This is a genomic window from Streptomyces montanus (assembly GCF_005786655.1).
Lineage (GTDB): Bacteria > Actinomycetota > Actinomycetes > Streptomycetales > Streptomycetaceae > Streptomyces > Streptomyces sporangiiformans.
On record NZ_VBZC01000058.1, the window covers coordinates 1 to 56214 of the forward strand.

Here is a 56214-nt window from a genome sequence, read left to right on the forward strand (position 1 = left end):
TGGTGTTCGGCACCGTGGTGTTCGCGATGTTCTCCGGCTTCCACTTCTGGTGGCCGAAGATGACGGGCAAGATGCTCGACGAACGACTCGGCAAGATCACCTTCTGGACGCTGTTCATCGGCTTCCACGGCACCTTCCTCGTCCAGCACTGGCTGGGTGCCGAGGGTATGCCGCGTCGTTACGCGGACTACCTCGCCGCCGACGGCTTCACCGCGCTGAACACGATCTCGACGATCAGCTCGTTCGTCCTGGGCCTGTCGATCCTGCCGTTCTTCTACAACGTGTGGAAGACCGCCAAGTACGGCAAGAAGGTCGAGGTCGACGACCCGTGGGGCTACGGCCGTTCGCTGGAGTGGGCGACGTCCTGCCCGCCGCCGCGGCACAACTTCCTCACCATGCCGCGTATCCGCAGCGAATCCCCGGCGTTCGACCTGCACCACCCGGAGATCGCGGCGCTCGACCAGCTCGAGAACGTCCCGCACGGTGAGAAGTCCCTCGCTGGTGGCAAGGAGGCCGGCAAGTGAAGATCCAGGGCAAGATGTTCATCTGGCTGTCCGTCTTCATCCTCGCCATGGCGATCGTCTACGGCGTGTGGTCGAAGGAGCCGGCCGGCACCACGGCGCTCTTCCTGGCCTTCGGCCTGAGCATCATGATCGGCTACTACCTGGCCTTCACGGCCCGGCGGGTCGACGTGGGCGCCCAGGACAACAAGGAGGCCGACGTCGCGGACGACGCCGGTGAGGTCGGCTTCTTCAGCCCGCACAGCTGGCAGCCGCTCTCCCTCGGCATCGGCGGCGCGCTCGCCTTCATGGGCGTCGTCTTCGGCTGGTGGCTGCTCTACTTCTCGGCCCCGATCATCATGATCGGCCTGTGGGGCTGGGTCTTCGAGTACTACCGCGGTGAGAACCGCACCCAATAACACGCGCTGAGCGCACGGGAACCCGGACACTCCGACAGGAGGGTCCGGGTTCCCTCGTTTGCCCCGCTCGTGTCACCCGCATGGGTCACTCGCCGCGCCGGGGGCGGTGGGCGTTCCTACGTTGAGGTCATGAGCTACTCACCGCGAAACCGCACGGTCGTCAGTTGCACCCTCTTGGTGGTAGCGCTCGGCGCGGGCGTCACGGCCTGCAGCTCCGACGGCCACCCCCTCTCGGCCACACCGTACGACGCGGCCGGACAGATCTCCTTCAACGCCCCGGTGGACGACGGCAAGAAGGTCAACCCCGACAAGCCCCTGGAGATAACCGCCCGGGACTCCGACGGGCGCATCACCGACGTGACGGTCACGGACGCGGCGGGACGCTATGTGAGAGGCGAACTCTCCGCCGACGGCGGCCAGTGGCACAACACCTCGCCGCTCGCCGCGGGCGACCGCTACACCGTGCGGGTGAGCACGGAGAACGAAGACGGGGCTCCCGGCCGCAAGGTCCTCGCCTTCGACACCAGCAGGCCCGCCAAGAAGAAGTTGCTCAACGTGAAGTTCGGCCCCGAGGCGGGCAAGTACGGCGTGGGCCAGCCCGTCACGGCTGAACTCAGTGCCCCCGTCAAGGACAGGGCCGCCCGTGCCGTCGTCGAACGCGCACTCAAGGTCGAGTCGACGCCCGCCGTGTCGGGCGGCTGGCACTGGGTGGACGAAAAGACCCTGCACTACCGCCCCATGGAGTACTGGCCCACGCACGCCACCATCCGGGCGTACAGCGACCTCGCCGGCGTCCGGGTCGCCGAGCGGCTCTGGGGCGGCAAGGCGAAGCCCCTGAAGATCACCACGGGCGACCGCGTCGAGGCCGTGACGGACGCCGCGTCGCACACGATGTCGGTCTACAAGAACGGCGAGGTGATCAAGGAGATCCCCGTCACCACCGGCAAGCCCGGCTTCGAGACCCGCAACGGAGTCAAGGTCGTGCTGGCCAAGGAGTACTTCGTACGGATGCGCGGAACCAGCATCGGGATAGCCGAGGGCAGCTCGGAGTCGTACGACCTGCCCGTGTACTACGCGACCCGAGTGACCTGGAGCGGCGAGTACGTGCACGCCGCGCCCTGGTCCACCGGATCCCAGGGGTCCGCCAACGTCAGCCACGGCTGCACCGGTATGAGCACCGCGAACGCCGAGTGGTTCTTCGAGGCCGTTCGCCCCGGCGACGTCGTCAAGGTGATCAATTCGAACGGCAACGTGATGGAGTCGTTCGGCAACGGCTTCGGGGACTGGAACCTCACCTGGCAGAACTGGCGCAAGGGAAGCGCCCTGATCCCCGCGACCCCGGACGGCCCGAATCCGGCGGACCGGGCCCGCCTGCGCCCAGAGTCCGTCTGAGGCGAGCCCCCTGCCCTTCAGAAGCGAGGGGGCCGGCCGAGCCCCTACCGAGCCCTCAGGCGCTCAGGGCGGCAGCCCTACGCCGCAGCAAGGAGGCCAGCGCCGAGGCGAACTCCACCGGCTCCACCGGCAGGGTCACCGCCGCGTCCGCACGGCTCCAGGTGGCGAGCCACGCGTCCTGGGGCCGGCCGATGAGCAGCAGGACGGGCGGGCAGTTGAAAATCTCGTCCTTGATCTGGCGGCACACTCCCATGCCGCCCATGGGCACGGCCTCGCCGTCCAGCACGCAGACGTCGATCCCACCCTTGTCCAGCTCGCGCACCACCGCCGCGGGCGTCGCGCACTCGACGAACTCGACCTGGGGAACGTCACCGGCCGGCCTGCGGCCGGTGGCGAGCCGTACCTGCTCCCGGGTGTTGGAGTCGTCGCTGTAGACCAGCACCGTGGCGGTCGGCTGCATTGTTCCTCCGAGACGTTGAGTTCTGCCGTCGTACGGACATGGACCGATGCGCGGATGCTACTCCCTCAACCACCTGATCCACACCCGTTCCGACAGGGCTTCGACAGGCCGTATGAGCAGGGCACACCCCACGGACACTCCGAACGGGACCCCCGGGAGTGAGGGCGGGATAAGCGACCGACATAATGTCGGCGTGGCGACAGCAACGACAGTAGAAACCGGGCACGCGCACCCGTCGGTCAATCGGCCGAACCTCACCAGCGTCGGAACCATCATTTGGTTGAGTTCCGAGCTGATGTTCTTCGCGGCCCTCTTCGCGATGTACTTCACCCTGCGATCGGTGACCGGGCCGGATCACTGGAAGGAAATGGCGTCCAGCCTGAACTTCCCGTTCTCCGCGGCCAACACCACGATCCTGGTGCTTTCCTCCCTCACCTGCCAGCTCGGCGTGTTCGCCGCCGAGCGCGGTGACGTGAAGAAGCTCCGGGGCTGGTTCATCGTCACCTTCGTCATGGGTGCGATCTTCATCGGCGGTCAGGTCTTCGAGTACACGGAGCTGGTCAAGCACGAGGGCCTCTCGCTCTCGTCCGACCCCTACGGCTCGGTGTTCTACCTGACCACCGGCTTCCACGGCCTGCACGTGACGGGTGGTCTCATCGCCTTCCTGCTGGTCCTCGGGCGCACCTACGCGGCCCGCAGGTTCACGCATGAGCAAGCGACCGCCGCCATCGTCGTGTCCTACTACTGGCACTTCGTCGATGTCGTCTGGATCGGCCTCTTCGCCACGATCTACATGATCAAGTAGCCGGGCCCGCTCCCGCGCACATTCCAGAAGCACCGACGCAGAAGATCCTGACACCGGGGTAATCCGTGAAAAAGCTCTCCGCACGACGACGCCATCCGCTGGCGGCGGTCGTCGTCCTACTCATCGCGCTGGCGGCCACCGGGGGGCTGTACACCCTGTTCGCGCCCGCGGACAAGGCCAAGGCCGATGAGACCGCCCAGTCCCTCGCCATCGACGAGGGCAAGAAGCTCTACGCCGTGGGGTGCGCCAGTTGCCACGGCACCGGCGGTCAGGGCACCACTGACGGGCCGAGCCTGGTGGGTGTGGGCGCCGCGGCCGTCGACTTCCAGGTCGCCACCGGCCGTATGCCGGCGCAGCAGCCCGGCGCTCAGGTGCCGAAGAAGAAGAACATCTACTCGCAGGCCGAGATCGACCAGCTCGCGGCGTACATCGCCTCGCTCGGTGCCGGTCCCTCCGTGCCGACCGAGAACCAGTACAACCCCGAGGGCGCGGACATCGCCGAGGGCGGTGAGCTCTTCCGTACCAACTGCGCGCAGTGCCACAACTTCACCGGCAAGGGCGGCGCGCTGACGACCGGAAAGTACGCCCCGACGCTGGAAGACGTCGACCCCAAGCACATCTACGAGGCCATGCAGACCGGCCCGCAGAACATGCCGTCCTTCCCCGACACGACGCTGACGGAGAAGAACAAGAAGGACATCATCGCGTACCTCGACGCGGTCAACAGCGACAAGTCGGAGAGCCCCGGCGGTCTTGAGCTGGGCGGCCTCGGGCCGGTCAGTGAGGGCCTGTTCGGCTGGATCTTCGGTCTCGGCGGACTGATCGCCGTCGCCGTGTGGGTCGCCGCCCGGACCGCAAAGGCCAAGAAGTCATGAGTAGCCAAGACACCCCAGAAGAGAACCTGCCCGCTGAGCAGGGCGCCGACGACAACGAGCACGGCGCGGTAGCCGTCCCGGGCCAGAGGGATCCGTTCGCGGACCCGGGACTGCCGCCGCACGAGCACCGCATCCAGGACATCGACGAGCGGGCCGCCAGGCGGTCCGAGCGCGCGGTCGCCTTCCTGTTCACGTTGTCGATGCTGGCCACCGTCGCCTTCATCGCCTCGTTCGTGGTGGTCCCGGGCGACAAGTCGATCTACGTCTTCCCGCTCGGGCACATCAGCGCGCTCAACTTCGCGCTCGGTATGACCCTCGGCGTGGCGCTGTTCTGCATCGGCGCGGGCGCGGTCCACTGGGCCCGCACCCTGATGTCCGACGTGGAGCTCGCCGACGACCGGCACGCGATCGAGGCGGAGCCCGAGGTCCGGGCGAAGGTCATGGACGACTTCCGCCAGGGTGCCAAGGAGTCCGCGCTCGGCCGCCGCAAGCTGATCCGCAACACGATGTTCGGCGCGCTGACCCTGGTCCCGCTGTCCGGCGTCGTCCTGCTGCGCGACCTCGGTCCGCTGCCGGAGGACAAGCTGCGGCACACGCTGTGGCGCAAGGGCAAGCTGCTCGTCAACATGAACACGGACGAGCCGCTGCGTCCCTCCGACGTCGCCGTCGGTTCACTGACCTTCGCCAAGCCCGAGGGCCTGGAGGAGCACGACCACGATTTCCAGAACGAGATCGCCAAGTCGGCTCTGATGATCGTCCGGCTGCAGCCGGAGAACATCAAGGACAAGCGCGAGCTCGAGTGGTCCTACGAGGGCATCGTGGCGTACTCGAAGATCTGCACCCACGTCGGTTGCCCGATCTCCCTGTACGAGCAGCAGACGCACCACGTCCTCTGCCCCTGTCACCAGTCCACCTTCGACCTCTCCGACGGTGCCCGAGTGATCTTCGGCCCCGCTGGTCACGCCCTGCCGCAGCTGCGCATCGGTGTGAACGACGAGGGCTACCTCGAGGCGCTCGGCGACTTCGATGAGCCCGTCGGTCCTGCCTTCTGGGAGCGCGGATGAGCACTTCAAGCGACGATCGCCGCAAGGCACCCGCGGGCGAGCGGGTCGCCGACTGGGCCGACGGCCGACTGGGGATCTACTCCCTGGCCAAGGCCAACATGCGCAAGATCTTCCCGGACCACTGGTCCTTCATGCTGGGGGAGATCTGCCTCTACAGCTTCATCATCATCATCCTCACGGGTGTGTACCTGACGCTGTTCTTCCACCCGTCGATGAACGAGGTGGAGTACCACGGCAGTTACGTCCCGATGCAGGGCCAGCTGATGTCGGAGGCGTTCGCCTCCACGCTGGACATCAGCTTCGACGTCCGTGGGGGTCTGCTCATCCGGCAGATCCACCACTGGGCCGCGATCATCTTCCTGGCCGGCATGTTCGTGCACATGATGCGCGTCTTCTTCACCGGCGCCTTCCGCAAGCCGCGTGAGATCAACTGGATGTTCGGCTTCCTGCTGTTCGTCCTGGGCATGTTCACCGGTTTCACCGGCTACTCGCTCCCGGACGACCTGCTCTCCGGCACCGGCGTCCGCTTCACCCAGGGCGCGATCCTGGCCACGCCGGTCGTCGGCACGTACATCTCGATGTTCCTGTTCGGCGGGGAGTTCCCGGGCGGCGACTTCGTCGCGCGGTTCTACTCGATCCACATCCTGCTGCTGCCGGGCATCATGCTCGGGCTCGTGGTCGGCCACCTGATCCTGGTCTTCTACCACAAGCACACGCAGTTCGCGGGCCCCGGCCGTTCGAACAAGAACGTGGTCGGCATGCCGCTGCTGCCGGTCTACATGGCCAAGGCCGGAGGCTTCTTCTTCCTGGTCTTCGGTTTCATCGCCATGCTGGCCGCTGTCGCGTCCATCAACCCGATCTGGGTACTGGGCCCGTACCGTCCGGACCAGGTGTCCACGGGTGCCCAGCCTGACTGGTACATGGGCTTCGCGGAGGGCCTGATCCGGGCCATGCCCGGCTGGGAGATCAACCTCTGGGGGCACACGCTCGTCCTGGGCGTGTTCATCCCGCTGGTGGTCTTCGGTCTCTTCCTCGGGATCATCGCGCTCTACCCGTTCATCGAGTCCTGGATCACCGGGGACAAGCGCGAGCACCACATCCTGGACCGCCCGCGCAACGCCCCGACGCGTACTGCCTTCGGTGTCGCCTGGGTCACCGCTTACATGATCATGCTGATCGGCGGTGGCAACGACATCGTCGCCACGCACTTCCATCTGTCGATCAACTCGGTCACCTGGTTCGTCCGGATCGGGTTCTTCGCCGGACCGGTCATCGCGTTCATCGTCACCAAGCGGATCTGTCTCGGACTGCAGCGCCGCGACAAGGACAAGGTGCTGCACGGCCGCGAGTCGGGCATCATCAAGCGCCTGCCGCACGGTGAGTTCATCGAGATCCATGAGCCGCTCAGCCAGGAGCAGCTGCATGTGCTCACCGCGCACGAGCAGTACCAGCCGGCCGAGATCGGCCCGACGGTCGACAAGAACGGTGTCGAGCGCAAGGTGAAGGGTCCGCAGAAGCTGCGGGCCAAGCTCAGCGAGGCGTACTACGGGGACGACAACCAGATCCCCAAGCCGACCGCCGAGGAGTACCGGGAGATCACGAGCGGCCACGGCCACCACTGATCTCCGATCGTTTCGCCACGGCTGGAGCCCCGTCCATTGTCCGGACGGGGCTCTTTGCCGTGCCCGGGCTGGATAGGGTGTTTCCATCCCAACAGGAGTCCCTTTTCGGGACCACACCCCAGGAGCGGCATATGAGCGCTGTGCACCCCGCTGGAGGCGACACCGCGGTGGTCCGCTCCTGGCCCGCACTGCTGAACGGCCTGCTGGCCGGGCGCGACCTGAGTGCCGACGACACGGCCTGGGCGATGGACCTGATCATGCAGGGCGAGGCGACCGACGCGCAGATCGCCGGGTTCGCGGTGGCGCTGCGGGCCAAGGGGGAGACCGTCGAGGAGATCACCGGGTTCGTGCGGGCGATGTACGAGCACGCGAAGGTGATCGAGGTGCCGGGCCAGACGGTCGACATCGTCGGTACGGGCGGGGACGGGGCCAAGACGGTCAACATCTCCACGATGTCCGCGATCGTCCTCGCCGGTACCGGGGCGAAGGTCGTCAAGCACGGCAACCGGGCGGCTTCCTCGGCGTCCGGGGCCTCGGATGTGCTGGAGAAGCTCGGGGTGAATCTTGAGCTGACGCCGCAGCGGGTGGCCCAGGTGGCCGAGGAGGCCGGGATCACCTTCTGTTTCGCGGTGAAGTTCCATCCGGCGATGCGCCATGTGGGAGCCGCGCGGGGGCAGTTGGGGATCCGTACGGTCTTCAATTTCCTCGGCCCGCTCACCAACCCGGCCCGCGTGAAGGCCCAGGCCATCGGTGTCGCCGATGCGCGGATGGCGCCCATCATGGCCGGTGTCCTCGCGGAGCGCGGCAACTCGTCCCTGGTCTTCCGGGGCGACGACGGCCTCGACGAGCTGACCACCACCTCCACCTCTCGTGTGTGGGTGGTACGGGACGGGAAGGTCCAGGAGGAGGCCTTCGATCCGCGGGAGGTCGGCATCGAGCTCGTGTCGACGGAGGCGCTGCGTGGAGCCGACGCCTCGTACAACGCGGACGTCGCCCGGCGGCTGCTCGGTGGGGAGCCCGGGCCGGTACGTGACGCGGTGCTGCTGAACTCGGCAGCCGCTCTGGTGGCCCTGGAGCCGGGCTCTGGTCCCCTCGCGGACCAGCTCCGCACCGGGATGGCGAAGGCGGCGGAGTCCATCGACTCCGGCGCGGCGAAGAGGACGCTGGATCGCTGGGTCGCGGCGACGAACGCGTGACGCCTCCGGCGGCGGGACCGATTTCTTTCGCCCCCGCCGCCCCTACCCGTCCCATCCCGTACCTGGGGGCTGCGCCCCCAGACCCCCGTATCGGCCTGAACGGCCTCGTCCTCAAACGCCGGACGGGCTGAAATCAGCCCGTCCGGCGTTTGAGGAGCGGGGTCTGGGGCGGAGCCCCAGGGATGGGACGGGTAGGGGCGGCGGGGGCGAACCAAACCGGTCAGGACCGCCCCGTACTGTCCCGGCATTCGGACACCGGACTTGTGCCCCGAAGATCATGTGGCAGGATGCTTCCAGGTCATGAGCGACAGCCAAAAGGCCCCGGCCGGCTGTCCGGCAACCCTCCGTCCGTGGCGGGGTGCCCCGGGTGAAGACCAGGCCGTAGGCAGCAAGGTCTGCGGCAAGCGCGGACCCCTCGCGTCACCAGGGGTCCTGGTCGTTCGAGGGAGCCTTCTGTTGAGCAAGCGAATGCGCTAGGGCGTCGAGCCCCACCTCCGCGTACCTCTTTCCCCCTTTCCCTGTGCTCACAGGAGTTCGCCATGTCTGTCCTCACCGCTGCCGCCGACCAGTCGCTTCGTACCCCTCTGCCCGTTCTGGGCCGAGACGTCACCGTCCCCCTCGTCACCGGCGGCGAAGTCACCTACGCCGCGCTCGACTACGCCGCCAGCGCCCCGGCCCTCCAGAGGGTCTGGGACGACGTCGCCGCGTACGCCCCCTACTATGGGAGCGTGCACCGCGGGGCCGGGTATCTGTCCCAGCTGTCCACCGATCTCTTCGAGAAGGCGCGGACGACCGTCGCCGAGTTCCTCGACTGCCGGGACGGGGACCAGGTCGTCTTCACCCGCTCCACCACCGACTCGCTCAATCTGCTCGCCGCCGCCCTTCCCGCCGGCTGCCAGGTCTTCGTCTTCGAGACCGAGCACCACGCCTCGCTGCTCCCTTGGCGGAACGCCGACGTCACCTACCTCGACGCGCCGCGCACTCCCGAGCAGGCCGTCGCCACGCTGGAGCGTGCCCTCGCCGAACGCGAGCAGGGGCCGGCCCTCGTCTGCGTCACCGGTGCCTCGAACGTCACCGGCGAGCTGTGGCCCGTACGCGAACTGTCCGCCGCCGCGCACGCGCACGGTGCGCGGATCGTGCTCGACGCCGCCCAGCTCGCGCCTCATCACCCCGTGTCTGTAGGGGAGTTGGACGTCGACTGGGTCGTCTTCTCCGGGCACAAGCTGTACGCGCCGTTCGGCACGGGCGTGCTCGCCGGGCGCGCCGACTGGCTGCGTGCGGCCGAGCCGTACCTCGCGGGCGGCGGCGCCAGCCGCAAGGTCGCGCGTCGGGCGGACGGGGGAGTGGAGGTCGAGTGGCACGACAGCGCGGCCCGGCATGAGGCGGGGTCGCCCAACGTCATCGGTGCCTATGCCGTCGCCTCCGCCTGCAAGGCCCTGGTCGAGGAGGGCTTCGATCGCCTCGTCGCGCGGGAGCGGTATCTGATCCGGAAGGTCCGGGAAGGGCTCGCCGAGGTGCCCGAAGTGCGTGTTCTCTCGCTCTTCGGGGACGACGCGCCGCGTGTCGGTGTCATCTCCTTCGTCGTCGAGGGCTGGAACAGCTCGCACTTCGCCGCCGCGCTCTCCGCCGAGTACGGCATCGGCGTACGCGACGGCCTCTTCTGCGCCCACCCCCTCATCCGTACCCTCCTCGGCAGCGAACCGCAGACCCAGGGCGAGTGCGGCGCACCCGAGGCCGCGCCCGGCGAGAAGTCGCTCAACGCGATCCGGGTGAGCTTCGGCGCGGGTACGCCGGACGAGCACGTGGAGCGGTTCGTGGGCGCGGTCAAGGAGCTCGTGACCGAGGGCGCTCGGTGGAACTACCGTACGGAGGACGGGCGTTGCGTCCCGGACACTTCCGCGGGCGCCGCTGTCGGAACAGCTGCTGCCTGAACGGCGGCCGTCTGAACGGCCACTGCCTGAACCGCCGCCTCCTGAACCGGTAGCCGGGCGCCCAGCAGAATCATCCTGAGGGCGCGCTCGGTCGCGTCGGTGAGGAACTCGCTCCCCCGGACCAGGGCCTCGGCCAGGGCCATCGGGGCGGGCAGGATCCCGGTGCAGGCGTCCACGCCCGGCACCTCGTGCGCGCCCTCGCCGAGCGTGCCCGCGAGGGCGAGGACCGGGCGCCCGTGCCGCTTGGCGCGACGGGCCACCTCGGCCGGAATCTTGCCGCGCGGCGTCTGCTGGTCCAGGGCGCCCTCGGCGGTGAGGACCAGGTCGGCGCGGGCCAGGCGCGCGTCCAGGTCGAGGTGGTCCAGAAGGACGTCGAAGCGGGGGAGCAGGCGGGCGCCGAGGGCGGCGAGGCCCGCGCCCAGGCCTCCGGACGCGCCGGTTCCGGGGCCGCCGTACAGATCGGTGCCGGTGACGCCGAGGTCGCGGGTGAGGACGTACGCCCAGTTCTCCAGACCCGCCGACAGCTCCTCGACCTGTGCGGGGGTGGCGCCCTTCTGCGGGCCGAAGACGCGGGCCACGCCGCGTTCGCCGCACAGCACGTTGTAGGGGTTGCAGGCGACCAGCAGCTCCACCTCGGTGAGACGGGGGTCGAGGCCGGTCGCATCGATGCGGTTCAGGCGTGTCAACTCCCGTCCACCGAGAGGAAGTTCAAAGCCGTCCATGTCCAGCAGCCGGGCTCCGAGCGCCTGGAGCGCGCCGGCACCCCCGTCCGAGGTACCGGAGTCGCCGCAGCCGACGAGGACGCGCTGTACGCCCTTGTCGAGCGCGGCGCGGATCAACTCGCCGACGCCGTACGTGGTGGTGGCGCCGGGATCGCGCAGACCGTGCGGGACGAGGGAGAGGCCGGCGACGGCCGCCATCTCCACCACCGCCGTGTCGACGGAGCCGGAGCCGGAGCAGGAGCCAGAGCCGGTGCTGGAGCCGGAGGATCCGGAGCCCAGGAGCGCGAAATGGGTGCCGACGGTCTCACCGAGCGGGCCGGTGGCGGGCAGGGCGACCAAGCGGCCGCCGGTGGCCGAGGCGAGCGCCCGGGCCGTGCCCTCGCCGCCGTCCACGAGCGGGATCAGGTCGATCTCGGCGTGCGGCACGACACGGCGTACGCCCGCCGCGATGGCGTGGGCTGCGGCCTGGGCGGACAGGGACTCCTTGAAGCCGCTGGGGGCGACGGCGACACGGGTCAGCATGCGAGGGACTCCTTCGGGACGCTTCAGGGCTTCAGAACGGGCACGCCCATCAGTGGCCACACGGCGAGGGCGAAGAGCAGGACGAGCGCTGCGGTCAGCGGCGCCAGCACGGCGGACAGACGCAGCAGGTCACGCGGGGTGTAGGTCGGTGTGCCGGGCAGGTCGGCGAAGAGCGTGACGGGTTTCGCCGAGGCCGGGAGCGTGTGGCAGAAGCCCGCAGCCGCGGTGGACGCCAGTGCGGCCGCCACCGGATTGACCCCGGCAGCCACGGCGGCCGCGACGACCAGCGGAACGAGGACGGACGAACGGGCCGAGCGGGACTGGAGCACGAGATGGGCCCCCGTGCTGAGCGCGATGACGAACGCGAGGAAGGCCCAGGGCTCCACCTCGACCGGCAACCCGTCGACCAGCCACTTCGCCGCTCCCGAGTCCGCGAGCGCGACGCCCATCGCCATCGTCGCCGCCATGAACAGGAGCAGCGACCAGGGGACGGTCTTGAGGGCGTCCTTGAGGCGTACGGTGCCGAGGGCCGGCGAGGACGCGACCACCGCGCCGATCAGCGCCACGACGGCCGGGGACACCTGGTGGAGCGGCTCGCTGCACCACAGGATCACCACCGTGGCGAGCAGCAGCGCACAGCGTGACTCGGCGGGCGACCACGGTCCGGTGACCGGCTGCTCGCTGTGCCGCTGGATGTCGTCGGCCGTGATGCGTACGGGACTTCGGCGGTCGGCGCGCCGGGTCGTCGTCAACAGCACGACCTCCGCCGCCAGATGGGAGGACGCCACCGCCAGCGGCAGCCCGAGCAGCAGCCACTGCGTGAAGCCGATCCGGTCACCGGTCGCCTCCCACAGCACCGACACCGTGATCAGATGCGCTCCCGCCCCGATCAGGGTCGCCACCGCGGACAGAAGGATCACGGTCGGAAACAGCAACGCCAGCATCACGACCAGTCGCTTTCGGTCGGCCAGGACCTTGGCGAGCGCGAGGAACACCGGCAGCGCGAGCGCCGCCCGGCCGGAGGTGGCGGGTACCGCGAAGGCCGTCACGACCAGCGCCGCCGTGGTCAGATGGACCAACTGCCGTACCCCGCGCGTCCCGCCCACCAGGAAGGCCGCGGCCCGCCCGGCGAGCCCCGTCCGGGCCACCGCCGCCGCGAGCACGAAGGCGCAGATCAGCAGCCACACGGTCGAGTCGCCGAGGGTGCCGAAGAGCGTCTCGCTGCTGATCACCCCGGTCACCGTGAGCGCGAGTCCCGCTCCCAGGGCGATGTACGTGTCGTCGATCGGTGTACCGATCCAGGCGCAGGTCGCCAGCGCGAACACGGCGAGCGTCAGCCGGGCGTCACCGCCGAGCCCGGGGAGGTTGCCGGGCACGATCAGCAGGGCGCAGATGCTCAGGGCCACGCACAGGACCGCGGCATTTCGGAGGTTCAGGCTCACGACACCCAGCGTTCAGGCGTGCCGTGAGCCATCGATGAGCCGTGGATGAAGGGAACTTCACGCCGGCAGCCGGTAACCCATCCCGCGCACCGTCTCCACCTGCTCCGCCCCCAGCTTCCGGCGCAGCGCGCGCACGTACACGTCCACGATGTTGGAGCCGGGGTCGAAGTCGTAGCCCCACACGTGCGACAGGATCTGCTCGCGGGAGAGGACCTGTCCGGGATGCCTCAGGAACAGCTCCAGGAGCACGAACTCACGGGCCGTCAGATCGACGGTCCGTTCCCCGGCGCGGGCCCGGCGGGTGCGCAGGTCCAGGGTCAGTGAGCCGGACCGCAGTACCGTCACCTCGGGCGCCCGCGCGGCCGTACGCAACCGCAGGCGCACCCGGGCCAGCAACTCCTCGAAGCGGAACGGCTTGGTCATCCAGTCGTCGGCGCCGCCCTCCAGGCCGGCCACCGTGTCGCGTACGGAGTCCCGGGCGGTCAGCACGATCACCGGGACCGTCACGCGGGCCTCGCGCAGTTCGCGCAGGACCGTGAAGCCGTCGCGGCCGGGCAGGCCGATGTCCAGGACGACCAGGTCGAAGCCGCCGGTGAGGGCGTACTCGTAGGCCGTGTCGCCGTCCGCGACAACTGTGGTGGTGAAGCCGCCCGCGCGCAGGCCTTTCTCGACGAAGGAGGCGATGCGCTCCTCGTCCTCGACGATCAGGATCCGGTTCATCCGGGACACCCCGTCATGTGCGTTCCTCTTCCGGTACGAGTACGACTACGAGTGCGAACGTCGCGCCGCCGCCCTCGGTCTCCCGCAGACCCACCCGCCCGCGGTGGCCCTCCGCGATCGCCCGGACGATCGACAGGCCGAGGCCCGCGCCGCTGCCCCGGGCGCCACGCCGGGCGGTGCCGCGGCGGAACCGTTCGAAGATCACCTCGGCGTCCTGCGGCTGCACGCCCGGCCCGGAGTCGGCGACGTACAACTCGACGCGGGAGCCGCTGTCGTGCGAGCCGGTGATGTCCGAGCCGGTGACGCGCGAGCCGATGCGGATCGTCTGGCCGGGGACGGTGTGCTGCACGGCGTTCTGCGCGAGCTGCACCATCGCCTGGGTGATGCGCTGCGGGTCCAACTCGGCCTCCCCGTCGGCGACTTCGGTCAGCTCCCAGTGGCGGTCGCCGAGGGCGCGGGCCTTGACGAAGACATCGGCGGTGAGTTCGGCGAGCTGTACGGGTTCGGGTGTGACGAAGTCGGGGCGTTCGGCCTTGGCGAGCAGCAGCAGGTCCTCGACGATGCGGCTCATCCGGTCCAGTTCGTCGGTGACCAGCCGGACGGTCTCCTCGCGCTCCGCCGGATCGTCGCCCATCAGCTCCAGATGGCCGCGCACGATCGTGATGGGGGTGCGCAGTTCGTGTCCCGCGTCGTCGACGAACTCGCGCTGGGCCGCGAAGGCGCGCTCCAGCCGGTCCAGCATCGCGTTGAACGTCTCGGCGAGCGCGGCCACGTCGTCCCGGCCGCGCACCGGGATACGCCGGGTCAGGTCCTGCTCGGTCAGCTGCGCGGCCGCCGTACGGACCAGGCGTACGGGCTTGAGGATCCGCCCGGCCACCACCCAGCCGATGCCCGACGTCATCAGCAGGGCGACGCAGGAGATGGCGATCAGGATGCGGAACACCTCGTTCGCGCGGGCCTGTTCGCGCTCCGGGTGGAAGGCGACCACGAAGGCGGCCTCCGGTGCGGCGCCGGACCGGGCGACGGCGACCTTGGCCCAGCGGATCTCGCCGGCGGAGCGGTGCAGCGTACCGGTGGAGTCCGGGGACGCGAAGATCGTACGGAGGGCCGTCTCGTCCCGGTGCAGCGGCAGCCCCACGGGGATTCGGCGGTCCTGGACGATCGTCGAGGGGTCGGCGCCGGGCCGTCCGGCGAGCCCCATCAACTCCTCGTCGGGATCGGCGTACTGCCGCTCGAGGAAGACCCGCAGCAGCCGTCGTGGATCGGTGAAGGGGCGCCCGGTCTCGGGGTCCACACCCCGCTCCTCGAAGTGGGCGAACTCGCCCGCCTCCTGGGCGAGCAGTCCGGCGACCCGGGCATCGACGTCCCGGAGCAGTATCGAGCGAGTGGTCGTGGCGACCGCAGCGAAGGCGACCGCCGTCACGAGCAGCAGCCAGAGCAGGATGCGGACCCGGGCCGAGAGCCGCCGCCGTACGGGAACGGCAGGGGGCTCAGCCGTCGTCGCCGGGTCCGTCGTCGTCCGCTCCGTCACCTGCGCCGCCGTTGTCATCGTCGTCCCCGGGGGCCGAGGGGGCGTCGCTCACCGGAGGCCGGGAGACGACCTCGTCACTGGGCGTCGGCGTCGGCGTCGGTTTCCTGGGCTTCGCCGAGGGTGAGCCACTGTCCAGTTCCACCTTGGGCGGCACTTTCGGGGACTGAGGACTGTCGGTCAGGGCGTAGCTGGTCGCGGCGATGCCGAGCGGAATCGCCACGACGGCGGCCAGGGCAGCCATCCGATGGGAGAAGACCATGCGCCCGATGCTGCGGTGCTCGGCGCGGCGCCCGCATGAGCCGGAGATGAAGAACCCTTCATGCGGGCGACCCAGGACCTGCGGCCGTACAAGGCCCTCAGCTGTCCAGCCCGAGGGCGAACGCGGCCTCGAGGTCATGCTGCGAGTACGTACGGAACGCGACATGCGTGTCCGTCGCCTCCACCCCCGGGATCTTGCTGATCTGCCCGGGAATGATGTCCGCCAGATCGTCGTGGGCCTTCACCCGGACCATGGCGATCAGATCGTAGGTACCGGTCACGGAGAAGACCTCGCTGACGGAGTCCAGCGCGGCGATCGACTCGGCGATCTCGGGGATCCGGTCCACACTGGTCTTGATGAGCACGATCGCGGTGATCACGGCTGGTTTTCTCCCTCGGTGGCCGTCGCTGGGGTTTTCACTCTAGCCGTCCGGCCGTAGCGCACCCACGAGTACAGGAAGCCGATCGAGAAGCCCATCAGGTGCGCCAGGTAAGCGACCCCCGGGCCCTGGGGCGCGCGGCCCGCCGCCAGCCACTGCAGCGACACCCAGAACGGGAGGACCACCCAGGCCGGAAGACGCAGTGGCAGGAAGAACAGGAACGGGAAGAGACTGGTCACCCGGGCTTTGGGGAACAGGTAAAGGAACGCGCCGAGGACCGCGGAGATCGCCCCGGAGGCGCCGACCAGCGTCTGCTCGGAGTCGGCGTGGGTGGCCGCATAGCCGAGCAGGGCGAGATAACCGCAGCCCAGATAGAAGAGCGCGAACTCGACATGACCCATCCGCTCCTCGACCATCGCCCCGAAGACATAGAGGAAGAGCATGTTGCCCAGCAGATGCAGCCAGCTGCCGTGGACGAAGAGCGCGGTGGCCGGGGTGAGGGCGGCCCGCGGAGACCCGCTGAACAGTTCGACGGGCACGATGCCCCAGCGTTCGAAATAGGCCCGCTGGGCGGAGAGGAGCTCGTCACCGGTGTCGTACGAGGGGCTGAGCCCCGAGGCCGGGCCGATCAGGAAGGTCAGACAGCACAGGGTGATCAGTCCGTAGGTCACCGGCGCGGACTGGCTCCGGACCGCCCGGACGAAGGCCGCACCCCAGTTGCCGATCATGAGCAGATCATGACGTAACAGGACCGAACTACACAGAGTGCCTCGCCGCTCACAGGTGGCGGGCGTCGAGTACCCGCCAGGCCGTAGGGTTACGAGCCACACGCTCCAGGGAGACTGGCGCGGCACGAACACCAGGAAAGAGAGCGACTGCCACGATGACGGTTCCCCTGCCGACCGCCGAGACCCGGTGGCGCTGCACGCTCTGCGGCAACCTCACGCGTTTCGACGTGACCCGTTCGTCGAAGGTTGTCGAGTACGTGCACCTCGACCTCGCCGGTGAGTCGAAGGTCGAGGAGCGCGAGGTGGTCAGTGAGACCATCGAATCGGTGCGCTGCCGCTGGTGCAACGCGGTGGATCAGGTGGAACTGGTGGACAGGCCGGGAGCCGGCTCCTGAGGGAGCGGGCCCCGTCGAGACGGTTGGGGTGACCGATGGTGGAGACCACAGGCGGGGAGCCGGCCGACGGCGCCGCTGAGGTGCTCGACCGCCCCCTGCCCGACGGAGTGCGCCGCAGAGTCGTATCGATCGTCTCGGACGGTTTCGGCCATCTGACCGTCGCCGAACTGCCCACCCAGCTGCGGCAGTACGCCCGGTTCGCCCCCAATCGCCGTGCCAAGTTCGCGGGTAACGCGATGGCCGCGGCCCTGGAGACCGATCCGCTCTTCAGGCAGCGGATCGGCGAGCGGCTCAGAGAGGCCCAGCCGGAGCTCAGCGGCGCTCTCGACTCAGGCTCGCCGCCCCCGGCCGCGGACCCGCTGGACGTGGCGGCCGCGGCCTATGTGCTCCGCCCCACGGGCTGGGTGAAGCTGGTGACCGCGGCGGGCGAGGAGGCCCAGCGGGCGGACGCCGAGCGCGCCGACGAGGAGAACCGCGCCGAGCTGGAGCGCCTGCGCGACGAGCTCGCCGAGGCCCGCGGCCAGACCCGGGCCGAGACCGAACGGCTGCGTGCGGAGCTGGACTCGGCGAAGAAGGAAGCCGAATCGCTTCACCGCAAGCTGCGCTCGGCCCTCAGTGACGTAAAGCGCGGCGAGGCCGCCCTGCGGAAGGTGCGGGGCGAGATCGAGTCCGTACGGGCCGAAGGGCAGGCCCAGGTGTCCGCCGCCGAGAGCGAGAGCCGGCGGCTGAAGGCGCGGCTCGGCGAGGCCGAGTCTGCCCTGGAAGCGGCCCGCAGGGCGGCTCGCGAGGGCCGCAGCGTCGAGGACATGCGCCTGCGGCTGCTGCTCGACACCGTCCTCGACGCGGCACAGGGGCTACGGCGTGAGCTTGCCCTGCCGCCCGTGTCGCAGCGGCCCGCGGAGACCGTCGACGCCGTCGAACCGGGACGCATGACCCCGAAGGACATCGCCGCCCGTGCGCTGTCCGAAAACGACCCCGCGATCCTCGACCAGTTGCTCGCGCTGCCGCAGGCACATCTGGTCGTCGACGGCTACAACGTCACCAAGACCGGCTATCCCCAGATGCCGTTGGAGAAGCAGCGTCTGCGGCTGCTCGGTCAGCTCTCGCAGCTCGCCGCGCAGACCGGCGCCGAGGTCACCTGTGTCTTCGACGGGGCCGAGCTGGCCGCCCCGGTGCTGCTGGCGCCGCCGCGCGGGGTGCGCGTGCTGTTCTCCAAAGCCGGCGTCACCGCCGACGAATTGATCCGCCAGCTGGTGCGCGCCGAGCCGCCCGGCCGGCCCGTCATCGTCGTCTCGACCGACCGCGAGGTCGCCGACGGGGTGGCCAAGGCGGGGGCGCGTCCGGTGGCTTCGGCGGTGCTGCTCAAGCGTTTTTCGCGAGGCTGAGCCGGGCTTTCCCGGGGTTGAGCCGGGTGCTTTCCGGGCAGGTGAGCCGGTCGCCTCGAAGGCGGTCGGCCATATGTGATCTACGCACCATGGGTAACGTAAGGCCCAACCGTAACCTGTGCGCACCTTGCCCCGATTGGCGAAGTCTTCACGCAACGTAGCGTCAAGCGCGCATTACTGCATGTGAATTGAGTGCAAAGAATGCGCTGGGTAACCGAGTTTTTTCCGGCGGGGATTTGATCTGATCACAGGAAGGTCACTAGGGTCTGCCCTCGAACCTCCACTCGGGTGATCGCTCATCGGGAGTGACGGTGGAGGGGCACCGCCAACCGGCGTTTTCGGTGGGCGGCTGAGGTAAGAAGGAGCTCGCCTCCGTGGCGTCCCACCGTCGACCGAAGCAGCCGAGCCGCACCCGCGTGACCGTGCTCACCACAGCCGCCGCTGCTGCCGTGGCCCTCACCTCGCAGGCGGCCAACGCCGCGCCCAGCGAGAAGCCGAGCAAGGACGAGGTCAAGTCCAAGGTCGACAAGCTCTACCACGAGTCCGAGGTGGCCACCGACAAGTACAACGGGGCCAAGGAGAAGCAGGACAAGCTCGAGAAGGAGATCGGAACTCTCCAGGACCAGGTCGCGCGCGGCCAGGACGAGCTCAACGATCTGCGGGACGGCCTCGGCCTGATGGCCAGCTCCCAGTACCGGACGGGCGCCATCGACCCCTCCGTCCAGCTCTTCCTCTCCTCCGACCCGGACGACTACCTGGACAAGGCGTCCACGATGGACCAGCTGAGCTCTCAGCAGGTCGAGACGCTGAAGAAGGTCCAGGCGAAGCAGCGGGTCCTCGCCCAGCAGCGCAAGGAAGCCGCCGAGAAGCTCAAGGACCTCGCCGACACCCGCGAGACCCTCGGCAAGAAGAAGAAGGAAGTCCAGAGCAAGCTCGCCGAGGCGCAGAAGCTCCTCAACACCCTGACCGCGCAGGAGAAGGCGGCCCTGGCCGACGAGGAGCAGCGCGCCAGCCGCTCCGCCGGGGACCGTGCCGACCTCGGCAACGAGGCACCGGCCTCCGAGCGCGGAGCCGCCGCCCTCGCCGCCGCCGACACCCAGGTCGGCAAGCCGTACGTCTCCGGTGGCAGCGGCCCCAACTCCTACGACTGCTCCGGGCTCACCCAGTGGGCGTACGCCCAGGCCGGGGTGTCGATAACCCGGACCACGTACACGCAGCAGAACGACGGCACGAAGATAGGCCGCAGCCAACTCAAGCCCGGCGACCTGGTGTTCTTCAACAACCTGGGGCACGTCGGCCTCTACGCGGGCAACAACACGATCCTGCACGCCCCCAAGCCGGGCGCCGTCGTCCGCTACGAGTCGATGAACACCGTCGGTTCCTTCCAGTTCGGCGTCCGTATCTGAGCCCCTTCGCCGTCTGACGTCGCTTCGCTGTTCGACTTCCTTTCGCTCGCCGTCCGGCTCTCCTTCGCCGGCCCGCCGTGCCGCCCGAACGAGGGAATTCCAGCAGCACCCGCTGACCGCACGCCCCGCCGATGACCTGCGTCTGAGGCGGGGCATCGCGTTTTCCGCATCCGACGGGGACTTTGGCCGTGGCGTAGTCGCGCGGTTACTGTCTGGCGCGTTTCCCCCAACTCAGGGGGTCCGTCAGCGGAAGGGAGAGCGGCAACCCGTGGGGTCCCATCGCCGTCCCGCACCATCCGGTCTCGACCGGGGCGCCACCAGCGCCACTCTCTGCGTGCTGTCCGCCGCCGCCGCGGCCCTCGGGGTCGTTCCGGCCGGCGCCGCACCGCAGGACGACACACGCGCCAAGGTGGACCGGCTGTACGAGCAGGCCGAGCGGGCCACCGAGGCGTACAACGAGGCCGACGAGCGCGCGGACACCCTGCGCGGCCAGGTGACCAGGGCACAGGACCGGATCGCCCGGCAGCAGGGCCGCATCAACACCATGCGGGACGCGCTCGGTTCGCTCGCCGGGGCCCAGTACCGCTCGGGCGGCCTCGACCCCTCGCTGGCCCTGATGTTCTCCGACAACCCCGCCGAATACCTCGACAGGGCGGCCGTGCTCGACCGGATCGGCGTCCATCAGGCCGGCGAACTCAAGGACCTCCAGGAGGCCCAGCGCGATCTCTCCCAGGAGCGCGCGGAGGCTCGCCGCAAACTCGCCGAGCTGGAGAAGAGCCGCAAGGCCGTCGTCCACCACAAGAGCACCGTCGAGCGGAAACTGGCCACGGCGCGGCGGCTCCTCGACGCGATGCCGGACCGGGAGCGCGCCTCCTACGACCGAGCCTCCCGTTCCGGGCGGGTGCCGGATCTCGACGGCGCCGCCCCGTCCTCCTCGCGCGCGGCCGCCGCTGTCGCCGCGGCCCGCGCGGCCCTCGGCCGCCCGTACATCTGGGGTGCCAACGGGCCCGCCGGCTTCGACTGTTCGGGCCTGATGCAGTGGTCGTACGCGCAGGCGGGCGTCGGTCTGCCGCGCACCTCGCAGGCCCAGCGCAACGCCGGGCAGCAGGTGCCGCTCTCGCAGGCGCGGCCCGGCGACCTGATCACCTACCGGAGCGACGCCAGCCATGTCGCGATGTACATGGGCAACGGACAGGTGATCCACGCGCCCTACCCGGGCGCTCCCGTGCGCTACGACCCCGTGGACATGATGCCGATCTCGGCCGTAACGCGGCCCTGACCCCGCGGGGCGGGCACCGTACGATCGGGAACGTGGCTGGTCGTGGGCGGGCGCCGAGATGGATAGCAGGGCTGTTGCTGGCCGGCCTGGTGGGCTGCGGCGGCGCGGGTGGCGTCGGCGCCGACACCACGAGCGCTGATGTCCGGCATCTGCTCGACCGGCGGGCGCAGGCGGTGCTCGACCGCGACGCGGGCGCGTATGTCGCCACGGAGGTGCCGAGCGCCGTCGCCGCCGGGGAACGGGCCGCCGCCCGCACCGAGTTCACGCGGCTGCGGACCGTTCCGCTGGCGGCCTGGTCGTACCGCGTGACCGGCTTCCACCGCTCCGGCGACCGCGCCACGGTCGCGGCGGACCTCCGCTACCGCATCGACGGCTACGACAGGGCACCCGTCGTCACCGCCCGCACGCTGAGCCTCATACGCACCGACGGCCGTTGGTACGTCGCCTCCGACCGGCCCGCCGAGGACGCCGGCGAGCAGCTGTGGGAGCAGGGAACCGTCCGGGTCGCACGGGGGGAGCACAGCCTCGTCCTCGGCGTCGGGCAGAGCGACGAGGCGCTGAGCGGGTACGCGCACCTGGCCGACCGCGCGGTGCCCGCCGTGCGGGAGGCGTGGGGCGGGGACTGGTCGGGGCGGGTCGTCGTCCTCGTACCGCAGTCGCTGGAGGAGATGGCGGGGCTGCTCGGGGCGGCCGCGTCCGGGTACCGGGGGATCGCTGCCGTCACCACGGGCGAGGTGGGGGGCGCGCCGAAGGCGCCCGCGGACCGGATCATCGTCAACCCCGACGCGTACGGCGTCCTCGGCTCCTTCGGGCGGCAGGTCGTGCTCACCCACGAGACGACCCATGTCGCGACCCGCGCCCGGACCTCGGCGGCGACGCCCCTGTGGCTCTCCGAGGGGTACGCGGACTGGGTCGGCTACCGCGGCACCGGCCGCTCGGCGGCGGAGGCCGCGCCCGAGCTGCGGCGCGCGGTAGGAGAGGGGCAGGTCCCCGCCGGGCTGCCGGACGACGCGGACTTCGGGTTCGGCGGGGACGCGGTGAAGCTGGCGCGGGCGTACGAGAGCGGCTGGCTGGCCTGCCGCCTGATCGCGGACCGGTGGGGCGAGGTGCGGCTCGGCGAGTTCTACCGGGCCGTGGGCGCGCACCGGACGCGGGAAGGCGCGGTGGAGGGCGCGATGCGGGACGTGCTGGGTACGACGCCGCGGAACTTCACCGAGCAGTGGCAGGCGTACCTCAGGGCTCAACTCGGCTGATCCGGCTGATCCCGCCGATCCCTCTCCATGGCGGTGCGGTGCGCCGCGCTGCGGCCGGTTCTGCGCCGTCAGGAAACCAGCGGCTCCCTGGTGCGGGCGGCCTGACCGGGCAGTGGCGTCGGGGGCGCGTACGGCACCGTGTCGCGCCACAGGCGTACGGCCCCGGTCGTCGCCGCGGCGACCAGCAGACCGTTGCGTACCACGAGCAGCGTGATGCCCAGTGCGTCACTGGCCACCACGTGCGCGAACCAGAGCGGGAACTCCAGGACGGTCACGAAGGCCGCGGCCAGTACCAGTCCGGCGGGCAGGACCATCCGGCTGCCGCGGAAGACCAGGCACACCGCCGCGAGACCGACCAGCCACACCATGTACTGCGGGCTGACGACCCGGCTGGTGGCCGTGAACATGAGGACGGCCACGAACGCGGCGTCCGCGACCGTGTGCGGCTGGAACCGCTGGGCGCGCAGCCGCCACATCAGCAGCCAGCCGAAGGCGACCGCGGTCAGCAGCAGGGCGGCCGTGCTCACGACATCGACGTACGGGCCGACGAACTCCACGGAACCGTAGTTGAGCAGCACCTTGCCGTTCCAGCCGAAGTGGCGGGCGATATGGAAGACGAGCGCGCCGAGCGACTCGACCTCCGTGCCCCGGTCGCGCTGGAAGGCCAGGAACGCGAACGCGCCGGGCATCGCCACGGCGAACAGCAGCGACAGTGACGCGGCCGTCCCCGCCGCCGAGACCCAGGGTTTCCGCTTCCTGACGCCCCACAGCAGCAGCACCGGCCACACCTTCACCATCGCGCCGAGGCCCACGAGCACGCCCAGCACCCGTGGGTGCCGTAGGCCCGCGAGCAGCGCCGCCACCGCGACGGCCGTGACCATCACGTCATAGCGGGCGTACACGGTCGGCCCGAGCAGCGGCACGCCCACCGCCCACACCCAGGCGCCGCGGGGCGTCTTGCCGGGGCGTCCGCCCGCGTACTCGAGCAGGACGAGGACGAACAGATCGGCGAGGAAGGCGAGGACGAAGAACGCCGACGCATAGCCCAGGAAAGGCAGCAGCGCGGGGGAGGCGATCGCGAACGCGGCGGCGGGCGGGTACTGCCAGGTCACGTCGTTCAGCGGGAAAGCGCCCTTGCGCAGGGTCTCGTACCAGCCGTGGTAGATCACCGAGACGTCGCTCGTGACGTCCGGCCCCGGGAACACGAACACCTTGAAGACGAAGAGCAGCAGTACGAGCCTGGTCAGGGCCCAGACTCCGAGCAGCGCGTACGGAACCCTCGCTCCCTGTGCGCCGGTCATCTCTGTGTGCCTGTCATGCCCACCCAGCCTCTACGTGCGAATCCGTTCGCGGCCATGATCCCCCCTCCGGCTGTGCGACAGCCATGAAGCGCGGCCGTGGGAAGCCGGAAGCACGGCCACGCGGAGCCGGGAGCGCGCGTTCGGTACTGTCGACCACGATGCACAAGACCCTGATCGTGACCAACGACTTTCCGCCCAGACCCGGCGGCATCCAGGCCTTCCTGCACAACATGGCGCTGCGCCTTGACCCCGAGCGGCTCATCGTCTACGCGTCCACGTGGAAGCGCGGCCGCGAGGGCGTCGAGGCGACCGCCGCCTTCGACGCCGAGCAGCCCTTCACCGTCGTACGCGACCGCACGACGATGCTGCTGCCGACGCCGGGCGTCACACGGCGGGCCGCGGGACTGCTGCGGGGGCACGGCTGTACGTCGGTGTGGTTCGGGGCGGCGGCGCCGCTCGGCCTGATGGCGCCCGCGCTGCGCAGGGCCGGCGCCGAGCGCCTCGTGGCCACCACCCACGGTCACGAGGCGGGATGGGCCCAGCTGCCGGCCTCACGCGGGCTCCTGCGCAGGATCGGCGAGTCCACGGACACGATCACCTACCTCGGCGAGTACACCCGCTCGCGGATCGCCACCGCGCTGACGCCCGCGGCCGCGGACCGCATGGTCCAGCTGCCGCCCGGCGTCGACGAGAAGACCTTCCACCCGGGTTCGGGCGGCGCCGAGGTGCGCGCCCGCCTGGGCCTCACCGACCGCCCGGTGGTGGTCTGCGTCTCGCGGCTCGTGCCGCGCAAGGGTCAGGACACGCTCATCCTCGCCATGTCACGCGTCCTCGCGAAGGAACCGGACGCCGTCCTGCTGCTCGTCGGCGGCGGGCCGTACGAGAAGGAGCTGCGCCGCCTCGCGTACGACACCGGGGTCGCCGACTCCGTGCGCTTCACCGGAGCCGTGCCCTGGTCCGAGCTGCCGGCCCACTACGGCGCGGGTGACGTCTTCGCCATGCCGTGCCGCACCCGCAGGGGCGGGCTCGACGTCGAGGGCCTCGGCATCGTCTACCTGGAGGCCTCCGCGACCGGTCTGCCCGTCGTCGCCGGCGACTCCGGTGGCGCTCCGGACGCGGTGCTCGACGGCGAGACCGGCTGGGTCGTCCGGGGCGGCTCCCCGGAGGCGACCGCCGACCGCGTCGTCACCCTCCTCGGCGACGCGGAGCTGCGGCGCCGGATGGGCGAGCGGGGCCGCGAGTGGGTCGAGGAGAAGTGGCGGTGGGACCTGCTGGCGGAGAAGTTGCAGGCGTTGCTGTAGGGCCCTGCCCGGCGACAAGGGATATTTGCGCACCCTCTAGGCGGACGTCGGAAATCCGCCCATGCTGCGCACATGACAGAAGAACTGACCCATCGTCAGCTGGCGTCAGGTCACCCGAGAGGTCGCCTGACGCGTCGTCAAATCCTGGGTATGGCCGCTCTCCAGACAGCCGCGGCCCTCGGCCTCACCCGCATCGGGCTCCAGTCGACGCACGCCGCCGAGCCGCCGGCCGTCGACAACTCCCCGGCCATCGTGATCGGGTCCGGCTACGGCGCCGCCGTGGCCGCCCTGCGCCTCGGCCAGGCCGGCATCCGCACGCTCGTCATCGAGATGGGCGGACTCTGGAACACCCCCGGCAAGGACGGCAAGGTGTTCTGTTCCACCAGAACGCCCGACGAGAGATCCATGTGGTTCCGCACGCGCACCGAGGCGCCGCTCGCCACCTTCCTGTGGCTGGACGTCGTCAACAAGGACATCAGCCTCTACCCCGGCGTCCTCGACCGCGTCCGCTTCGCCAACATGTCCGTGTTCGTGGGCCGGGGCGTCGGCGGTGGCTCACTGGTCAACGGCAGCATGGCCGTCACACCGCTCCAGTCGTACTTCGCCGAGCAGTTCCCCACGGTCGACACCGCCGAGATGTACAGCACGTACTTCCCGCGCGCCCGCTCCGTGCTCGGCGTCAACACCATCGACCCCGCCTGGTTCGAGTCCACGGAGTGGTACCGCTTCACCCGGATCTCCCGCAAACACGCCCAGAACGCCGGCCTGAAGACCACCTTCGTCCCGAGCGTCTACGACTTCGGTCATATGCAGCGCGAGGCCGCCGGCACCGCCACCAAGTCCGCGCTCGCCGGCGAGGTCATCTACGGCAACAACCACGGCAAGCGCAGCCTCGACAAGACCTACCTGGCCTCGGCACTCGGCACCGGCAACGTCACCATCCACACCATGGAGCGGGCCAAGGGCATACGCAGAGTGAGCGACGGGACGTACGTCGTGACCGTCGACCGGATCGACGGCACCGGCAAGGTCGTCGAGACCAAGGAGTACGGCTGTACGTACCTCTTCCTCGGCGGCGGCAGCCTCGGCACCACCGAACTCCTGGTGCGGGCCCGGGAGACCGGCACCCTGCCCGCCCTGAACGCGAGCGTCGGTACCGGCTGGGGCACGAATGGCAACGTGATGTTCGGCCGCGCCAACCACCTGTGGGACACCGTCGGCGAGAACCAGTCCACCATGCCCGTCATGGGCATCGACGACTGGGGAAACACGTCCAATCCCGTCTTCGCCGAGATCGCCCCGCTGCCCACGGGACTGGAGCACTGGGTCAGCCTCTACCTCGCGATCACCAAGAATCCCCAGCGCGCCTCGTTCACGTACGATTCCGCGACCGACTCGGCGAAGCTCGGCTGGAGCGCCGCCCAGAGCGCGGTGTCCGTCTCCATGGCCAAGAAGCTCTTCGACCGGATCAACTCGGCCAACTCCACGATCTACCGGTACGACCTGTTCGGCTCGTCCAACAAGGTCTTCGCCGACGACTTCACGTACCACCCGCTGGGCGGTTGCGTGCTGGGGAAGGCGACGGACGACTACGGCCGGGTGAAGGGCTATTCGAAGCTGTACGTCACCGACGGCTCGCTCGTGCCCGGGTCGATCGGGGTCAACCCGTTCCTGACGATCACCGCGCTCGCGGAACGGACGATGGCGCGGGTCCTGGTCGAGGACACCGCGCCATGACGACGGACCGGGCAGGGGCTCAGCCCCGGTAGATCGCCTCGATCTCGTCCGCGTAGTCCTTCGCCACCACATTGCGCTTGAGCTTCAGGGACGGCGTGAGGTGGCCCGAATCCTCGGTGAACTGGGAGGGCAGAATGCGGAACTTCCGCACCGATTCCGCCTTCGACACCGCGGCGTTGCCCTCCTCGACAGCGATCTGGATCGCCGCCAGCAGATCCGGATCCTCAGTCAGCGACGCCGCGGTGGACCCGGCCGGCTTGCCGTGCTCGTCGGCCCAACGGCCCAGGAACTCCTCGTCGATGGTGACCAGCGCGCCCACGAAAGGGCGTCCGTCGCCGACGACCATACATTCCGCGACCAGCGCGTGCGCCCGGATGCGGTCCTCGATCACGGCCGGGGCGACGTTCTTGCCGCCCGCGGTGACGATGATCTCCTTCTTGCGGCCGGTGATCCGGAGATAGCCGTCCTCGTCGAGAGTGCCGATGTCACCGGTGTGGAACCAGCCGTCGGCCAGGGCTTCCTCGGTCGCGCCCGGGTTGTTCCAGTACTCCTTGAACAGATGCTCGCCGTGCAGCAGCACCTCGCCGTCGTCCGCGATGCGGATCACCGAGCCGGGCAGCGGCTGGCCGACCGTGCCGATCTTCTGCCGGTCCCAGGGGTTGAAGGCCGTGGCCGCGCAGGACTCCGTCAGGCCGTAGCCCTCCAGGACGGTGAAGCCGATGCCGCGGAAGAAGTGCCCGAGGCGCTCGCCCAGCGGGGCGCCGCCCGAGATCGCGAACTCGCCCCTGCCGCCGAGCACCGCGCGCAGCTTGCTGTAGACGAGCTTGTCGAAGGCCTTGTGCTTGATCCTCAGGCCGACGGACGGGCCCGAGGGGGTGTCGAGCGCGCGGCTGTACGCGATCGCCGTGTCCGCCGCCTTGTCGAAGATCTTGCCCTTGCCGTCGGCCTGCGCCTTGGCCCGCGCCGAGTTGTAGACCTTCTCGAAGACCCGCGGCACCCCGAGGATCAATGTCGGCCGGAACGAGGCGAGTTCGTCGGTGAGGTTCTTGATGTCCGGTACGGTGCCCAGCTTGATCGGCGCCATCATCGGCGCCACCTGCACGAGCCGCCCGAAGACATGCGCGAGCGGGAGGAAGAGAAGGACCGAGCAGTCGCCCGTACGGAACAGGGGGCGCAGTCGCTCCACGATGTTCCCGCACTCGGCGAAGAAGCTGCGGTGAGTCAGCACACAGCCCTTGGGGCGGCCCGTGGTGCCCGAGGTGTAGACGATCGTCGCCGGGTCGTCGGCCCGGGCCGTGGAGCTGCGCTCCTCGATCGTCTCGTCGGTCACGTCCTGGCCCGCGCGGCCCAGTTCCTCGACGCCTCCGGCCTCGATCTGCCAGACGTGCTTCAGCTCGGGCAGCCGGTCGCGCACCGACTCGACGGACGCGGCGTGCGTGTCCAGCTCCACGACGCAGGCGGTCGCGCCCGAGTCGCTGAGGATCCACTGCACCTGCTCCGGTGAACTGGTCTCGTACACCGGCACGGTGACCGCGCCCGCGCTCCAGATCGCGAAGTCGAGGAGCGTCCACTCGTAGCGGGTACGGGACATCAGGCCGACCCGGTCGCCCGGCTGCACGCCCGACGCGATCAGGCCCTTGGCGGCGGCCTGCACCTCGGCGAGGAACTCGGTGGCCGTGACGTCCGTCCAAGTGCCGCCCACCTTGCGGGCGATGACCGCGACATCCGGGTGCTGCGCGGCGTTTCTGCGGACGATGTCGGTCAGATTGCCGTCCGCAGGGACCTCGTACAAAGCCGGAAGGCTGAACTCGCGCAAGACTGCTGCTCCTCATAGGGCGCCGACGCCACGACCTCGTGTGTTGCGACGGAGCGGTCCAAGGGTCGGGCAGGTGCTCGGGGACTCAATGGTTGAAACCCTGAGCACGAATGGACTGCCCGGACGTTACCCGCCAGTACCACCCCTACGACAGGGGGGTCCGACGAGATGTTCCCTGCGTCACACGCGTGGGCGTTCCTCCACGCACGGTAGTCCACGCGATTACTGATGCGGAAGTAACTGCAGATCCGACCACGTCTACACACGTTTGCTGCACAGCCTTACCCTTGATCGCCATGGCAGGTACACAAGACGGCACCCGAAGGACGCGGATCCACGTCGTGAGCGACGTGCACGGGAACGCCCGTGACCTGGCCAGAGCCGGTGCCGGCGCGGACGCCCTGATCTGCCTGGGCGACCTCGTGCTCTTCCTCGACTACGCCGACCACTCGCGCGGCATCTTCCCCGATCTGTTCGGTGCCGAGAACGCGGACCGCCTCGTCGAGTTGCGCACCGCCCGTCGTTACGAGGAGGCGCGGGAGTTCGGCCGCGGCCTGTGGGCGGGCGTCGACCGCGGCCCCGCCATCGAGAAGGCCGTACGCAAGCAGTACGCCGAGTTGTTCGCCGCGTTCCCCACGCCGACGTATGCCACGTACGGCAATGTCGACATGCCGACCCTGTGGGCGGAATACGCCGGGCCCGGCACCACCGTGCTCGACGGGGAGCGCGTCGAGATCGGCGGCCGGGTGTTCGGCTTCGTCGGCGGGGGACTGCGCACACCCATGCGGACGCCGTACGAGATCAGCGACGAGGAGTTCGCGGCCAAGATCGAGGCCGTCGGCGAGGTCGACGTGCTGTGCACGCACATTCCGCCGGAGGTGCCCGAGCTCGTCTACGACACGGTGGCGCGGCGCTTCGAGCGGGGGAGCCGGGCCCTGCTGGACGCGATCCGGCGGACCCGGCCGCGGTACTCGCTCTTCGGTCACGTCCATCAGCCGCTGGCGCGGCGGATGCGGGTGGGCGCGACCGAGTGCGTCAACGTCGGGCACTTCGCCGGATCCGGGAAGCCGTGGGTTCTGGAGTGGTAGTGGGCCGAGGATGGTCAGTCGCCCTCCGCGCGGTAGCCTTCACGCTGAATCCACAGGTAAGACCTGAGAAGTACCCCCTTTCCGGACCGCATCTGGAGGAGCCACGGCGATGGCGGAATACACCAGCTCGAGCATCACGATCGAGGCGGCACCGGCCGATGTCATGGGGGTGATCGCCGACTTCGCGCGCTACCCGGACTGGACCGGCGAGGTGAAGGAGGCGGAGGTACTCGCCCTCGACGACCAGGGCCGCGCCGAGCAGGTGCGCCTCGTCATGGACGCCGGCGCCATCAAGGACGACCAGACCCTGGCCTACACCTGGACCGGCGACCACGAGGTCTCCTGGACTCTCGTCAAGTCCCAGATGCTGCGGTCACTCGACGGCTCGTACATTCTCAAGCCCGCAGGGGCGGGCGCGACCGAGGTCACGTACCAGCTGACGGTCGACGTCAAGATCCCCATGCTCGGCATGATCAAGCGCAAGGCGGAGAAGGTCATCATCGACCGGGCCCTGGCGGGCCTGAAGAAGAGGGTGGAGGCCGGGGGCGAGTAGCCACCGCTGCCTACCGCCGGCTACCGCTGTGGGCACCCGTTCCGCTACCGCTGTGGGCAGTCGTTCCGCAGGGCGATGGGGGTCCCCCCTGCTCGAGCGAAGCCGAGAGCTTGGGGGAGGGTGGGCACAGCCCGACAACACCGGGCGCCGCTGCAAAACGGCTCAACCGTAAGTACCCCCCGAGCGGAGCGTATGCGCACCATCCTGATCACAGGCCCCGGCGGCAGCGGCCGCACCACGGTCGCCGCCACCACCGCCGTGAAGGCCGCCCGCCAGGGCACCCGCACGCTCGTACTGAGCGCGGACCTGACCGACAGCCTCGGCGCCGTCCTCGGCACGCCCACCGGCCGGGAACCCGTCGAAGTCGCCCCGGGGCTGACGGCCTGGCGTCCCGACGCCACGGACAGCTTCCGGGAGGACCTCCTCGCCTTCCAGGACCGCGCGGCCTCCGCCCTGGACCTGCTGGGTGCCACCCGCCTCGAATCCGAGGAACTCACCCCGCTCCCCGGTGCCGAGGAACTCGCCCTGCTGCGCGCCATGCGCGACGCGGCGACGGCCGAGACGCACGACCTGCTGGTCGTCGACCTGCCTCCCGCCCCGCAGGCACTCGCCCTGCTCGCGCTCCCCGAACAGCTGCGCCGCTATCTCCGCCGCCTGCTGCCCGCGGAGCGCCAGGCGGCGCGCGCCCTGCGCCCCGTCCTCGGCCGGCTCGCCGGTGTCCCGATGCCCGCGGACTGGCTGTACGAGACGGCCGCCCGCTGGGACCTCGAACTGGGCGCCGTCGAGGCGGTCATGGCGGACCGGGCGACGACCGTACGCCTGGTCGCCGAGCCGGGCCCGGCCGGCACCGACGCCGTACGCACCGCCACCACCGGCCTCGCGCTGCGCGGCCTGCGCGCCGATGCCCTGGTCGCGAACCGGGTCCTGCCCGACGCGTCCCCCGACACCTGGCTCGCGGCCCTCGCGGCCCAGCAGGGCAAGGCCCTGGACGAGTGGCGCGAGACGTACGACGTCTGTGAGGTCCCGCATCTCGGCCGCGATCCGCGCGGCACGGACGATCTCGCCGAGCTCCCCGTGCCCGGAGTCGGCGACGTCCCGCCGCCCGTCGCGTGGACGGTGGCCGACCGGCTCGCCGACGACGGCGTCGGCCGAGTCCTCGTATGGCACATCCCGCTCCCCGGCGCCGTACGCGAGGAGCTCGAGCTCATCCGGCGCGGTGACGAAGTCGTCGTCACCGCCGGGCAGTTCCGCCGGATCGTCCCGCTCCCGTCGGCCCTGCGCCGCTGCACCGTGGACGGCGCCGCCCTGCGCGACGGCGAACTGCGCATCCGTTTCGCACCCGACCCGGCCCTGTGGCCGCAGGACGGGTGACCACGTCCCGCCGTGCGTCCGGCCGGGTTCGGCCTGGTCCGGGTCGAGTCAGGCCGGGGCCCGCTCCCCTGGGGCCGGTGGCCGAGTCCCGATCCATGGGCGCGGGCACGGTGAACGGCGTCCCCCCGTTCGGGTAACGTCGAGTGGTACAGAGCCAATGCTTGGAGTCCGCCATGAGCGATGAGCGCCCCACGTCCGACGCCTCGGAGGACGCGCTCGACGGTGGGGGTCCCCGCTGGTCGAGCGAAGCCGGGGACCCGGGGGAGCGTGCGACCGACGCCGATGCCTGGGCCAAGGCGTGCGCGGAGGACCTCGCCGCGGAGAAGGCCCGCCGCCGCGGCCAGTACGGCCGGCCCCCGGGGTCGGCCGCCGAGGAGTTGCGCAAGCTGGTCGACACCGTCGCCGACAGGCTGTCCGGCCTGCAGTCGCCGCTGTTCGGCGCGGTGGCAGGCGGCGCCGCCCAGCAGATGGTGAACCAGGTGGTGCAGCAGGCCAAGGCCGCCGTCGAGCCCGTCATAGAGCGCAACCCCGACGTCTTCGACCACCTCGCCGCGGCCGGCTCCGAGTTGCTGGCCGCGTACCGCTCCGCGGTCGAGGCCCAGGAGCGACGCTGGACCCGCGACTCCGGCCCCGAGGGGCCCGGCGAGGAGTCCGGTCCCGGGGAACACATCGACCTGGACTGAAGCCGCTCGGGTACGGTTGGCCGTAGCGGGGCTCGACCGGAACTGAGGGATTCATGGGACTCACCATCGGCGTCGACATCGGCGGCACGAAGATCGCGGCCGGCGTGGTCGATGAGGAAGGCAACATCCTCTCGACCTTCAAGGTACCGACCCCCAACACGCCGCAGGCCATCGTGGACGCCATCGCCGCTGCCGTCGAGGGTGCCCGGGCCGGGCACGAGATCGTGGGCGTGGGCATCGGCGCCGCCGGATACGTCAACCGTCAGCGCTCCACGGTCTACTTCGCGCCGAACATCGACTGGCGGCAGGAGCCGCTGAAGCAAGAGGTCGAGCGCCGGGTGGGCCTGCCCGTCGTCGTGGAGAACGACGCGAACGCGGCCGCCTGGGGCGAGTACAAGTTCGGCGGAGGCAAGGGCCACCGCAACGTCATCTGCATCACCCTGGGCACCGGCCTGGGCGGCGGCATCATCATCGGCAACAAGCTGCGCCGGGGCCACTTCGGCGTCGCCGCCGAGTTCGGCCACATCCGGATGGTCCCGGACGGTCTGCTGTGCGGCTGCGGCAGTCAGGGCTGCTGGGAGCAGTACGCCTCCGGGCGCGCCCTCGTCCGGTACGCGAAACAGAGGGCCAACGCGACGCCCGAGAACGCGGAGCTCCTGCTCTCGCTCGGGGACGGCACCCCCGACGGCATCGAGGGCAAGCACATCTCGATGGCGGCGAGACAGGGCGACCCGGTGGCGGTGGACTCCTACCGCGAGCTGGCCCGCTGGGCCGGCGCCGGACTCGCCGACCTGGCCTCGCTCTTCGACCCTTCCGCGTTCATCGTCGGCGGCGGTCTCTCGGACGAGGGCGAGCTGGTCCTCGACCCGATCCGCAAGTCCTACCGGCGCTGGCTCGTCGGCGGCAACTGGCGCCCCGTCGCCGACGTCATCGCCGCCCAGCTCGGCAATGAGGCGGGCCTGGTCGGCGCCGCGGACCTGGCTCGGGAGCCGGACCCGATCATGTGAGACCCCGCCTTCGGGCGGCACCGGTCCGCCGTCGGGCGGCACCGGCGAGTGAACCGAAGCGGCGTTCCGGTGTCGAGAGCGCGAGCACGCTCGTGCTCTCGACACCGGCCGCAGCGCCTCGGAGAAGCACCGCGCCGGAAAAATTGCGGCGTATCTTGATCGGCATGGCGACGACCCCGCTGCCCAACGCCCGTACCGAGCCGGACGGTTCGGCCGTCATCCGGGTGCTGAGCTACAACATCCGCTCGATGCGCGACGACACCGCCGCCCTCGCCCGGGTGATCAGCGCCTGCGAACCCGACCTCGTACTGGTCCAGGAGGCGCCGCGCTTCTTCCGCTGGCGCAAGAAACTTGCCCGCCTCGCCGCCGCGTCGGGGCAGGTGATCCTGTCGGGTGGGGCCACCGCGTCGGGGCCCGCGCTGCTCTGTTCGCTCCGCGCGACGATCGAGCGGACCGAGGACGTACTGCTGCCGCTCACGCCGGGTCTGCACCGGCGCGGATTCGCCACGGCGGTCGTACGTTTCGGGGGCGCGCGGGTCGGCGTACTGAGCTGTCATCTGTCGTTGCAGAAGGACGAGCGGTACGAGCAGGGCGGCATGCTCCTCGACCGGCTGGCCGCGCTCGACGTCCCGTACGCGATCGCGGGCGGCGACCTCAACGAACGGCCGAACGGGCGCACGTTCCGGCGCCTCGCCGCCAGTCTTCAGGACTGCTGGGTGGCCGCTCCCTGGGGTGCCGAGTACACCTCGACGCCGACGGACCCCCACCAGCGCATCGACGCGATCTTCGCCACGAAGGGCATCGAGGTTCTCGGCTGCGGCGTGCCTCGCGCCGTCCCGGGAGTCACCGAGGCCGATCTGCGGGCGGCCACGGATCACCTGCCGGTGCTGGCCGCCCTGAGAATTCCCGTCGCCTAGGGCCATTGGGGCGACCGGAGTGTCGGAGGGCGCCGGTGCACTGCGAGGCGTCAGACCACGGCGCCGCGTCCCGGGTCGTCGTCGTCCTCGTCGTCGGGGCGCATCCGGACGACCAGCGTGACGAAGCCGCCGAGGAAGCCGCCGATGCCGAGGGTGGTCAGCCACCAGGTCATGTTCCAGCCGAGCAGGACGGCGAGCAGGAGCAGGATCGGGCCGCCGAGCACGGCGAGCCAGGCGAACTTGGCCGTGGTGTCCGCGGTGGGCAGCGGGGGCGGCTCGGGCGGCACGAAGTGGCCCTCGTCGTCCTCGTCGAAGTCGTCCTCGGCGGGCTCGGGCGTGCTGTAGTCACGGGGACCCGCGACGCCGGGCGCGAAGGCGACGGAGCTGCCGAGCGGCTTTCCGGACGCGGGCTCGTCTTCCGAAGCGGAGTCCTCGGCGTCCGCTTCGGTGTCCTCGGAGTCCTTGGCGCTCCTGGAGTCCCTGGCGCCCTTCGTGTCCTCGGTGTCCTTGGGCTTGGGGTCGTTGGTCTTCGGGTCCAGGAGTGCCAGGTCCTCCACCGACTTGAAGGGCTTGGCGCCGGGCGGGTCCGGCGGCTCCTCGCCGTACCCGGCGACGATCGCCGCCCACGCGGCATCCTCATCGAACGACGGGCCCTGCTCCTCGCCGGTCGGCGCGTCCTTCTCGTCGGGCTCGCGGTCCGCGTCGTGCTCAGCCACCAGTGGCCGTCCCTTCCTGCTGACCCACCTGACCCACCTGATCCACCCTGTCTGTCCCGTCCGCCTCGTCTGTCCCGTCGGCCTCGTCTGTCCCGTCGGCCTCGTCCGCCCGTCCCGACTCGGCCTCCTTGCCCGGGCCGGCCGTGATCCGGTCGACGAAGGCGAAGCTCTCCTCGAAAATCCGCTCCCTGTCGTGGTCCAACGTCGCCACGTGGTAGCTCTGTTCCAGCAGGATCTCCGTGACGTCCGTGGAAGACACCCGGCCGAGGACGCGCGCCGAGTCGGCGGGCGGTACGACATGGTCCTGGACGCTGTGCAGAAGCAGCATCGGCTGCGTGACCTGCGGCAGTTCGCCGTCGACCAGCCGGAAGAAGTTCCGCAGGGAGTGCGCGGCCTGCAGCGGCACCCGGTCGTAGCCGACTTCGACCTCGCCGTCCTTCGCGATGTCGCTGGTGATGCCCCTCGTCGTAGGCACGAAGTGCCTGAGTACCGGGAGGGCACGCGCCGACAGGCCGTGCACCTTGTTCGCCGGGTTGACGACGACGATGCCGCTGACCTCTTCCCCGTACTTGGCCGCGAGCCGCAGCGCGAGCGCGCCGCCCATGGACAGCCCGAAGACGAAGACCCGGGTGCAGCGCTCACGCAGGGCGCGCAGCTCGCGGTCCACCTCCGCGTACCAGTCCTGCCAGCCGGTGAGCCGCATGTCCTCCCAGCGTGTGCCGTGGCCCGGCAGCAGCGGCAACGAGACCGTCAGACCGCGCTCCGCCAGATGCTCCGCCCAGGGGCGCAGCGGCTGCGGGGAACCGGTGAAGCCGTGACAGAGGAGGACACCCACCTCTCCGCCCTCGTGGCGGTACGGCTCGGCTCCAGGAAGGACCGGCACCTTCGGTCTCCTGTTCATCGGAAAGGGGCGACGCGACGATCACCCCGAGACTTCGAGGCGTACTTCACCGTACGCGACGGCACTGACACCGACCAGGGCCGTCGGGCCCATTGGCAGCGCTCCGGGTTAAGGTCTGATCTACGGACACAGGAGGCACTCGGGTGATCTACGGCGCAATGAAGTTTTCCATCGGAGGGCCCCTGAAGCTCGCCTTCAGGCCCTGGGTGGAAGGCCTCGAGCACATTCCCGCCGAGGGCGCCGCCATCCTGGCGAGCAATCACCTGTCGTTCTCGGACTCGTTCTTCCTGCCCGCGGTCCTGGACCGCAAGGTGACCTTCATCGCGAAGGCCGAGTACTTCACGACGCCCGGCATCAAGGGCCGGATGACCGCCGCCTTCTTCAAGGGGGTCGGTCAGTTGCCGGTGGACCGCTCCGGAGCGCGTGGCGCGGGTGAGGCGGCGATCAAGAGCGGTATCGACGTCATCGAGCGCGGCGAGCTGTTCGGTATCTACCCCGAGGGCACGCGCTCGCCCGACGGCCGCCTCTACCGGGGCAAGCCCGGCGGCCTCGCGCGCGTGGCGCTCGCCACCGGCGCGCCGGTCATTCCGGTCGCCATGATCGACACCGAGAAGATCCAGCCGCCCGGCAAGGTCCTCCCGAAGCTGATGCGCCCGGGCATCCGCATCGGAAAGCCGCTGGACTTCAGTCGCTACCAGGGCATGGAACACGACCGGTTCGTGCTGCGTGCCGTGACCGACGAGGTCATGTACGAAATCATGAAGCTCTCCGGCCAGGAGTACGTCGACATCTACGCGACCGCCGCCAAACGGCAGATCGCGGAGGCGGCGAAGGCGGAGAAGCAGGCCCAGAAGCAGGCCGGTCAGGCGCGCAAGGAAGCCGAGAAGACGGCCGACAATTCGGCCGATAGGGACAACAAGGACGGCAAGGGCGACAAGGGCGAGCAGGAACGGTCCGGCTCCTAGACGCGTCCGTCTGGGGTGGGGGGATGGGGGACATGGCCAAGCGCGAGAGAGTCATGAGGATGTCGGTCGAGCAGCCGCTGTGGCGCGCGCTCACCGCCTACCGCGTACTGACGATGTGCTACGCGATCGGGCTCTTCGTCTCCGCGTACGACAAGTTCGCGCGGCCCCAAGTGGCCATCGCCTACCTCGCCGTGCTCTTCGTGTGGACCCTGGCGACCCTGCCCAAGGTCGCGGGCGCGGCGAGCTGCACCAAGCCGTTCCTCGCCGCCGACCTGACCGTCGCGCTCACTGGCATCCTGCTCACCCCGGTCGCGGACTCCCACGACCGGATCGTGGGCGGTGGCCCCACGCTGCCGTCGATATGGACCGCGGGCGCGGTCCTGGCGTACGCGATCAAGGGCGGCTGGCGCTGGGCCGCCTTCGCGTCGACGCTGGTCGGCATCGCCAACGTCGTGCAGCGCCAGGCCCTCAGCCAGGACACGCTCCACAACGTGCTGCTCGTCTGGGTCGCGTCCATCGCCATCGGGTACGTCGTCGAGGTCGCCCGCGCCTCCGAGCGCACCCTCGCCCGCGCCCTGGAGATCGAGGCCGCGACGCGCGAACGGGAGCGGCTGGCCCGCGACATCCACGACGGCGTCCTCCAGGTGCTCGCCATGGTGCAGCGGCGCGGCTCCGCGCTCGGCGGCGACGCCGCGGAGCTGGGCCGTATGGCGGGCGAGCAGGAGGTGGCGCTGCGCACGCTGGTCTCGGGCGGACTGCCGGCCTCCCGGATCTCTGAGGACGCGGCCCAGGGGGCGGTGGTGCGTGCGGTGGACGAGCCCGACGAGTCCGACGAGGACGGCCCCTGCGACCTGCGCGCGCTGCTCGCCCCGTACGCCACCGCGAAGGTGACCTTCTCCGAGCCGGGCGCCCCCGTGCCGCTCGCCCCGGCCGCGGCGAAGGAGCTGGCGGCCGCTGTCGGTGCCGCCCTCGACAACGTCCACCGGCACGCCGGCGAGGACGCCCGCGCCTGGATCCTCGTCGAGGACGAGCCGGACGCGGTGATCGTGACCGTACGCGACGACGGCCCGGGCATCCCGGAGGGCCGCCTGGCCCAGGCCGAGGGCGAGGGCCGCCTCGGTGTGGCCCTGTCCATCCGTGGCCGGCTCCGCGACATCGGCGGCACAGCCGACCTGATCTCGATCCCGGGCCAGGGCACCGAGGTCGAACTCAAGGTGCCGAAAGATTCAGGGGCGCGATGACGACGACGGCGGAGTCCGGGGTCCGTGGTGGAGGCGGGCCGGCGATGACAGAGGCGAGGGAAGCCATGGCGAAGGTGGAGTGGTGATGAGTGAGCAGCGGGGCCCGATCAAGGTCATGGTGGTGGACGATCACCCCATGTGGCGGGACGCGGTCGCCCGGGACCTGAGCGAGTCCGGCTTCGACGTGGTCGCCACGGCGGGCGACGGCGAGCAGGCGGTGCGCCGGGCCCAGGCCGCCGGCCCCGATGTCCTCGTGCTCGACCTCAACCTGCCCGCCAAGCCCGGCGTCCAGGTCTGCAAGGAACTCGTCGGAGGCAATCCCGCCCTGCGTGTCCTGGTCCTCTCCGCGAGCGGCGAGCACGCCGACGTCCTGGAGGCGGTCAAGTCCGGAGCCACCGGCTATCTGCTCAAGTCGGCCTCCACGGAGGAGCTGATCGACGCGGTGCGCCGCACGGCTGTCGGTGACCCCGTCTTCACGCCCGGCCTCGCGGGCCTGGTCCTCGGTGAGTACCGCCGCCTGGCCTCCGAGCCGGCCCCCGCCCCGGGAGCCGACGGGCCCAAGGCCCCGCAGCTCACCGACCGCGAGACCGAGGTGCTGCGCCTGGTCGCCAAGGGGCTGAGCTACAAGCAGATAGCCGAGCGCCTCGTCATCTCCCACCGCACCGTGCAGAACCATGTCCAGAACACCCTGGGCAAGCTCCAGCTGCACAACCGCGTGGAGCTGGTGCGGTACGCGATAGAACGCGGTCTCGACGACGAGTGAACACGCGTAAACCCAGTTGTCCGCGCTACACCTTCGAGTGAAGGCGGATGATCAACGCCCACACAATTCACCAGAATTGACCTCCCCTTCCCTGCCTGAGTGACCTGGATCACGATTAGCGTGAGCGTTACCAGGCAACCGCGGCGAAGGGACATTTCCATGCGGGTCGGAGTACTGACCGGAGGCGGCGACTGCCCCGGACTCAACGCCGTCATCCGGGGCATCGTGCGCAAGGGCGTACAGGAGTACGGCTATGACTTCACCGGCTTCCGGGACGGCTGGCGTGGTCCGCTCGAGGGCGACAGCATTCAGCTCGACATCCCGGCCGTGCGCGGCATCCTGCCCCGTGGCGGCACCATCCTCGGCTCCTCGCGCACCAACCCCCTCAAGGCCGAGAACGGCGTCCGCCGGATCAAGGAGAACCTCGCGAAGCAGGAGGTCGACGCGCTGATCGCGATCGGCGGCGAGGACACCCTCGGGTTCGCCGCCACTCTCTCGGACGACCACGGCGTCCCCTGCGTCGGCGTACCCAAGACCATCGACAACGATCTCTCGGCCACCGACTACACCTTCGGCTTCGACACGGCCGTCAACATCGCCACGGAGGCCATCGACCGCCTCCACACCACCGCCGAGTCGCATATGCGCGTCCTCGTCGTCGAGGTCATGGGCCGGCACTCGGGCTGGATCGCGATCCACTCCGGGCTCGCGGGCGGCGCGAACGTCATCCTCATCCCCGAGCAGCCCTTCGACCTCGACCAGGTCTGCGCCTGGGTCACGTCCCGCTTCAAGGCCTCGTACGCGCCGATCGTGGTGGTCTCCGAGGGAGCGAAGCCGCAGGACGGGGACGTGGTCCTCAAGGACGAGTCGCTGGACGACTTCGGACACGTCCGGCTGTCCGGGATCGGTGAGTGGCTGGCCAAGGAGATCGAGAAGCGCACCGGCAAGGAGGCCCGTACGACGGTCCTCGGTCATATCCAGCGCGGTGGCACTCCCAGCGCCTTCGACCGCTGGCTCGCCACCCGGTTCGGTCTGCACGCCATCGAGGCCGTCCGCGACGGCGACTTCGGCAAGATGGTCGCCCTGCGCGGCACCGACATCGTCCGCGTCCCGATCGCGGACGCCACGGCCCGCCTGAAGACGGTGGACCCGAAGCTGTACAAGGAGGTCGGCGTCTTCTTCGGCTGAGGCCGGGGGTTTTCGCCCCCGCCGCCCCCGCTCCTCAAACGCCGGACGGGCTGAGAATCAGCCCGTCCGGCGTTTGAGGACGAGGCCGTTCAGGCCGATACGGGGGTCTGGGGGCGGAGCCCCCAGGTACGGGATGATGGGGGTCCCCCCTGCTCGAGCGAAGCCGAGAGCTTGGGGGAGGGTAGGGGCGGCGGGGGCGAAGAACATCCCCCACTACACGGCGGGCCGGAACGTGTCGGCGCCCCGCAACCCGCCGATCAACTCCCGTACGACAGCCGCGCCGTTGAGACTCAGCACCGACTCCGGGTGGAACTGGACGCCGGCGAACCCGGGCCCGCGCAGCGCATGCACCTCCCCGGCGCCGCTGCGGCTCACCTCCACGTCACGGGCGGCCAGCCCCGTCGCGGTCTCGTCGTCGCAGTACGCCACGAAGCTGTTGTAGAAGCCGACGGTCTCCGTCCGCCCGAAGAGGTCGATGTCCGTCTGGGCACCCTGGTACGGGACGTCCTTCCGTACGATCTCCAGGCCCAGCTCTGCCGCGATCAGCTCATGACCGAGGCAGACGCCGAGCACTTGGTGACGGTGCCCGCGGATCACCTCGGCGGCGAGACCGCGCAGGAAGGCCATCTTGGGATCGGTCGTGTCCGAGGGATCGCCCGGACCGGGGCCGAGGATCAGCGGCCCCTCGTGCGCGAGGACGGCCTCCCGCAGCCCCGGAGCGTCGTACCGCCGCACGGTCACCTCCAGCCCCGACGAGCGCAGCACATGCGCCAACATCGCGGTGAAGGTGTCCTCGCCGTCGACGACCAGGGCATGCCCCTCCAACTCGGCCGCCCGCTCCTGCATCCGCAGCCAGAACGGCGCGAGCGAGGCACGGCGCCCGTCGAGCGCCGCCCGCACCCGCGGGTCGTCCGCCAGCCTCGGCCGAACGCCGTCCGTGTCCTGGCGGCCAGGACGTACCCCCAGCGCGGCCAGCACCCCCGCCGCCTTGGCGTGCGTCTCGGCGACCTCGCTCTCGGGAACCGATCCCCGTACCAGCGTGGCGCCCACCGGCACCTTCAGGCGGCCGCTCGCGTCAATGTCGGCGGTACGGATCAGGATGGGGGAGTCCAGTGTCTGCGCCCCGCCCGTGTCCCGGCCGAGGAGCGCCAGCGCCCCCGCGTAGTACCCGCGCCCAACACCGTCCCGCCCGAGGGGTTCGTACCGCTCGATCACCCGGCACGCGTTCTGCACGGGCGACCCGGTCACGGTCGCCGCGAACATGGTCTCGCGCAGGACGTCGCGCACGTCGAGCGAGGAGCGGCCCCGCAACTCGTATTCCGTGTGGGCGAGGTGGGCCATCTCCTTCAGCCGCGGCCCGATGACGACCCCGCCCATGTCGCCGACGGTGCACATCATCTTGAGCTCCTCGTCGACGACCATGGAGAGCTCCTCGATCTCCTTGCCGTCGGCGAGGAAGTCCAGCAGGTCCTCGGGGGTCGGCCCCTCGGCCGGATAGCGATACGTCCCGCTGATGGGGTTCATCACGACCGTCCCGCCGGACATCCGGACGTGCACCTCAGGGCTGGCCCCGACGAGCGTCCGCTCTCCTGTGTGCACCACGAAGGTCCAGTAGGCCCCCCGCTCGCCGACGAGCAGCCGGCGGAACAGGGCGAGCGCGTCGGCCCTGCCGAACCCCGGGATGTCGCCCTCGTACGTCCGCCGGATGACGAAGTTCGCGCCCTCGCCCTCGCCGATCTCCTCGCTCAGGACGCGCCCGACGATCTCCGCGTATCTGTCGTCGGTGACGTCGAAAGCCCCGCCCTCGACGCGCACTTCGTGCGACGGCAGCTCCGACAGGGCTTGTTCCAGCGGGAGTTCGTACCGCTCCTCGGCGGTCAGTACGGCGAGGGGCGTGCCGTCGTCGCGGACGTCGAAGCCGCGCTCGCGGATCTGGCGGAAGGGGATGAGGGCCAGGCCCTCGTCGGGGATGTCGGCGAGCCGTTCGTACGGGGTGACCGGGCCGACCAGGACTTCGACGGTGTGGTGGTCGTGGCCGGGGGTACGGCGGCGCAGCAGGGCGAAGGGCCGGTGATCGGCCAGGAGCTGAGCGATGAGCATGGGGTTCCTTCCTTCGTGGGAGGGAGGAACGGCCCGTGTCCGGCTGGTTCGGAAACCTGCTGGTGGAAACAGTGAAGGCCGCCCCTCGGGCGGCCTTCGCGATGTCTGGATACGCGCAGTCAGTGGGCCGCCGGACGAGCGGTCCACCACCAGGTCTGGTTGCTGTGCGCGAACATGCGCCGCACCCTACCCCATGCCCCGCCCGCTGCGCAGGGCTTCTCGGGGGCGTGCTCCGGAACCTGCCGCTCCGGTCGAGCGTCGGCTGTCTCAATTGATGAGCAGACGGCTGGACGCCCGACATGACCCCGTAATGTGGACGACGTGACCGTGAACGCTAAGTCCAGCGCGAGCGCTGGCAACACCTGGCGAGACCTGCCCGCGGCGCAGCAGCCCGAGTACCCCGACACCGAGGCTCTGCGCGCAGTGATCGCGGACCTCGAGTCGTATCCGCCGCTCGTCTTCGCGGGCGAGTGCGACCAGCTGCGCGCCCGGATGGGAGCCGTCGCCAAGGGCGAGGCGTTCCTGCTGCAGGGCGGCGACTGCGCCGAGGCCTTCGACGGCGTGTCGGCCGACCACATCCGCAACAAGCTCAAGACCCTGCTCCAGATGGGCGCCGTCCTCACGTACGCGGCCTCCGTGCCGGTCGTGAAGGTGGGCCGCATCGCCGGCCAGTACTCCAAGCCGCGCTCCAAGGGGACCGAGACCCGCGACGGCGTGACGCTGCCGACGTACCGCGGCGACTCCGTCAACGGCTTCGAGTTCACCGAGGCGGCCCGGGTGCCGGACCCCGAGCGGCTGAAGCGGATGTACCACGCCTCCGCCTCCACGCTGAACCTGGTCCGTGCCTTCACCACCGGCGGCTACGCCGACCTGCGTCAGGTGCACGCCTGGAACCAGGACTTCGTGAAGTCGTCCCCGTCCGGGCAGCGCTACGAGCAGCTGGCTCGCGAGATCGACCAGGCGCTGAACTTCATGCACGCCTGCGGGGCCGACCCGGAGGAGTTCAAGACCGTCGAGTTCTACTCCTCGCACGAGGCGCTGCTGCTCGACTACGAGTCGGCGCTGACCCGCGTCGACTCGCGCACCGGGCAGCTGTACGACGTCTCGGCGCACATGGTGTGGATCGGTGAGCGCACCCGGCAGCTGGACCACGCGCACATCGAGTTCGCCTCGAAGATCCGCAACCCGATAGGGATCAAGCTTGGCCCGACGACGACGGCCGAGGACGCGCTGGAGTACGTCGAGCGTCTCGACCCCGACCGTGAGCCGGGCCGGCTGACCTTCATCGTCCGCATGGGCGCAGACAAGGTCCGCGACAAGCTGCCCGAGCTGGTCGAGAAGGTCACCGCCTCGGGTGCCACGGTGGCCTGGGTCACGGACCCGATGCACGGCAACACCTTCGAGGCGGCCTCGGGTCACAAGACCCGCCGCTTCGACGACGTGCTGGACGAGGTGAAGGGCTTCTTCGAGGTCCACAAGGAGCTGGGCACCCACCCGGGCGGCATCCACGTCGAGCTCACCGGTGACGACGTCACCGAGTGCGTGGGCGGCGGCGACGAGATCTTCGTCGACGACCTGCACCAGCGCTACGAGACGGCCTGCGACCCGCGCCTGAACCGCAGCCAGTCCCTGGACCTGGCGTTCCTGGTGGCGGAGATGTACCGCGACCAGTAGCGCCGCCAGTAGCGCCGCCAGTGGCGGACCGGTGTTCGCCGGTGGTTGCACAGAAGCAAGCGGTGGGGCGCGGATCACATACGATCCGCGCCCCTCGCCCTTTTGCGGCCTTCCCGCGGCGGGTAAGGTTAGGTTAGCCTCACCGAAAAGTCGGGATGGCGCCTACGAATTCCGCCCAGGAGGTGAACCGCGTGTACGTCTGCAACTGCTTCGGGGTCACCGAGGCGCAGGTGAAGAAGCACGCGGCGGACGGCGCCTGCACTCCCCGCCAGATCGCGTCGGCCTGCAAGGCGGGCACCGACTGCGGCTCCTGCGTCCGGCGTATTCAGGCGCTGCTGGGCCGGTCCGCCTGCCCCCGCCGTGAGCCGGCCGACCAGGGCATGCCTGTTCTGACCGGGGTCGCGGAGGTTTCGGAGATCGCGGAGGCCGCCGAGCTGGACGAGGCGCTGCGCGAAGCGGCCTAGTCCCGCTCCCGCTCCTGCCGCCCCTGGGCCGCGGCTCGAAGATCACCGCTCGGAGATCACCGGCTCGGAGATCGCCGCTCAGCTGTCGGGCTGCTCGATGAGCTGGGCGATGTAGAGCGCCTCGCCGAGCTTCTCCACCAGCTCCAGCTGGGTGTCCAGATAGTCGATGTGATGCTCCTCGTCCGCGAGGATCGACTCGAAGATGTTCGCGGACGTGATGTCGCCCTTGTTCCGCATCACCTCGATCCCGCGCCTGAGGCGGTCGATCGCCTCGACCTCGACCTGCCGGTCCGCCTGGAACATCTCCGTGACCGTCTGCCCGACCCGGACATGGAAGAGCCGCTGGTAGTTCGGCAGGCCCTCCAGGAAGAGAATCCGGTCGGTGAGCACCTCCGCGTGCTTCATCTCGTCGAAGGACTCGGCCCGCGTGTACTTCGCGAGCTTGGTCCAGCCGAAGTTCTCCTGCATCTTCGCGTGCAGGAAGTACTGGTTGATCGCGGTGAGCTCGGCGGTCAGCTGCTCGTTGAGGAATTCAATGACCTCGGGGTCGCCCTGCATCGCAAAGGCTCCTTCCAAGCGGGGGGACTGGCAGGATGCCGCGCATGATTGCATCGGCGCCGAGGGCTGGTCCAGTAAGTGCAGGCTTAGTAGGAGTTGCCCGAATCGGGACAGGCCTGGTCATCTGCACCGTCATTGGTCTGTCAGGATGGAGGTATGGGGCAGCCGGTGGAGCGCGAATCTGGAGACGCGGCACAGTCACAGCTTCCGCCAGGACAGCGACTGCAACGCGGCTGGCCGGTCACGCACTACGGACCCGTACCCAAGTTCCGCCCCGAGCGCTGGGAATTCAGGGTCTTCGGCGCGACCGCCGACGGCGAGAAGCACTGCTGGAACCATGAGGAGTTCTCGGCCCTGCCGTACGCCACGGTCGTGGCCGATCTGCACTGCGTGACGAAGTTCAGCATGGTCGGCGCCGAGTGGGGCGGCATTCCGGCCCGTACGATCCTGGAGATCGCGCCGCCCGCGCCCAGCGTCACCCATGTGATGGTCTGGGCCGAGTACGGCTTCAGCTCGAACCTTCGCCTCGCCGACTTCGCGTCGGAGCGCACGATCTTCGCCACCCACAAGGACGGCGAGCTGCTCACCGCGGAGCACGGTTTTCCGCTGCGCCTGGTGGTGCCCCATCTGTACGCCTGGAAGGGTCCCAAGTGGGTCCGGGGCGTTGAGTACATGACCGCCGACCGCCGTGGCTTCTGGGAGGAGCGCGGCTATCACAACCTCGGCGATCCCTGGCGTGAGCAGCGCTACTCGTACCAGGAAGAGCCCGGGGACGGCCCCGAGCTCTGATTCCTGTCGTCTTCCCCCCGCGTCGGTGCCCGTGCGTCAGTGGTGGTACTGGTGCACCACCGCGTGGCCCCTGCCGCGGCCGATCATCCACTTGTTCACGGGCAGGGTGATCACGAAGGCGGCTGCCAGTGCGATGGCCAGGACCCACCAGAACATCGCGTCCGCGAGATGGGCGTCCATCGCACCCGGCCAGAAGGCGATCACGCCGTTGTCGATGAGTTCCATCACGGTGATGGAGAGGGTGTCCGCGGCGAGGGCGACCCGGATCGCGGCCTTCAGTCCGACGTTGGCCTTGAGCACGCCGCGCAGCGTGAGCGAGTAGCCGAAGAAGAACGCCAGCACGATCGCCAGGATCATCGTCGGCATGTTGCCCCAGCCCAGCGCGGTGCCGATCACCATGCCGAGCACCTCGCCGATGGCGCACCCGGTGAGGCAGTGGAGGGTCGCCTGTGCGGCCATGGACCAGCTGACCTTGCCCATGCCGTGTGCGTGCGCGTCGTGCGCGTGCCCCTCGTGGGTGTTCCCGTGCTGCGCGTGCTCGGCATTCGTGTCGTGCGTGTCGTGCTGCATGAGTAGCCCCCAAAGGCCCGGTAGCGGTTCCTGCCACTGCGGTAACCATATACCCCCTAGGGGTATTCCCTCAAGAGGCGTGCCCGCTGCCGGAGGTACACGAGTTCTGCCGGAGGTACGCGAGGTCTTCGGAGCTTCCGGCCTGGGTCAGGCGTCGCGGAGCTTCTTGAGCCGTTCCACGTCCATCGCGTGCCCTTCCTTCCCGCCGGGCGTCTCGATGATCAGCGGTACGCCCTCCGTGGCGGGGTGGGTCATCAGGGCACGGAAGGGGTCCTCGCCGATGTGGCCGGCGCCGATGTTCTCGTGGCGGTCCTTGTGGGCGCCGACCACGTCCTTGGAGTCATTGGCGTGGATCAGCTTCAGACGCCCCTCGCCGACGGTCTCCACCAGCAGGTCGAGGGTCTGGTGCATTCCTGAGGGCCCGGTGAGGTCATGACCCGCCGCGAAGATGTGGCAGGTGTCCAGGCAGACGCCCAGCTTCGGGTGGCCGTCGAGGGCCTCGAAGTACGGCCCGAAGTCCCAGGTGCGGGAACAGAGCGAGGCGCCCTGCCCGGCGGTCGACTCGAGCAGGAGGTACGGGTCGTCGTCGTGGGTCAGCTCGTCGAGCAGCGGCAGCATGTACGCGCGTACCTGCTTCAGCGCGACCGCCCGTTCCCGCCCGCCGGTCGCCGAACCGGTGTGCACGACGACTCCCAGCGCTCCGATCTCGCGCCCGCGGCGGAGCGAGTGCCGCAGCGACTCCACCGACCTCTCGACGGTCGCCTCGGTGTGCGAGCCGAAGTTGATCAGATAGGGCGCGTGAACGTAGGCGGGGATCGCCCCGGCGGCGCAGGCCGCACGGAACTCCTCGTCCTGACGCGGGTTCCCCGGCGGTGTCGCCCAGCCGCGCGGGTTGGCGACGAAGACCTGAACGGTCTCGGCGGCCAGGTCGCGCGCGTACGAGAGCCCTACGGAGGCGAGGCCACCGGCCACGGGGACGTGGCCGCCGACGGGGTTGCGGGACTGCTGAATGCTCACCCGCTCAGGGTGTCACGAGGTCTCCGGCGGTCCGGCGGCGGATGGCCGCTCCGCTCGCTCGGCCGCCGGTACGCGAACGTCAGCCGATCTCGATGGTGATCGTCGAGCCCTTCGGTGCCGTGTCCCCGCCGTCCACCGACTGGCCCTCGACCGTGTCTCCGAAGAGCCCGAGCAGACCGCGGTCCTCCTTGACCTGGAAGCCGGCGTCCTCCAGCTCCCGCTTCGCGTCGTCGACCTTGTCACCCACGACGTCCGGGACCTCGACCATCTCCGGGCCCTTGGAGATCGTCAGCGTGACGGTGTCGCCCGTGGCCACCTGGCGGCCGTCACCCGGTGTCTGCGCGGCGACCTGGCCCGCGTCGAACTCGGAGTTGACCCGCTCGGTGGCGACCTTGACCTTCAGGCCCGCGTCCGTCAGCTCCTGACGCGCGTCGGCGAGGTCGTCGCCCCTGAGGTCGGGCACGTCCACCGGGCTGCCCCGGCTGACGGTGAGCGCGATGGCCGAGCCGGCGCGGCGATCGGTGCCCGCACCCGGGTCCGTGCTGATCACAGAGCCACGGGGGACGTCCTCGCTGAAGGACTTGGTGATCATGCCTGCCGCCAGGCCCTCGTTCTTCAGCCGCTCCTTGGCCTTGCTCAGCTTGTAGCCCTTGAGATCCGGTACTCGTACGGTCTCCGGGCCCCTGGAGATCGTCAGCGTCACCGAGTCGTTGTCGCGGATCCGGGCGCCCGTCTTGGGGTCGCTGCTGATGACCGTGCCGCGCTCGACCGTGTCGCTGTACTCCCGCTTGATCTGCTTCACATCGAGCCCGGCGTTCGCGAGGCGCTGCTTCGCATTCGCCTCGGTCATCGTCAGCACCGGCGGGACCTTGGTGAACTGGCCGGAGTTGATGTACCAGACGCCCGTGCCGACACCGAGGATCAGCAGCACCGCGGCGACGATCGCGAGCATCCCGCGCCGGGGGCGCCGGGGGGCGCGGCGGCGTGATGGAGCGGAAGGCGGCGGCGGTTCGAGGAGACTCGTGTGGTGAACCGCGCGATCGCGCCCACCCCCGCCCCCGTCCCCGTGCTCGCCGTCGTCCTCGTTCACGGGCAGCGGGCGTGGCACGGACAGCGAGCGCGGGATCACGCTCGTACGGTCCTCGGCGTTGTCGTGATCCACGGCGAGGGCCTGCGGCGGTACGGCGTCCAGCTGGGCGGCGCTCAGCCCGCTCCGCGCGTCCCGGACGTGCGCGAGCAGCGCCACCGCGTCGTGCGGGCGTACGTCCGGGGTGCGCGCGGTCGCCGACGCGACCAGCTCGTCCAGGGCGTAGGCCATGCCGGGCACCGCCGCCGACGGCGGCGGGACGTCTTCGTGGAGGTGCTTGTAGAGCACCAGCGCGGGTGAGTCGCCCAAGTGCGGCCGGTCTCCGGTCAGCATCTCGTAGAGGACGATTCCGCACGCGTACACGTCGACCCGTGGATCGGCCGTGCCGTGTTCGATCTGCTCCGGGGCGAGATACGACACCGTCCCGAGGACGGCCCCGGTCGTGTTGGTGACCGTGTCCACGGCCCGTACGAGTCCGAAGTCCGCGACCTTGACGCGGCCGTCGTCCCCTATCAGGACGTTCTCCGGCTTCATGTCGCGGTGTACGAACCCGGCGCGGTGCGCGGCGCCGAGCGCGGCGAGTACCGGCTCCAGGATGTCGAGCGCGGCCCGGGGCTGCAGCGCGCCGCGCTCGCGCAGCACGTCACGGAGGGTGCATCCGGCGACGTACTCCATCGCGAGATAGACGTACGCGCCGTCCGTGCCCTGGTCGAAGACCTGCACCACATTGGGGTGCGCGAGCCGGGCCACCGACTTGGCCTCGCGGATGAACCGGTCGACGAACGTGGCGTCGGCGGCCAGTGTCGGATGCATCACCTTGAGCGCGAGCACGCGGTCGAGGCGGGTGTCCACAGCCCGGTAGACCGTGGCCATCCCGCCGACCGCGACCCGTGCGTCGATGCGGTAACGGCCGTCGAGCACCTGCCCGACCAACGGGTCCTGAAGGGTCGTATCCACGCAGGTGAGTGTACGAGCCGACACTGTCAGCCCCGTCCGTTCGGTCGAGATCGGAGCGGGACTGCAGCTGACCTGTGACGCTGCCGCGCCCCTTCAGGAGCGCGGGGAACCGCGCGACCAGCCACGACGGGCCCGCAGTCGAAAGCGAACCCGCCCCATCCACCCGCGGTGGTCAGAAGGCGGGCCGCTCCGGGTCCAGGCGGGCCACGCCCTCCGCGGGAGAGGACGCCTCGGCGAAGTGACGCCGAGGAATACGCCCCGCGAGCCGCGCCAACCGCCCCGCCTCGACCCCATGCCGCATCGCCGCGGCCATCAACTCCGGTTCCTGCGCCCGCGTCACCGCCGAGGCCAGCATCACCCCCGCACACCCCAGCTCCATGGCGAGGGCGGCGTCGGACGCCGTACCGGCCCCGGCGTCCAGAATGACCGGGACGCGCGCGTGCTCCACGATCAGCTGGAAGTTGTGCGGGTTGCGGATCCCGAGCCCGGAGCCGATGGGCGAGCCGAGCGGCATGATCGCGGCGCAGCCGACGTCCTCGAGCTTCCGTGCGAGAACGGGGTCGTCGTTCGTGTACGGCAACACGGTGAAACCGTCGTCGACCAAGGTCTCCGCGGCGTCGAGCAGTTCGATGGGATCGGGCAGCAGCGTGCGCTCGTCGGCGATGACCTCCAGCTTGATCAGGTCGGTGCCGAGGGCTTCGCGCGCGAGGCGGGCCGTCAGGACCGCCTCTCCGGCCGTGTAACAGCCCGCCGTGTTCGGCAGCACACGGATGCCGAGCCGGTCGAGCACGGAGAGCACCGAGCCCTGCACCGAAGCGTTGACGCGGCGCATCGCGACCGTCGTCAACTCCGTACCGGACGCGACGAGCGAGCGCTCCAGCACATCGAGGCTGGGCGCGCCGCCGGTGCCCATGATGAGGCGGGACGTGAACGACGTACCGCCGAGGAGGAAGGGATCGTCGGCCATGGGTCAGCCTCCTTGGACGGCGGTGAGGACCTCGACGCGGTCTCCCTCGGAGAGGGGCGTGCTCGGCCACTGCGCGCGCGGGACGACGGTTTCGTTGAGCGCGGCGGCGACTCCGGAGGGGGCCGTGGTGAGACCGGCGACGAGCGTGTCGAGGGCGGTGTCCGCGGCGATCTCCTGCCGCTCACCGTTGACGATGATGTTCATGCGGGCTGCTCCGTGAGGGCGGTGCTGAAGCGCTTGGGAGTGAAGGGACCGGCCTCGTCCGGGAGTTCACCGGTGGTCAGGACGTGCGCCATGGCGTCGCCCGTGACGGGTGTGAGCAGCACGCCGTTGCGGAAATGGCCGGTGGCCAGCAGCAGGCCGTCCAGCTCCGTCGGACCGAGCATGGGCGCGTTGTCGGGGGAGCCCGGACGCAGGCCCGCCCGGGTCTCGGTGAGCGGCAGTTCTGTGATCCCGGGGACCAGCTCGTGGGCGTCACGCAGCAGTTCGTACACGCCGCCCGCGGTCACCGTCGTGTCCCAGCCCAGTTCCTCACTCGTCGCGCCGATGACCAGCTCGCCGCTCTCGCGCGGCACCAGGTAGACATGGCTGCCCCGGACGACGGCGCGCACGGTCCGGCTCAGGAACGGCGCGTGCCGCTTCGGCACGGTCAGCCGCAGCACCTGGCCCTTCACCGGCCGTACCGGCGGCAGCACGTCGTCCGGTACGCCCGCGAGCTGCCCGCTGAGGCTGCCCGCGGCGAGGACGACCTGGCCCGCGGCCAACTCCGTGCCGTCGGTGGTGACGATCCCCGTCGCCCGGCCCCTTGCCACGCTGAGCCGCCCGGCCCAGGCCCGGTGGAAGACCACTCCGGCCCGCTCGCACGCCACGACCAGCGCCTTGGCGAGCCGCCGCGGATCGACCTGGTGGTCGCCGTCGACCCTGAGCCCTCCGCGCACGCCCGGCGCGAGCATCGGCTCCAGGCGCCGGCATTCGCGCCCGTTCAGCCACTCCGAATCCAGGCCCGACTGGCGTTGCAGGGCGTGCAGTTCACGCAGATGGGCGCGGTCGTCGGCGTCGAGTGCCACGGCGAGCGTGCCGCACTGGCGGTAGCCGAGGTCGTGGCCCGTCGCCTCGGTCAGCTCGGCGGCGAACTCCGGATAGCGGCGGGCCGAGGCCAGGTTGAGGCCGAGCAGGGTCTGCTCGCCGTAGTGGAGTTCGGTGACGGCGGCCAGCATCCCGGCCGCCACCTGGGCCGCTCCGCCGCCCGGTTCGGGGTCCACGATCGTGGTGGCGAACCCGCGTTGCGCGGCCCGCCAGGCCGTCACCAGACCGATGATTCCGCCCCCGATGACCAGGACGTCTGATGTGCCTGACGGCGCGTGCGATGTGTGCGATGCCTGCGGTGTGTGCGATGCGTGCGGCGCGTGCGATGCGTTGGAAATACGCGACATGGGCGTCCAGCCCCTCCCTTCGCCGGCATGACCCGGATCAGGTTCGTACGGTCGGAGGCCGTCCCAGCCTCCCTCTCAGCCCGGTGCGTCCGGACTCCCGCGAGTGCTCTAGGTTGGCCACCCTAGCTCTTGGTCCAGCGCCTCAGTAAGGGAGCCCTTTGTCATGGCCCGGTCTCTAGACGGCCTCGTACTCGCCCCGGTCGCGGACCAGGCCCCAGGTCAGGTGGGTACCCGGACGCGCTTCACGTACCACGAGAAGGACGGCGAGATCTGGGCGGACTACACGGGCGGCGACGTCGTACGCGGCCACCTCGTGGGTACCCGTCGGGGTGACCGCCTCGACTTTCGCTATGTGCAGCTCAAGCGGGACGGCACGACCTCCTCGGGGCACTGCGTGTCCCAGGTCGTCGAGTCGGCCGACGGGCGCGTGCGCCTGGAGGAGACGTGGGAGTGGGAGTCGCAGGCGGGCAGCGGGACAAGTGTGGTCGAACAGGTCGAACGCGGCCCCGACGGTGACTGACGGCTGTGCAACACGTCACTGATCGCGCCCACTGACTGACAAAGCGTCAGCTGTCTATGGTGATCAGGTGAGCGAGCAGACACGGGAACAGGGGCGGACGGCGCGACGCAGCGTCGTGATCGTCGGCGCGGGCATGGCCGGGGTGCAGACCGCGGTCGCCCTGCGCGAGCGGGGTTTCACCGGCACCGTGACCCTGATCGGCGCGGAGCCGCATCAGCCGTACGATCGGCCGCCGCTCTCCAAGGCCGTCCTGCTCGGCAAGGCCGAGGGCTCCGCCTTCGACGTCGACTTCGAGGCGCTGGGCGTCGAGCTGCGGCTGGGGCGGGAGGTGACCGGCCTACGACCCCGCGACCACGAGCTCGACACGGCCACCGGGCCCGTTCCCTACGAGGTCCTGGTCCTTGCCACCGGCGCCGAGCCGATGAGGCTGCCGGGCGCCGAGGGCATCCCCGGTGTCCACCTCCTGCGCACGCTGGACGACGCGGAGCGGCTGCGGCCCGTACTGGCCCGCCAGCACGACATCGTCGTCGTGGGCGCGGGCTGGATCGGCGCCGAGTTCGCCACGGCGGCCCGTGAGGCCGGGTGTGCGGTGACCGTCGTCGAGGCTGCCGACCGACCGCTCGCCGGCGCGCTGCCCGCCGAGGTGGCCGCCCCCATGGCCGCCTGGTACGCGGACAGCGGCGCCTCGTTGCGTACCCACGCGCGCGTGGAGCGCATCGAGCCCGGCGTGGTGGTGCTGGACGACGGCTCGCGGCTGCCCGCGGGTGCCGTCGTCGTCGGCATCGGGGCGCGGCCCGCCACGGCCTGGCTGACCGGGTCCGGGATCGAGCTCGGCGCCCATCGCGAGGTGGTCGCGGACCACCACCTGCGCACGTCCGTCCCGGATGTGTACGCGGTCGGCGACTGCGCCTCCTTCCCTTCGGGAAGGTATGGCGAGCGCCTTCTGGTCCACCACTGGGACAACGCCCTCCAGGGCCCCCGCACGGTCGCGGCGAACATCATCGGCGAGACACCCGCGGTGTACGACCCCGTCCCGTACTTCTGGTCCGAGCAGTTCGGCCGCTTCGTGCAGTACGCGGGCCACCACGCGCGCGCGGACGCCACGGTCTGGCGCGGCGACCCGACGGGGCCGGCCTGGTCGGTGTGCTGGCTCAGGGAGAACCGGCTGGTCGCCGTGCTAGCGGTGGGCCGGCCGCGGGATCTGGCGCAGGGACGCAAGCTGATCGAGGCGAGCGTCCCGATGAACCCGGATCTGCTCTCGGACGCCTCGCGGCCCTTGAAAGCGGCGGTGGCGTAACCCGCGGCGTCCGGCGAACGGCCCAGGCAGGACGGGTTCGGCTTCCGAGTGTCAGTCCGGGATGGCAGGCTTGTCCCGTGACCGAGATTGACGCAAAGATCGAAGCTCTCGTCCCCGCCTGGCTCACCCTCCCCGACATCGCCGAAAAGCTCGGCGTCGAGGTGACCCGCGTACGGCAGCTGGTCAAGGAGGGCCAGCTCATCGCCGTGCGCCGTGGTGAGAACCGCGCGCTGCACGTCCCCGCCGCCTTCATCGACGGGGACAAGGTCGTCAAGGGCTTGTCCGGCACCCTGACGCTCCTCAAGGACGACGGTTTCACCGACGAAGAGATGCTGGAATGGCTCTTCACCCCCGACCCGACCCTGCCCGGCACGCCCGCGCAGGCTCTGAGCGAGAATCGCGGCACGGAGGTGAAGCGCCGCGCCCAGGCGCTCGCCGTCTGACCTGAACACACCGTCCGGCGTACGGGCCGTGCCCGGTGCGGGAGGGCCCGTACGCCATCGACAACGGGGGATTCCGCATGCCCGAAACCACCCGGCGCGCGCAGCTCGCCGACGCCCTGGTCTACCTCTGCACGGACGCCCGCAAGCGCCAGGGCGACCTCGCGGAGTTCCTCGACGCGGTCCTCGCGGGTGGTGTCGACATCGTGCAGCTGCGCGACAAGGGCATGGAGGCGGCCGAGGAGCTGGAGCACCTGCGAGTCTTCGCCGAGGCGTGCGCGCGGCACGGCAAACTGCTCGCGGTGAACGACCGCGCGGACGTCGCGCACGCCGTCGGCGCCGACGTGCTGCATCTGGGCCAGGGCGACCTCCCCGTCCCCGCGGCCCGCGAGATCCTCGGCGACGAGATCCTGATCGGACGCTCCACGCACGCCGACCCGGAGGCGGCCGCCGCCGCTGTTCAGGGCGGCGTGGACTACTTCTGCACGGGCCCCTGCTGGCCGACGCCCACCAAGCCGGGCCGTCACGCGCCGGGCCTGGATCTCGTCCGGTACACGGCCGCTCTCGGCGCCGACCGCCCCTGGTTCGCCATCGGCGGCATCGACCTGGGCAACCTGGACGAGGTGCTCGACGCGGGTGCCCGCCGCGTCGTCGTGGTACGGGCGATCACGGAGGCCGACGATCCGGGGGCGGCCGCGCGGGAATTCGCGAAGCGGCTGCGTTCGGTGGTCTGAGCGGGGCGCGATCGCGTCGCACAGGTCCATGACGCAAGTCCATGACGCAAGTCCATGACGACTGCCATGTTCGGCGGTCGCCGGCGGCTCGCTCGGGGCTTGCTCGGGCCGTGGTTGTCCGAGGAGTGGACAACAAGCCGACAAAGCAGCCATTTCTCCCCCTCTGGTTGGGACTCCGCCCGCCCCTGACTAACCTGCGGGTATGGCCCTCGGATCTGCTTCCACCAGGACTGACCGCGCACGCACCGTGCGCGACATGCTCGCGACAGGCAAGACGACGTATTCGTTCGAGTTCTGGGCTCCCAAGACGGAGAAGGGCGAGCGGAACCTCTGGAACTCACTCCGCAGGATCGAGGCCGTCGCTCCCAGCTTCGTCTCCGTGACCTACGGCGCGGGCGGTTCCACCCGCGCGGGCACGGTGAAGGCGACCGAGCAGATCGTCGCCGACACGACGCTGACCCCGGTCGCCCACCTCACCGCGGTCAACCACTCGATCGCGGAACTGCGCAACATCATCGGCCAGTACGCGGACGCCGGGATCCGGAACATGCTCGCCGTGCGCGGCGACCCGCCCGGCGACCCCATGGGCGACTGGATCCCGCACCCCCAGGGGCTGACCTACGCGGCCGATCTCGTCCGGCTCATCAAGGAGGCCGGCGACTTCTGCGTCGGTGTCGCGGCCTTCCCCGAGATGCACCCACGCTCCGACGACTGGGACCGGGACGTCGTGCACTTCGTCGACAAGTGCCGGGCCGGCGCCGACTACGCGATCACGCAGATGTTCTTCCACCCCGAGTCGTATCTGCGCCTGCGTGACCGAGTCGACGCGGCCGGCTGCGAGACCCCGGTCATCCCCGAGGTCATGCCCGTCACCAGTGTGAAGATGCTGGAGCGGCTCCCGAAGCTCAGCAACGCCTCGTTCCCGGACGCCCTGAAAGAGCGCCTCCTCACAGCCAAAGACGATCCGGCGGCTGTACGCTCCATTGGCATTGAGTTCGCCACGGAGTTCTGCGCGAGGCTGCTGGCCGAGGGAGTCCCCGGACTGCACTTCATTACACTGAACAACTCCACCGCGTCGCTGGAAATTTACGAGAATCTGGGGCTGCACCACTCACAGCAGGCCTAGACCTGCCGCATCGTCGTACGCCACACTGCGTAGCGGCCACTGGGAGAGGGGCGTACATGGGCTGGACGGTCCTCTACATCGCGTTCGGCATCGTCGCGTTGTGGCTGCTCGGCGAGGTGCTGCTGCAGTACAAGGCGCGGCTGCGCTGGCGGCTGCTGGCCTTCGCCGGCTTCCTCGGCGTGGTGATCGGTGTCCTGATTCCATCGGTGGTGGTCATCGGCCTCGGCGCGGCCGCCTTCGCCGTCGGGCAGACGTACGTCACGCTGTCGTTCCGCAGCGGCTTCGCGTCCGGCTGGGCCGTCGCCGGCCGCCCGGGCAAGGGCCCGAGCCCCAGCAAGCGCCGCCGCGGCGAGCCGGACCGCCAGGACCCGACGCTCGAGGTCTCCGACCTCCAGGCGGCGAACAGCGGCGGGTACCAGGCGGAGAGCTTCGGGCAGGGCGACCCCTACGGGCACGAGGACTCCGTCTTCGGGCACCGTGCCGCGTCCGCCGCCGAGTCGACGGCCGTCTACGAACCGCAGCCCCTGCCCGATGACACGGGCCAGTACGGCGTCTACAGCGACGCCGCCTACGCCGCGGCCACCGACCCGGCCTACGCGACCTCCGCCCAGTCCCAGGACTTCGCCGGCCAGAACTACGGATACGACG

At 70.2% G+C, this 56214-nt stretch carries 56 protein-coding genes and 2 riboswitches (1 of these 58 only partly in view); of the genes, 35 read left to right on the top strand and 21 right to left on the bottom strand.

The features are described 5' to 3' along the window. The 3 genes from FE633_RS36760 to FE633_RS36770 all read left to right on the top strand — a co-directional run. A partial coding sequence (locus tag FE633_RS36760) for a cbb3-type cytochrome c oxidase subunit I (RefSeq protein WP_171060276.1) occupies window positions 1–524 on the top strand: 524 nt, incomplete at its 5' end. After that, window positions 521–919 carry a cytochrome c oxidase subunit 4 gene (locus tag FE633_RS36765; RefSeq protein ID WP_119102976.1) on the top strand — a complete coding sequence of 133 codons (399 nt, stop codon included), beginning with the start codon at window positions 521–523 and terminating at the stop codon, window positions 917–919. The genes FE633_RS36760 and FE633_RS36765, both read left to right, overlap by 4 nt. A gap of 129 nt (window positions 920–1048) precedes the next feature. After that, entirely contained in the window at window positions 1049–2311 is a 1263-nt protein-coding gene (locus FE633_RS36770) for a L,D-transpeptidase (protein WP_138049499.1), read from the top strand. 55 nt (window positions 2312–2366) lie between these two features. Here FE633_RS36770 and FE633_RS36775 read toward each other — a convergent pair whose 3' ends face one another. Then, window positions 2367–2771: a response regulator gene (locus FE633_RS36775; RefSeq protein WP_138049500.1), complete on the bottom strand. Its 405-nt coding sequence runs from the start codon at window positions 2769–2771 to the stop codon at window positions 2367–2369. 193 nt (window positions 2772–2964) lie between these two features. On the opposite strand from FE633_RS36775, the gene ctaE reads away from it, so the two are divergent. The 6 genes from ctaE (at window position 2965) to FE633_RS36805 (ending at window position 10264) form a co-directional block, all read left to right on the top strand. Beyond that, complete coding sequence (ctaE, locus tag FE633_RS36780; protein WP_138049501.1) at window positions 2965–3576, top strand: aa3-type cytochrome oxidase subunit III; 612 nt, start codon at window positions 2965–2967, stop codon at window positions 3574–3576. Window positions 3577–3641: 65 nt separating this feature from the next. After that, complete coding sequence (qcrC, locus tag FE633_RS36785; RefSeq protein WP_138049502.1) at window positions 3642–4451, top strand: cytochrome bc1 complex diheme cytochrome c subunit; 810 nt, start codon at window positions 3642–3644, stop codon at window positions 4449–4451. Next, complete coding sequence (gene qcrA, locus FE633_RS36790) at window positions 4448–5515, top strand: cytochrome bc1 complex Rieske iron-sulfur subunit (protein WP_138049503.1); 1068 nt, start codon at window positions 4448–4450, stop codon at window positions 5513–5515. Before qcrC ends, qcrA begins: the two co-directional genes overlap by 4 nt. Beyond that, a complete protein-coding gene (gene qcrB / locus FE633_RS36795; protein ID WP_138049504.1) occupies window positions 5512–7137 on the top strand; it encodes a cytochrome bc1 complex cytochrome b subunit in 1626 nt (541 codons plus the stop codon). The genes qcrA and qcrB overlap by 4 nt, the downstream gene beginning before the upstream one ends. 131 nt (window positions 7138–7268) lie before the next feature. Continuing rightward, entirely contained in the window at window positions 7269–8333 is a 1065-nt protein-coding gene (gene trpD, locus FE633_RS36800; protein WP_138049505.1) for an anthranilate phosphoribosyltransferase, read from the top strand. A gap of 296 nt (window positions 8334–8629) precedes the next feature. Continuing rightward, window positions 8630–8746, top strand: a riboswitch (SAM riboswitch). A gap of 126 nt (window positions 8747–8872) precedes the next feature. After that, entirely contained in the window at window positions 8873–10264 is a 1392-nt protein-coding gene (locus FE633_RS36805; RefSeq protein ID WP_138049506.1) for an aminotransferase class V-fold PLP-dependent enzyme, read from the top strand. Here FE633_RS36805 and FE633_RS36810 read toward each other — a convergent pair. The 7 genes from FE633_RS36810 to FE633_RS36840 form a co-directional block, all read right to left on the bottom strand. Then, a complete protein-coding gene (locus tag FE633_RS36810; RefSeq protein WP_138049507.1) occupies window positions 10192–11508 on the bottom strand; it encodes a glycerate kinase family protein in 1317 nt (438 codons plus the stop codon). The genes FE633_RS36805 and FE633_RS36810 overlap by 73 nt on opposite strands. Window positions 11509–11531: 23 nt before the next feature. Continuing rightward, window positions 11532–12950 (bottom strand): SLC13 family permease, encoded by a 1419-nt coding sequence (locus tag FE633_RS36815; RefSeq protein ID WP_171060277.1) that lies wholly within the window; start codon window positions 12948–12950, stop codon window positions 11532–11534. Window positions 12951–13007: 57 nt separating this feature from the next. Continuing rightward, on the bottom strand, window positions 13008–13670 hold the full coding sequence (locus FE633_RS36820; RefSeq protein WP_138049508.1) for a response regulator transcription factor: 663 nt from the start codon (window positions 13668–13670) through the stop codon (window positions 13008–13010). A 13-nt stretch (window positions 13671–13683) separates the two neighbouring features. Further along, a complete protein-coding gene (locus tag FE633_RS36825; RefSeq protein ID WP_138049509.1) occupies window positions 13684–15219 on the bottom strand; it encodes a sensor histidine kinase in 1536 nt (511 codons plus the stop codon). Next, entirely contained in the window at window positions 15161–15460 is a 300-nt protein-coding gene (locus tag FE633_RS36830; protein ID WP_138049510.1) for a small secreted hydrophilic protein, read from the bottom strand. Before FE633_RS36830 ends, FE633_RS36825 begins: the two co-directional genes overlap by 59 nt. 97 nt (window positions 15461–15557) lie before the next feature. Further along, window positions 15558–15839 carry an Lrp/AsnC family transcriptional regulator gene (locus tag FE633_RS36835; protein WP_033327388.1) on the bottom strand — a complete coding sequence of 94 codons (282 nt, stop codon included), beginning with the start codon at window positions 15837–15839 and terminating at the stop codon, window positions 15558–15560. Further along, a complete protein-coding gene (locus FE633_RS36840; protein ID WP_138049511.1) occupies window positions 15836–16567 on the bottom strand; it encodes a rhomboid family intramembrane serine protease in 732 nt (243 codons plus the stop codon). Before FE633_RS36840 ends, FE633_RS36835 begins: the two co-directional genes overlap by 4 nt. A gap of 155 nt (window positions 16568–16722) precedes the next feature. Here FE633_RS36840 and FE633_RS36845 point away from each other — a divergent pair, with 155 nt between their 5' ends. From FE633_RS36845 to FE633_RS36865, 5 genes are all read left to right on the top strand, one after another. Beyond that, window positions 16723–16962, top strand: a complete 240-nt coding sequence (locus FE633_RS36845; RefSeq protein WP_138049512.1) for a hypothetical protein — start codon at window positions 16723–16725, stop codon at window positions 16960–16962. A gap of 35 nt (window positions 16963–16997) precedes the next feature. After that, window positions 16998–18347: an NYN domain-containing protein gene (locus FE633_RS36850; RefSeq protein ID WP_138049513.1), complete on the top strand. Its 1350-nt coding sequence runs from the start codon at window positions 16998–17000 to the stop codon at window positions 18345–18347. A gap of 374 nt (window positions 18348–18721) precedes the next feature. Then, window positions 18722–19753 carry a C40 family peptidase gene (locus tag FE633_RS36855; protein WP_138049514.1) on the top strand — a complete coding sequence of 344 codons (1032 nt, stop codon included), beginning with the start codon at window positions 18722–18724 and terminating at the stop codon, window positions 19751–19753. Window positions 19754–20021: 268 nt separating this feature from the next. Then, window positions 20022–21032: a C40 family peptidase gene (locus FE633_RS36860; protein ID WP_138049515.1), complete on the top strand. Its 1011-nt coding sequence runs from the start codon at window positions 20022–20024 to the stop codon at window positions 21030–21032. 32 nt (window positions 21033–21064) lie between these two features. Next, window positions 21065–22285 carry a hypothetical protein gene (locus tag FE633_RS36865; protein ID WP_138049516.1) on the top strand — a complete coding sequence of 407 codons (1221 nt, stop codon included), beginning with the start codon at window positions 21065–21067 and terminating at the stop codon, window positions 22283–22285. Between the two features lie 68 nt (window positions 22286–22353). Here the strand turns inward: FE633_RS36865 and FE633_RS36870 are convergent, their stop codons facing one another. Next, entirely contained in the window at window positions 22354–23586 is a 1233-nt protein-coding gene (locus FE633_RS36870; RefSeq protein WP_138049517.1) for a glycosyltransferase 87 family protein, read from the bottom strand. Between the two features lie 158 nt (window positions 23587–23744). On the opposite strand from FE633_RS36870, the gene FE633_RS36875 reads away from it, so the two are divergent. Next, window positions 23745–24887, top strand: coding sequence for a glycosyltransferase family 4 protein (locus FE633_RS36875; protein WP_138049518.1), 1143 nt, complete (start codon window positions 23745–23747; stop codon window positions 24885–24887). 72 nt (window positions 24888–24959) lie between these two features. Further along, on the top strand, window positions 24960–26624 hold the full coding sequence (locus tag FE633_RS36880) for a GMC oxidoreductase (protein ID WP_484422053.1): 1665 nt from the start codon (window positions 24960–24962) through the stop codon (window positions 26622–26624). Between the two features lie 19 nt (window positions 26625–26643). Here FE633_RS36880 and FE633_RS36885 read toward each other — a convergent pair whose 3' ends face one another. Continuing rightward, the gene (locus FE633_RS36885) at window positions 26644–28440 is read right to left on the bottom strand and encodes an AMP-dependent synthetase/ligase (protein ID WP_138049520.1); all 1797 of its coding nucleotides are present in this window, start codon (window positions 28438–28440) and stop codon (window positions 26644–26646) included. Between the two features lie 296 nt (window positions 28441–28736). Between FE633_RS36885 and FE633_RS36890 the strand changes: the two genes are divergently transcribed. The 6 genes from FE633_RS36890 (at window position 28737) to FE633_RS36915 (ending at window position 34059) form a co-directional block, all read left to right on the top strand. Then, window positions 28737–29528, top strand: coding sequence for a metallophosphoesterase family protein (locus FE633_RS36890; protein WP_138049521.1), 792 nt, complete (start codon window positions 28737–28739; stop codon window positions 29526–29528). Window positions 29529–29637: 109 nt separating this feature from the next. After that, window positions 29638–30081, top strand: coding sequence for an SRPBCC family protein (locus FE633_RS36895; RefSeq protein WP_119102952.1), 444 nt, complete (start codon window positions 29638–29640; stop codon window positions 30079–30081). Between the two features lie 192 nt (window positions 30082–30273). Next, window positions 30274–31452 (top strand): ArsA family ATPase, encoded by a 1179-nt coding sequence (locus FE633_RS36900; protein ID WP_138049522.1) that lies wholly within the window; start codon window positions 30274–30276, stop codon window positions 31450–31452. A gap of 173 nt (window positions 31453–31625) precedes the next feature. Further along, window positions 31626–32135: a DUF5304 domain-containing protein gene (locus FE633_RS36905; protein WP_138049523.1), complete on the top strand. Its 510-nt coding sequence runs from the start codon at window positions 31626–31628 to the stop codon at window positions 32133–32135. A 53-nt stretch (window positions 32136–32188) separates the two neighbouring features. After that, window positions 32189–33142: an ROK family glucokinase gene (locus FE633_RS36910; RefSeq protein ID WP_138049524.1), complete on the top strand. Its 954-nt coding sequence runs from the start codon at window positions 32189–32191 to the stop codon at window positions 33140–33142. A gap of 164 nt (window positions 33143–33306) precedes the next feature. Beyond that, entirely contained in the window at window positions 33307–34059 is a 753-nt protein-coding gene (locus FE633_RS36915) for an endonuclease/exonuclease/phosphatase family protein (protein ID WP_138049525.1), read from the top strand. 50 nt (window positions 34060–34109) lie between these two features. Here FE633_RS36915 and FE633_RS36920 read toward each other — a convergent pair whose 3' ends face one another. Both FE633_RS36920 and FE633_RS36925 read right to left on the bottom strand, forming a co-directional pair. Further along, complete coding sequence (locus FE633_RS36920; protein ID WP_138049526.1) at window positions 34110–34775, bottom strand: hypothetical protein; 666 nt, start codon at window positions 34773–34775, stop codon at window positions 34110–34112. Continuing rightward, window positions 34768–35658 (bottom strand): alpha/beta hydrolase, encoded by an 891-nt coding sequence (locus FE633_RS36925; protein ID WP_138049527.1) that lies wholly within the window; start codon window positions 35656–35658, stop codon window positions 34768–34770. Before FE633_RS36925 ends, FE633_RS36920 begins: the two co-directional genes overlap by 8 nt. A 176-nt stretch (window positions 35659–35834) precedes the next feature. On the opposite strand from FE633_RS36925, the gene FE633_RS36930 reads away from it, so the two are divergent. The 4 genes from FE633_RS36930 to FE633_RS36945 all read left to right on the top strand — a co-directional run bounded on the left by FE633_RS36930 (window position 35835) and on the right by FE633_RS36945 (window position 39833). Further along, window positions 35835–36641, top strand: a complete 807-nt coding sequence (locus FE633_RS36930; protein WP_171060278.1) for a lysophospholipid acyltransferase family protein — start codon at window positions 35835–35837, stop codon at window positions 36639–36641. A gap of 32 nt (window positions 36642–36673) precedes the next feature. After that, entirely contained in the window at window positions 36674–37882 is a 1209-nt protein-coding gene (macS, locus tag FE633_RS36935; RefSeq protein ID WP_425473276.1) for a MacS family sensor histidine kinase, read from the top strand. A gap of 85 nt (window positions 37883–37967) precedes the next feature. Then, window positions 37968–38645, top strand: coding sequence for a response regulator (locus FE633_RS36940; protein ID WP_138049530.1), 678 nt, complete (start codon window positions 37968–37970; stop codon window positions 38643–38645). 159 nt (window positions 38646–38804) lie between these two features. Next, a complete protein-coding gene (locus FE633_RS36945) occupies window positions 38805–39833 on the top strand; it encodes a 6-phosphofructokinase (RefSeq protein ID WP_138049531.1) in 1029 nt (342 codons plus the stop codon). Between the two features lie 213 nt (window positions 39834–40046). Here the strand turns inward: FE633_RS36945 and FE633_RS36955 are convergent, their stop codons facing one another. Both FE633_RS36955 and FE633_RS49905 read right to left on the bottom strand, forming a co-directional pair. Then, complete coding sequence (locus FE633_RS36955; protein WP_138049533.1) at window positions 40047–41933, bottom strand: anthranilate synthase family protein; 1887 nt, start codon at window positions 41931–41933, stop codon at window positions 40047–40049. 119 nt (window positions 41934–42052) lie between these two features. Then, complete coding sequence (locus tag FE633_RS49905; protein ID WP_360166934.1) at window positions 42053–42109, bottom strand: trp operon leader peptide; 57 nt, start codon at window positions 42107–42109, stop codon at window positions 42053–42055. Window positions 42110–42254: 145 nt separating this feature from the next. On the opposite strand from FE633_RS49905, the gene FE633_RS36965 reads away from it, so the two are divergent. Next, window positions 42255–43607 (top strand): class II 3-deoxy-7-phosphoheptulonate synthase, encoded by a 1353-nt coding sequence (locus FE633_RS36965; RefSeq protein ID WP_119102979.1) that lies wholly within the window; start codon window positions 42255–42257, stop codon window positions 43605–43607. A gap of 155 nt (window positions 43608–43762) precedes the next feature. Beyond that, a complete protein-coding gene (locus tag FE633_RS36970) occupies window positions 43763–44071 on the top strand; it encodes a (2Fe-2S)-binding protein (protein WP_138049535.1) in 309 nt (102 codons plus the stop codon). 78 nt (window positions 44072–44149) lie between these two features. Here the strand turns inward: FE633_RS36970 and bfr are convergent, their stop codons facing one another. Next, window positions 44150–44629 carry a bacterioferritin gene (bfr, locus tag FE633_RS36975; RefSeq protein WP_138049536.1) on the bottom strand — a complete coding sequence of 160 codons (480 nt, stop codon included), beginning with the start codon at window positions 44627–44629 and terminating at the stop codon, window positions 44150–44152. A gap of 156 nt (window positions 44630–44785) precedes the next feature. Between bfr and FE633_RS36980 the strand changes: the two genes are divergently transcribed. Next, window positions 44786–45418 carry a sulfite oxidase-like oxidoreductase gene (locus FE633_RS36980; protein ID WP_138049537.1) on the top strand — a complete coding sequence of 211 codons (633 nt, stop codon included), beginning with the start codon at window positions 44786–44788 and terminating at the stop codon, window positions 45416–45418. Between the two features lie 36 nt (window positions 45419–45454). Here FE633_RS36980 and FE633_RS36985 read toward each other — a convergent pair whose 3' ends face one another. From FE633_RS36985 to thiO, 6 genes are all read right to left on the bottom strand, one after another. After that, window positions 45455–45988 carry a DUF4396 domain-containing protein gene (locus tag FE633_RS36985; RefSeq protein WP_138049538.1) on the bottom strand — a complete coding sequence of 178 codons (534 nt, stop codon included), beginning with the start codon at window positions 45986–45988 and terminating at the stop codon, window positions 45455–45457. A gap of 147 nt (window positions 45989–46135) precedes the next feature. After that, window positions 46136–47005, bottom strand: a complete 870-nt coding sequence (locus tag FE633_RS36990; protein ID WP_138049539.1) for a deoxyribonuclease IV — start codon at window positions 47003–47005, stop codon at window positions 46136–46138. A gap of 79 nt (window positions 47006–47084) precedes the next feature. Beyond that, window positions 47085–49049 carry a Stk1 family PASTA domain-containing Ser/Thr kinase gene (gene pknB / locus FE633_RS36995; protein ID WP_171060280.1) on the bottom strand — a complete coding sequence of 655 codons (1965 nt, stop codon included), beginning with the start codon at window positions 49047–49049 and terminating at the stop codon, window positions 47085–47087. Between the two features lie 172 nt (window positions 49050–49221). Next, window positions 49222–50016 carry a thiazole synthase gene (locus tag FE633_RS37000; RefSeq protein ID WP_138049541.1) on the bottom strand — a complete coding sequence of 265 codons (795 nt, stop codon included), beginning with the start codon at window positions 50014–50016 and terminating at the stop codon, window positions 49222–49224. Window positions 50017–50019: 3 nt separating this feature from the next. Next, entirely contained in the window at window positions 50020–50220 is a 201-nt protein-coding gene (thiS, locus tag FE633_RS37005; RefSeq protein WP_138049542.1) for a sulfur carrier protein ThiS, read from the bottom strand. Beyond that, the gene (gene thiO / locus FE633_RS37010; RefSeq protein WP_425473278.1) at window positions 50217–51449 is read right to left on the bottom strand and encodes a glycine oxidase ThiO; all 1233 of its coding nucleotides are present in this window, start codon (window positions 51447–51449) and stop codon (window positions 50217–50219) included. The genes thiS and thiO overlap by 4 nt, the downstream gene beginning before the upstream one ends. Beyond that, a riboswitch (TPP riboswitch) is annotated at window positions 51447–51560 on the bottom strand. Its footprint overlaps the gene before it by 3 nt. Window positions 51561–51612: 52 nt before the next feature. On the opposite strand from thiO, the gene FE633_RS37015 reads away from it, so the two are divergent. From FE633_RS37015 to FE633_RS37040, 6 genes are all read left to right on the top strand, one after another. Beyond that, complete coding sequence (locus tag FE633_RS37015) at window positions 51613–51969, top strand: avidin-fold protein (protein WP_138049543.1); 357 nt, start codon at window positions 51613–51615, stop codon at window positions 51967–51969. A gap of 67 nt (window positions 51970–52036) precedes the next feature. Further along, window positions 52037–53266 carry an NAD(P)/FAD-dependent oxidoreductase gene (locus FE633_RS37020; protein ID WP_138049544.1) on the top strand — a complete coding sequence of 410 codons (1230 nt, stop codon included), beginning with the start codon at window positions 52037–52039 and terminating at the stop codon, window positions 53264–53266. Window positions 53267–53343: 77 nt separating this feature from the next. Further along, window positions 53344–53709: an Rv2175c family DNA-binding protein gene (locus tag FE633_RS37025; RefSeq protein ID WP_138049545.1), complete on the top strand. Its 366-nt coding sequence runs from the start codon at window positions 53344–53346 to the stop codon at window positions 53707–53709. 77 nt (window positions 53710–53786) lie between these two features. Then, window positions 53787–54440 (top strand): thiamine phosphate synthase, encoded by a 654-nt coding sequence (gene thiE, locus FE633_RS37030; RefSeq protein ID WP_138049546.1) that lies wholly within the window; start codon window positions 53787–53789, stop codon window positions 54438–54440. Window positions 54441–54642: 202 nt separating this feature from the next. Further along, complete coding sequence (metF, locus tag FE633_RS37035) at window positions 54643–55566, top strand: methylenetetrahydrofolate reductase [NAD(P)H] (RefSeq protein ID WP_138049547.1); 924 nt, start codon at window positions 54643–54645, stop codon at window positions 55564–55566. 56 nt (window positions 55567–55622) lie between these two features. Then, window positions 55623–56214, top strand: partial view of an SCO2102 family sporulation regulator gene (locus FE633_RS37040; RefSeq protein WP_138049548.1) — the 5' portion only. The gene runs 350 nt beyond the window's last position; only the first 592 of its 942 coding nucleotides appear in the window; it begins with the start codon at window positions 55623–55625; its stop codon lies beyond the right edge, outside the window.

Coding starts and splice junctions, on each gene's coding strand:
- thiE (WP_138049546.1), top strand. CDS start 53,787: ATGCCCGAAACCACCCGGCGCGCGCAGCTCGCCGACGCCCTGGTCTAC.
- FE633_RS36945 (WP_138049531.1), top strand. CDS start 38,805: ATGCGGGTCGGAGTACTGACCGGAGGCGGCGACTGCCCCGGACTCAAC.
- FE633_RS36850 (WP_138049513.1), top strand. CDS start 16,998: ATGGTGGAGACCACAGGCGGGGAGCCGGCCGACGGCGCCGCTGAGGTG.
- FE633_RS36845 (WP_138049512.1), top strand. CDS start 16,723: ATGACGGTTCCCCTGCCGACCGCCGAGACCCGGTGGCGCTGCACGCTC.
- thiS (WP_138049542.1), bottom strand. CDS start 50,220: ATGAACATCATCGTCAACGGTGAGCGGCAGGAGATCGCCGCGGACACC.
- FE633_RS36930 (WP_171060278.1), top strand. CDS start 35,835: ATGAAGTTTTCCATCGGAGGGCCCCTGAAGCTCGCCTTCAGGCCCTGG.
- macS (WP_425473276.1), top strand. CDS start 36,674: ATGGCCAAGCGCGAGAGAGTCATGAGGATGTCGGTCGAGCAGCCGCTG.
- qcrB (WP_138049504.1), top strand. CDS start 5,512: ATGAGCACTTCAAGCGACGATCGCCGCAAGGCACCCGCGGGCGAGCGG.
- FE633_RS36970 (WP_138049535.1), top strand. CDS start 43,763: ATGGCGCCTACGAATTCCGCCCAGGAGGTGAACCGCGTGTACGTCTGC.
- FE633_RS36775 (WP_138049500.1), bottom strand. CDS start 2,771: ATGCAGCCGACCGCCACGGTGCTGGTCTACAGCGACGACTCCAACACC.
- trpD (WP_138049505.1), top strand. CDS start 7,269: ATGAGCGCTGTGCACCCCGCTGGAGGCGACACCGCGGTGGTCCGCTCC.
- FE633_RS37000 (WP_138049541.1), bottom strand. CDS start 50,016: ATGGCCGACGATCCCTTCCTCCTCGGCGGTACGTCGTTCACGTCCCGC.
- FE633_RS36830 (WP_138049510.1), bottom strand. CDS start 15,460: ATGGTCTTCTCCCATCGGATGGCTGCCCTGGCCGCCGTCGTGGCGATT.
- FE633_RS36820 (WP_138049508.1), bottom strand. CDS start 13,670: ATGAACCGGATCCTGATCGTCGAGGACGAGGAGCGCATCGCCTCCTTC.
- FE633_RS36910 (WP_138049524.1), top strand. CDS start 32,189: ATGGGACTCACCATCGGCGTCGACATCGGCGGCACGAAGATCGCGGCC.
- thiO (WP_425473278.1), bottom strand. CDS start 51,449: ATGTCGCGTATTTCCAACGCATCGCACGCGCCGCACGCATCGCACACA.
- FE633_RS36915 (WP_138049525.1), top strand. CDS start 33,307: ATGGCGACGACCCCGCTGCCCAACGCCCGTACCGAGCCGGACGGTTCG.
- FE633_RS36895 (WP_119102952.1), top strand. CDS start 29,638: ATGGCGGAATACACCAGCTCGAGCATCACGATCGAGGCGGCACCGGCC.
- FE633_RS36940 (WP_138049530.1), top strand. CDS start 37,968: ATGAGTGAGCAGCGGGGCCCGATCAAGGTCATGGTGGTGGACGATCAC.
- FE633_RS36810 (WP_138049507.1), bottom strand. CDS start 11,508: ATGCTGACCCGTGTCGCCGTCGCCCCCAGCGGCTTCAAGGAGTCCCTG.
- FE633_RS36840 (WP_138049511.1), bottom strand. CDS start 16,567: ATGATCGGCAACTGGGGTGCGGCCTTCGTCCGGGCGGTCCGGAGCCAG.
- FE633_RS36955 (WP_138049533.1), bottom strand. CDS start 41,933: ATGCTCATCGCTCAGCTCCTGGCCGATCACCGGCCCTTCGCCCTGCTG.
- FE633_RS36805 (WP_138049506.1), top strand. CDS start 8,873: ATGTCTGTCCTCACCGCTGCCGCCGACCAGTCGCTTCGTACCCCTCTG.
- FE633_RS36875 (WP_138049518.1), top strand. CDS start 23,745: ATGCACAAGACCCTGATCGTGACCAACGACTTTCCGCCCAGACCCGGC.
- FE633_RS36870 (WP_138049517.1), bottom strand. CDS start 23,586: ATGACCGGCGCACAGGGAGCGAGGGTTCCGTACGCGCTGCTCGGAGTC.
- FE633_RS36900 (WP_138049522.1), top strand. CDS start 30,274: ATGCGCACCATCCTGATCACAGGCCCCGGCGGCAGCGGCCGCACCACG.
- FE633_RS36825 (WP_138049509.1), bottom strand. CDS start 15,219: ATGACAACGGCGGCGCAGGTGACGGAGCGGACGACGACGGACCCGGCG.
- metF (WP_138049547.1), top strand. CDS start 54,643: ATGGCCCTCGGATCTGCTTCCACCAGGACTGACCGCGCACGCACCGTG.
- FE633_RS36980 (WP_138049537.1), top strand. CDS start 44,786: ATGGGGCAGCCGGTGGAGCGCGAATCTGGAGACGCGGCACAGTCACAG.
- FE633_RS36985 (WP_138049538.1), bottom strand. CDS start 45,988: ATGCAGCACGACACGCACGACACGAATGCCGAGCACGCGCAGCACGGG.
- FE633_RS36905 (WP_138049523.1), top strand. CDS start 31,626: ATGAGCGATGAGCGCCCCACGTCCGACGCCTCGGAGGACGCGCTCGAC.
- bfr (WP_138049536.1), bottom strand. CDS start 44,629: ATGCAGGGCGACCCCGAGGTCATTGAATTCCTCAACGAGCAGCTGACC.
- FE633_RS36890 (WP_138049521.1), top strand. CDS start 28,737: ATGGCAGGTACACAAGACGGCACCCGAAGGACGCGGATCCACGTCGTG.
- FE633_RS36770 (WP_138049499.1), top strand. CDS start 1,049: ATGAGCTACTCACCGCGAAACCGCACGGTCGTCAGTTGCACCCTCTTG.
- FE633_RS37015 (WP_138049543.1), top strand. CDS start 51,613: ATGGCCCGGTCTCTAGACGGCCTCGTACTCGCCCCGGTCGCGGACCAG.
- FE633_RS36880 (WP_484422053.1), top strand. CDS start 24,960: ATGACAGAAGAACTGACCCATCGTCAGCTGGCGTCAGGTCACCCGAGA.
- qcrA (WP_138049503.1), top strand. CDS start 4,448: ATGAGTAGCCAAGACACCCCAGAAGAGAACCTGCCCGCTGAGCAGGGC.